The sequence below is a fragment of the Rhodoferax sp. SPJ21 genome (assembly GCF_058216335.1).
Genome location: NZ_JBYZMO010000001.1, coordinates 1475998 through 1533312, shown reverse-complemented (window position 1 = coordinate 1533312; position 57315 = coordinate 1475998). Strand labels below are relative to the sequence as shown.

Here is a 57315-nt window from a genome sequence, read left to right as displayed (position 1 = left end):
CCGATGCAAACCACAATCTGGGTGTATTGCTGGCCATACAGCTGCTGCGGCCGATGGAGGCCTTGCCGTATTTCGAGGCTGCGCTGAATGAGGACGCTACCAGCACGCAGTTCTGGTTCAGCTACATCGATGGCCTGATCCGCTGCGAATATTTCGACATGGTGCGCCAGGTTTTACCGCTGGCGCAGGCCCAGGGCTTATCGCGGGCGATGTTCAATGCGCTGTCCGAGCGCCTGCCCGTGCAGGCGGCCTACGAAGGCGAGACGCCGCATGTGTCGCGGGAGCCCACTCCGGCCGAACAAAAAGCCCTGGTGGTCTACTTCCAGCAAAAAAGCTATGTGCAGGGCGAGGCCTATGCCCGAGGGCTGGTGGAGCGCTGCCCCGAAAGCGGATTTGCCTGGAAAGCCCTGGGGGCCATGTTGCAGCCGCAAGGCAAGAAGGAAGAGGCCCTGGAGGTCAAGAAGCGCGCCGTGCAGCTGCTGCCAAACGATGCCGAGGGCCTTTGCAACCTGGGCCGCGCGCATTTCGAGCTGGGGCAGATTCCCGAGTCCATCGCCGTGTTTCGTGCCACCGTGGCAGTCAAACCCGATTACGCCGAGGCCTTTAACAACCTGGGCCTGGCCTTCAATGCGAACGGCCAGATCCACGAAGCGCACGCCTGTTTTGAGCGGGCTGTTGCCTTGCAACCGGACTTTGCCGAGGCCTATAACAACCTGAGCGGTATTTTCAATGCCCACGGACGGGTGGATGAAGCCATGGACGCCCTGCAGCATGCGCTGGCCTCCAAACCAGACCACCGCGTCGCGTTTGACAACCTGCTATTCGTCGCCAACTACCACCCGGACAAGACGGCGGAGGCCATCTATGAGATCTACGCGGACTTCGAGAGGCGCTTTGGAGCCCCGCACCGTGGCGAGTGGCAAGCCCACAACAACCCGCCGGCTGCCGGGCGGCGGCTAAAGGTTGGCTATGTCTCACCCGACTTCAAGAACCACGCCTGCACCTTCTTCATGGAGCCCTTGCTGGCGCACCACGACCCCAGCGTGGTGGATGTGTACGCCTACGCCGAACTCACCCAGGAAGACGGCTCCACCCAGCGTTACAAACGGTATGTCGAGCACTGGGTCCCCACGCGGGGGATGAGCGACGCGGCCTTGGCTGCGCGTATCCGTGCCGATGGCATTGACATACTGGTCGATCTGGCCGGCCACACCGCCGGCAACCGCCTGGGGGTATTTGCCCGCAAGCCGGCCCCGGTCTCCATGAGCTGGATGGGGTATGGCTACACCACCGGCCTGAAAGCCATCGACTACTACCTGACCGACGCCACCAGCGCGCCTGAGGGTTGCGAACACCTGTTTTCAGAAAAGCCCTGGCGCCTGCCCGGCAGCTATACCGCCTACCGCCCCGCCACTACCACCGGCGAGCCCAGCACCCTGCCGGCGCTGGCGCGCGGCTACATCACCCTGGGCACCCTGACCCGGGGAGTACGCATCAACCACCGCACCATCCGCGTCTGGTCGGCCATCTTGCAGCGCCTGCCCACGGCCCATATTGTCATCGACAGCAGCTCCTTCACAGACGCCAGCGTGCAGCAAGCTGCCGTGGAGAAATTTGTAGCGCATGGCATAGAGCCAGAGCGGCTGCACATCGGCTACCACAGCCCACCCTGGGACGTGCTGCGTGGCATCGACATCGGGCTCGACTGCTTCCCGCACAACTCGGGCACGACGCTGTTCGAAACTCTGTACATGGGCCTACCCTTCGTCACCCTGGCAGGCCGCCCTAGCGTGGGCCGCATCGGCAGCGCCATTCTGGAAGGCATAGGCCACCCGGAATGGATAGCCCGGACGGAAGACGAGTACGTGGACAAAGTGGTGGCGCTGGCGGCAGACCTGCCGGCACTGGCACACCAGCGGGCCACATTGCGCCAACAGATGCGAGATAGCCGGCTGATGGACGAAGTGGGCTTTGCACGCAATGTAGAGCAGGCCTATGCTCAAATGTTTGACCTTTGGGAGGCCGCACCCAAGGGCATTCACGCGCAAGTGCCCAAAGTTTTGGGCGATCTGCCCAGCATGGACGACATGAAGTTGTTGACCTCGTTCTTCGAGTCCCGCGACTTTGATGCTGGTATTCGTGCTGCACAGACCATGGTGAATGACTACCCTGGTCATGGCTTTGGCTGGAAGGCGCTGGGGGCATTGCTGCAAGTCGCAGGGCGCGCAGAGGAGGCCCTGGACGCCAAGCGGCAGGCGGCCAAGCTGCTGCCACAGGATGCCGAGGCCGCATGCAACCTGGGCCATTCGCTACAGGACTTAGAGCGCTACTCCGAGGCCGAGGTGGCGCTGAAGCGAGCGTTGCAGCTCAAGCCCGCGTATGCCGAAGCTTTCAACAATCTGGCGATAACGTACCAAAAAATGGGGCGACTGGACGACTCGGAAGTTAATTTCCGCGCGGCATTGGCGCTCACTCCTCAGTACAAGTCCATTTTTGGCAACCTCTTGTTCACCCTCAACTATCACGCGGACCACACAGCTGAGCGGGTATACGAGAGCTATCAGGACTATGAGCGCCGATTCGGTGCGTCGCAGCGTGCGGCTTGGTTGCCCCATACGAACGACCGTGCGCCAGGGCGCCGCTTGAAGGTGGGTTATGTGTCGCCCGACTTTCGCAACCATTCGTGCACGTTCTTCTTGGAGCCGCTACTTGCCCACCATGACAAGGATCGGGTTGAGGTCACGGCCTATGCCGACCTGGCGCGAGAGGACGAGGCCAGCCAACGCTACCAAACCTATGTGGACCACTGGGTGCTGACGCGCAATATGTCGGACGCGGCTTTGGCCGAGCGTATCCGCTCCGACGGCATCGACATCCTGGTGGACCTCGCTGGACATACGGTGGGTAATCGGCTGGGAGTATTTGCCTACAAACCAGCGCCCATTTCTCTTAGCTGGATGGGTTACGGCTACACCACGGGCCTACGTGCCATTGATTACTACCTGACTGACGCCACGAGCGTCCCGGTGGGAAGCGAGCACTTGTTTTCTGAAGAACCATGGCGCTTGCCGGGTTGTTATACGGCTTACCGCCCTGGCGCCAGCATGGGCGAGGTGAATGTCTTGCCGGCGCTCGAGCGTGGCTACGTCACCTTGGGGACGTTGACGCGCGGCGTGCGGGTGAACCACCGAACCATCCGCGTCTGGGCGCGCATTCTGCAGCGGTTGCCTGCAGCTCATATCGTCATAGATAGCCGTTCATTTGGCGACAGCGTGGTGCGCGAGGCTGCGGTGCAGAAATTCATTGCGCATGGTATTGAGCGTGAAAGGCTGCATATTGGCTATAACAGCCCACCCTGGGACGTGCTGCGTGGTATCGACATTGGGCTGGATTGTTTCCCGCACAACTCGGGCACGACCTTGTTTGAAACTCTGTACATGGGCCTGCCGTACGTGACCCTGGCCGACCGGCCCAGCGTAGGTCGCATCGGCAGTGCCATTCTGCAAGGTCTGGGTCGCCCGGAATGGATTGCCCAGACCGAAGATGCATATATTGAGAAAGTAGTGGCGCTTGCCGGCGATTTGCCGGCTTTGGCCCGGTTGCGCGCCACGCTGCGTGCAGAGATGCAATCTAGTCCATTGATGGATGAAGTCGGCTTCGCTCGCCAGGTCGAGCAAGCGTATGCGCAAATGTTTGCGCGCTGGACGGCCGATGTCGAACCGGGCACCTTGGAAGCGACGCCGCCTGTGGCGACCATGGAGGCTCTGGTGCAGAGCTTCAATGCGGGGCAATGGGCGCAAGGTGTACAGGCTGCCCAGGCTTTGGTGGTCAGGTATCCAAGGCACGGTTACAGCTGGAAGTTATTGGGTTCTTTGCTGCAAAAACAGGAGCGTTTGAAGGAGGCCTTGCAGGCTAAGCAGCGCGCCGTACAGCTGTTGCCAGATGATACGGAGGCCTTGTTCAACTTGGCGCGGGCCTACGAGCAACAAGGTTTGATGCAGCAGGCTGAACAGTACTACCGCCAAGTAATCGCGTTGCAGCCTGATGATGCCGAAGCCCTGCACAACTTGGGCAATGCCTTGTCCAGCCAAGGCCGTCGTGCCGAAGCCATTGCGTGCTATCGCGAGGCCTTGTGCGTGAAGCCTGACTTTGCACTTGCCCATACCGGGCTGGGTAATTTGCTGCAGGACGCGGGTAACTTTGTCGAGGCGGAGTCTGTATGGCGCAGCCTGCGACTCTTGACGCCGGACGATGTGCAGGTTTCGCTGCAGCTGAGCCGCACCTTGCAGCGCCAAGGCCGGCGAGCCGAGGCGGAGGCATGCATACGGGGGGCCGTCACGGTCAGCGAGGGCGACTACGAAAGTTATTTCCACCGAGGTAATTTCCTGGGTGAATTGGGCCTGCAAGCCCAGGCCGAGGCGGATTACCGCAGGGCTTTGGAGATTGAGCCCAGTGCGGTACCGGTCATGAGCAACTTGGGCGCCAGCTTGAAGGAGCAAGGGCGTTTGACCGAGTCAGAGCAATGCCTCGCCCGGGCGGTAGCGTTGGACCGCAGTTTTATGCCTGCGTGGTCGAACTATGCGGTTGCCCTTCTGATGCAGGGGCGGTTGGCGGAATCCATTACCAGCTTTTACCGTGCATTGGAGTTGTGCGACTACGCTGCGCCGGTGTACTCCAGCATGCTTTTTGCCCTGAATTACGACCCGGACAAGACAGCGGAGGCCATCTATGAGATCTACGCGGACTTCGAGAGGCGCTTTGGAGCCCCGCACCGTGGCGAGTGGCAAGCCCACAACAACCCGCCGGCTGCCGGGCGGCGGCTAAAGGTTGGCTATGTCTCACCCGACTTCAAGAACCACGCCTGCACCTTCTTCATGGAGCCCTTGCTGGCGCACCACGACCCCAGCGTGGTGGATGTGTACGCCTACGCCGAACTCACCCAGGAAGACGGCTCCACCCAGCGTTACAAACGGTATGTCGAGCACTGGGTCCCCACGCGGGGGATGAGCGACGCGGCCTTGGCTGCGCGTATCCGTGCCGATGGCATTGACATACTGGTCGATCTGGCCGGCCACACCGCCGGCAACCGCCTGGGGGTATTTGCCCGCAAGCCGGCCCCGGTCTCCATGAGCTGGATGGGGTATGGCTACACCACCGGCCTGAAAGCCATCGACTACTACCTGACCGACGCCACCAGCGCGCCTGAGGGTTGCGAACACCTGTTTTCAGAAAAGCCCTGGCGCCTGCCCGGCAGCTATACCGCCTACCGCCCCGCCACTACCACCGGCGAGCCCAGCACCCTGCCGGCGCTGGCGCGCGGCTACATCACCCTGGGCACCCTGACCCGGGGAGTACGCATCAACCACCGCACCATCCGCGTCTGGTCGGCCATCTTGCAGCGCCTGCCCACGGCCCATATTGTCATCGACAGCAGCTCCTTCACAGACGCCAGCGTGCAGCAAGCTGCCGTGGAGAAATTTGTAGCGCATGGCATAGAGCCAGAGCGGCTGCACATCGGCTACCACAGCCCACCCTGGGACGTGCTGCGTGGCATCGACATCGGGCTCGACTGCTTCCCGCACAACTCGGGCACGACGCTGTTCGAAACTCTGTACATGGGCCTACCCTTCGTCACCCTGGCAGGCCGCCCTAGCGTGGGCCGCATCGGCAGCGCCATTCTGGAAGGCATAGGCCACCCGGAATGGATAGCCCGGACGGAAGACGAGTACGTGGACAAAGTGGTGGCGCTGGCGGCGGACCTGCCGGCACTGGCACACCAGCGGGCCACATTGCGCCAACAGATGCGAGATAGCCGGCTGATGGACGAAGTGGGCTTTGCACGCAATGTAGAGCAGGCCTATGCTCAAATGTTCCAGCGCTGGGAGAGGAGAGACCTATGAAAGCAGTGATATTGGCCGGCGGCCTGGGTACCCGGATTTCCGAGGAAACCCATCTCCGCCCCAAGCCCATGATTGAAATCGGCGGCAAGCCCATCCTGTGGCACATCCTGAAGATGTACTCGGCCCATGGCGTGAACGACTTCGTGATCTGCTGCGGCTACAAGGGCTACATCATCAAGGAGTACTTCGCCAACTACTTTCTGCACATGTCCGACGTGACCTTTGACATGGCGCAGAACCGTATGGAAGTGCACCACAAACATGCCGAGCCCTGGAAGGTCACCCTGGTGGACACCGGCGACGACTCCATGACCGGCGGTCGCCTCAAGCGCGTGGCCGACTACGTGGAAAACGAGCCGGCCTTCTGCTTCACCTATGGCGACGGCGTGTCTGACGTGGACATCAGCGCCAGCATCGCCTTCCACCAGCAACACGGCAAGCTGGCCACAGTGACTGCCGTGCAGCCCCCGGGCCGCTATGGCGCGCTGCGCATGGAGGGCGACGTGGTGCAGGGCTTCACCGAAAAGCCGCGCGGCGATGGGGGGCTGATCAACGGCGGCTTCTTCGTGCTTTCGCCCCGGGTGCTGGACCGCATCGCCGGCGACAGCACCAGCTGGGAGGCCGAGCCGCTGGCCGGTCTGGCCCAGGAAGGCCAGCTACGTGCCTACGAGCACACAGGCTTTTGGCAGCCCATGGATACCCTGCGTGAAAAGAACCTGCTGGAAGAACTCTGGTCCTCCGGTAAAGCCCCCTGGAAGCGCTGGTAATGGCAGTCTGGCAAGACACCCCGGTATTCCTCACCGGCCACACCGGCTTCAAAGGCGGCTGGCTGGCCCTGGCCTTGCACGCCATGGGCGCCAAGGTCCACGGCTATGCGCTGGACCCGAACACCACGCCCAGCCTGTTCGAGGTGGCGCGGGTTGCGGATGCCCTGGCCAGCGACACCCGGGCCGACCTGGCCGACCGGACTGCGCTGCAGGCGGCCCTGGCCGCAGCCCAGCCCACGGTGGTGTTCCACCTGGCAGCCCAGCCTCTGGTGCGCGCCAGCTATGCCGACCCCTTGGGCACTTTTGCCACCAATGTGATGGGCACGGCGCATCTGCTGGAGGCTGTGCGCCAGGTACCCAGCGTGCGAGCGGTGGTGGTGGTGACCACCGACAAGGTCTACGACAACCGCGAATGGGTCTACCCCTACCGCGAGGCCGATGCGCTCGGCGGCCACGACCCCTACAGCGCCAGCAAGGGCGCGGCCGAGATCGTCGCCGCCAGCTACCGTGCCAGCTTTTTCCACGGCGCAGATGCGGCACAGATCGCCACCGCGCGCGCCGGCAATGTGATTGGCGGCGGCGACTGGGCGGCAGACCGTCTGGTGCCGGACTGCCTGCAGGCCTTTGCCGCCGGCCAGCCGGTACAGCTGCGCTACCCCGGCGCGGTACGCCCCTGGCAGCATGTGCTGGAGCCCTTGTCCGGCTATGTGCGCCTGGCCGAACACCTGTTGGCGCGTGCGCCGCAGGCCGCCAGTGCATGGAACTTCGGCCCCGACGCGCGCGGCGACGCCAGTGTGGGCCAACTGGCCCAGCGTCTGGCCAGCCTGTGGGGGCAGGGCGCCCGCGTGGACATGCCCAATGGCGAGGCCCACCCCCACGAGGCCGGCCTGCTGCGCCTGGACATCACCCGCGCCCGCGCCCAGCTGGACTGGCAGCCGCGCTGGAGCCTGGACCAGGCGCTGGCGCACACCGTGGCCTGGCACCGCGCCTGGCGTGCGGGTGAAGACATGGCCCAGCTCTGCCGCAGCCAGATGGAGGCCTATGGCCCGCTGTAACCCGGTTGCTCTTTTATTGATAGCTGCTTGCGCAGGTAATGCCTGCGCTACAGGCCTTTTTTATTTAAAGAAAGTGGCGCAATCATGAGCCGCTTTGAATTGCAAGCCACCCCGTTGTCCGGCCTGTGGGTGGTGCAGCGCCAGCGCCTGGGCGATGCCCGGGGTTTTCTGTCGCGCCTGTTCTGTGCCGACGAGCTTGCTGCCGCTGGCTGGGTCGGTGCCATTGCCCAAATCAACCACACCCAGACGGTCGAGCCCGCCACCGTGCGGGGCATGCACTTCCAGCACCCGCCGCATGCCGAGATGAAGCTGGTCAGCTGCATACGCGGCGCGGTGTGGGACGTGGCGGTGGACCTGCGGCCCGACTCGCCCACCTATCTACGCTGGCATGCAGAGACGCTGTCGGCCAGCAACCAGCGCGCGCTGTTGATACCGCCCGGCTTTGCCCACGGCTTCCAGGCGCTGGAGGCCGATGTGGAAATGCTGTACTGCCATTCCCAGGCCTACGCACCGCAGAGCGAGGCGGGCCTGCACCCGCAGGACCCGCGCCTGGCGATTGCCTGGCCGCTGCCGGTGCGAGGCCTGTCTGCCCGTGACACTAGCCATCCAACTCTGGCGGCGATGGGCGATGATTTTGAAGGAGTCCGTTTGTGAAATGCCGCCACTGTGGGGCCTTGCTGAGCCTGCCTTTTCTGGACCTGGGCAGCGCGCCGCCCAGCAACGCCTATCTGACCGCAAAGACGCTGAACGCGCCCGAGGTCTGGTACCCGCTGCGGGTGCTGGTCTGCCAGCACTGCTGGCTGGTGCAAACCGAGGACCACGCCGGGCGCGAAGCCTTGTTCACCGCCGACTACGCCTACTTCAGCAGCATCTCCAGCTCCTGGCTGGCCCATGCCCAGGCCTATGTGGCCGAGATGCAGCAGCGCTTCGCGCTCGGCGCGCAGAGCCGGGTGGTCGAGGTGGCCTGCAACGACGGTTATCTGCTGCAGTACGTGCAGGCCGCCGGCGTGCCCTGCTATGGCATCGAGCCCACGGCCAGTACGGCGGCGGCCGCCAAGGCCAAGGGGATTGCGGTGGTAGAGCGTTTCTTCGGCGTGGCGCTGGCGCAGGAGCTGGTGGCCCAGGGCCAGCAGGCCGACCTGACCGCCGCCAACAATGTGCTGGCCCATGTGCCTGACATCAACGACTTCGTGGCTGGCTTTGCCGCGCTGCTCAAGCCTCAGGGCGTGGCGACCTTCGAGTTTCCGCATGTGCAGCAGATGGTGCAGCAGTGCCAGTTCGACACCGCCTACCACGAGCACTATTCCTATTTGTCGCTCACCGCCGTGCAGCGCATCTTTGCCGCCAACGGCTTGCAGGTGTTCGACGTGCAAGAGCTGCCCACCCACGGCGGCAGCCTGCGTGTATTTGCCCAGCGCGCCGACACCGGCACCCAGCCCGTGGCGCCGGCCGTGCAGCAGGTGCTGCTGGGCGAAGAAGCAGCCGGCATGCGCACCCCTGATTTCTATAGCCAATTTGGCGCCCAGAGCAGGCGTATCGCGCGTGAGCTGCTCTCATTTTTAGTAAGCGCCGCACATGCGGGCACCAGCATCGCCGCCTATGGCGCTGCCGCCAAGGGCAACACCCTGCTGAACTTTGCCGGCGTGCGCCCGCACCTGCTGCCCTATGTGGTGGACCGGGCGCCGGCCAAGCAGGGCAAGTACATGCCGGGCAGCCGCATCCCCATCGTGGACGAAGCCTATCTGCGCGCCCAGCAGCCGCGCTATGTGCTCATCCTGCCGTGGAACCTGCAGGCCGAGGTGATGGAACAGCTGGCCTATATCCGCGACTGGGGTGGCCGCTTCGTCACCGCCGTGCCGGGGCTGGTCGTGTGGCCGTGAAGGTACTGCTCACCGGCGCCAGCGGCTACCTGGGCCGATACGTGCTGGCCCAGCTGCGCGCGCAAGGCTGCGATGTGGCCGTGCTGGGCCGCAGCCTGCCGCCGGGCTGTGAGGACGTGCCCCTGGTGCACTGCGATCTACTGGACGGCGCGAACCTGGCCGAAGCCGTGCAGACCGCCGGCGCCAGCCATTTGATGCACCTGGCCTGGACCACCGAATACGGCAAGTACTGGACATCCCCGCTCAACTTCCGCTGGGCCGAAGCCACGCTGCGCCTGCTGCAGGCTTTTTGCGATGCCGGCGGCCAGCATGTGGCGATCGCTGGCAGCTGCGCCGAATATGACTGGGCCGCAGGCTATCTGCGCGAAGACGTGTCGCCCTACGCCCCCGCCACCCTGTACGGCGTGGCCAAGGATGCCACCCGGCGCATGGCCGCCGCCCTGTGTGCGGCACGTGGTGTCAGCATGGCTTGGGGCCATATCTTTTTCCCGTTCGGGCCGGGCGAGGCGCCGCAGCGCATGCTGCCTTCGCTGGTGCGGGTGTTCCGTGGCGAAGCCGCGCCCTTCGGCGTCAATGTAGCGGCCTACCGGGGCATGCTGCCGGTGCCGGACGCCGCTGCTGCGCTGGCCACGCTGCTGCTGCAGGGCTGCAACGGTAACTTCAATATCTGTTCCGGCGAGCCCAGCCGTATTCGCGACGTGGTTGCGACCCTGGCCAGCCTGTGCGGCGCCGACCCAGCCCCCGTGCTGGCCCTGGCCACGGCCCGCCCCGGCGACCCGCCCATGCTGGTGGGCGACAGCACCCGCCTGCGCGCCACCGGCTGGCGACCTCAACTGACACTGAAGCAAGGCCTGGCCGCCATGGTGGCACCCACTTTTACGATGAACGGAACACGGATATGACCGCTAACCACCTGACTGGTATGTTTTGGGGGGCTACCAACCATGCTGAATTTTTGCTCGGTATCCAGCACAGCGTGAACCAGCTGGATGCCCAAGTGGGTATTTATGCCGGGGACCAGTTGTTCACCTTCAACCGCAACCTGAGCTTTCTGGAAGACGAGCCCTTCATGCGTGCCGTGGCGAAGAACGTGCAGGATGAGGTGGAGAGGGCTATTGTCTGGCGCACCTCCATCCTGCTGTGGGGCGTGCGCAACGGCCTGAAGCTGGAGGGCGACTTCGTCGAGGGTGGCTGTTACAAAGGTACCAGCGTGCGCGTGGTCTGCGACACGGTCGACTTCGCCCACTGCGACAAGCGTTACTACCTGTATGACCTGTTTGAACATGCCCCGGGTATGGCCCACCACGCCATGCCAGACCATGGCAACCAGCTGTACCAGGCGGTGGTAGACCGGTTTGCCGACATGCCCAACGTGGTGGTCACCCAGGGCGCGGTGCCCGCAGTGCTGCACCAGGTGGCGCCCGAGAAAATTGCCTTTATGCACCTGGACATGAACAACGCAGCGGCCGAGGTGGGCGCGCTGGAGGTCCTGTTTGACCGCATGGTGCCCGGTGCCCTGCTGGTGCTGGACGATTACGGCTGGGCCGTCTACCGCGACCAGAAGCTGGCCGAAGACGCCTGGCTGGCCCGGCGTGGCTACCAGGTGATGGAACTGCCCACCGGCCAGGGCCTGGTCATCAAACGCTAGATATTTACGACATTGGACAAGGAGCAACCCATGACCCCAGAACAACTATTCGCCGCCGAACGCCAGGAACGCCTGGCCGCCTACGCCCAGGACACGGCTTTCAAAGACCTGTCTCGCCAATGGCTGCAGGCCTCCATGGACAAGAAGTATGTGTACAACTTCGACTGGCTGGGCCGCCCCATCATCCAGTACCCGCAGGACATGGTGGGCATCCAGGAGCTGGTGTGGCAGGTACGCCCGGACCTGATTATTGAAACCGGCATCGCCCACGGCGGCTCGCTGGTGCTGAGCGCGTCTTTGCTGGCCATGCTGGACATGTGCGACGCCATCGAGAGCGGCAGCACCATCGACCCGCGCAAGTCTGCTCGCAAGGTGATTGGTATCGACATCGACATCCGCCCGCACAACCGCGCCGCCATCGAGGCCCACCCCATGGCCAGCCGTATCCAGATGGTGCAGGGCTCGTCCGTTGCGCCGGACGTGGTGGCCCAGGTGCATGCAGCCGCCCAGGGTTACAAGAAGGTGCTGGTGTTCCTGGACTCCATGCACACCCACGACCACGTGCTGGGCGAGCTGGACGCATACGCGCCCCTGGTCACGCCGGGCAGTTATTGCGTGGTGTTCGACACCTTTGTGGAAGACATGCCGCCCAATTTCTTCCTGAACCGCCCCTGGGACGTGGGCAACAACCCCAAGACTGCCAGCCGCCAGTGGTTGAAAAGCCACCCCGAATTCGCTGTGGATAGCGCGTCCGAGTCGCGGCTGATGGTGACCGTGGCCCCCGAAGGCTTTTTGAAACGCAGCCTGTAAATCAACATGGCGAAAAAACCACCGCCGTCGGATGACGAGAAGGCTATCCACCACCATTTGATAGAGGCAGAGTCCTGGGAGCTGATCAAGGACCCCACCCGAGCTGTTGTCGAGTACATGCACGTGCTGGCTATTGACCCCCAGCACGTGGATGCGTGGCTCCGCTTGGGCCATATTTTTGTGCTGGGGCTGGAGTGGCAAAAGGCGATCCAGGCCTTCGAAGCTGCACTGCAAATACAGCCAGGGCAGGTGACCGCCCAGAAGTTACTGGCCTTGTCTTACTTCAACCTGGGGCAGCGGGGGCGAGGCAGGGGCTTGATCGAAGATGCGGCCCGGCGCGCGCAAGATGCGTCGGTATGGGTGTTGCGTGCCTGGATTGTCAGCAGCATCGATAAAAGTCCTGCCAACACCTTGGCGGTGTACCAAGACTGGGGGCGCCGCTTCGCCGACCCCCTGACGCGCCAGGCCAAGCCCTTTTCGCCAAGGGACCTCAGTCCGCAGCGCAAGCTGAAGATTGGCTACGTTACGGCAGACTTCAAAGAGCATTCGATTGCGTTTTTCATGCAGCCGGTCTTGCAGCACCATGATGCCCAGCAGGTTGAGGTGCATGTGTATTCCAATGGCGATCCAGACTACCTGACAGCCACCATCCAGCAGTGGGTGCCACACTGGAACGACGTGCGATCGCTGTCTGATAGTGATCTGTGTCAGCGCATCCGTTCCGACCAGATCGACGTGTTGGTGGACTTGTCCGGTCATACCAGCGGCAACCGATTGATGGTGTTCGCCCAACGTGCAGCTCCGGTGCAAGTTACTTGGCTCGGTTATATGAACACCTTGGGCATGAAGGGAATGGACTACCGTTTGACCGATTGGGGGGCAGATCCTGCTGGCAACGAGGCGTTTTACACAGAAAAACTGTTTCGCTTGGAGTGCATGGCCAGTTACGTGCCACCCGCGTATGCGCCGCTGGCAGAGTCCATGCCGATGGTGCGCAATGGGTATCCCACGCTGATTTCGTTGAACAACTCGTTCAAAATTACCGATGCGATGCTGGGTGTGTGGGCGCGTATCTTGAATGCCCGTAGTGACGCGCATTTGATCATTATGGTCAAGGAGGTCACGCCCGAAGCTGCCCAGGACAACATGCAGCAGCGTGTGCATGACGCGGGTCTGCCCCTGGAGCGGGTATCGGTCATGCCGCAGATAGCTTTGTCCCGGTTCATGGAGTTGGCCTATGTGGCCGACCTAGCCTTGGACACCTCTCCTGTTTCTGGTGGGACCACCACCATGCATGCGCTGTGGATGGGCTTGCCCGTCGTGGCCCTGGACGCCGAGCGTGCCATTGACTCGTCCAGCGCCAGGACTTTGCTTGGACTGGGCCTGGCAGAGTGCGTGGCGGCAGATGAAGACGCCTACGTGCTTACCGTCCTGGATCTGCTGGAAAACCCCGAGCGCCTGGACCAGTTGCGTGCCCGTACCCGTCCAGCGCTCCAGTCCAGCGTGTTGATGGATTACCGGGCCCGTACCACGGAGCTGGAGGCCGCATACCGCTTCATGTGGATCAACTATCTGCTGAAAACCCCACAGTACTTGCACGTTGGCCATGATCTGGCCGCAGCCCTAGCCGACGCAGACCAGAAAGTTTTGACGCGCCATGCCTGACGAAACGATGGCGATTATTGACTCCACAGCCGCAGTGCAGAGTGCTTTGCTGGCGGGCGAGGCCTGCGAGGCGAAACAGGATTACCCGCGCGCCATCCTGTATTACATGGAGGCTCTGTCGGTCAACCCAAAGCATGTGGATGCCTGGTGCCGCCTGGGGCGTATCTTCATGTTGGGCCCTGATTGGACCCGTGCCATCGAAGCGTTGGAAACGGCCTTGCAGCTCAGCCCAGGTCTGCCGTATGCGCAGAAGTTTCTGGCCCTGTCCCATTTCAACCTGGGCCACCGCGAGCAGGCGTTGGCTTTGATAGAAGACGCGGCCCGCCGCAGCCACGAATCGAATATTTGGGTGTTGCGTGCATGGATACGCAGCAATATTGACAAAGACCCTGCCCGTACTCTGGCTGCCTTTCAGGATTGGGGGCGACGCTTCGCCGACCCGTTGACCCGCAAGGCCGTGCCGTTTCGCAAGCAGGATCGTCGCCCGGGTAAAAAGCTGCGCGTTGGGTATGTGACGGCCGATTTCCGGGTGCATTCCATCGCATTCTTCATGCAGCCGGTATTGCGCCACCACAATCCAGAGCAAGTGGATATTTATGTGTATTCGGGCGGTAAGTCTGACTACATCACCGAGGCTATGCGGAAAGACGTGCCGTATTGGTTCGACATGGCGGGCATGCCCGATGACGTGCTGTACCAGATGATCCGTTCGCACGAGATCGATGTGCTGGTGGACTTGTCTGGCCATACTGCAGAAAACCGTTTGTTGGTGTTTGCCCGCCGGGCCGCGCCGGTGCAAGTCACCTGGTTGGGCTACATGAACACCTTGGGCATGAAGGGCATGGACTACCGGTTGACCGATTGGAGTGCGGACCCTGCCGGCAGCGAGGCGTTCTATACCGAAAAGCTGTTTCGCCTGGAATGCATGGCCAGTTATGTGCCTCCTGAGTACGCGCCGCTGCGGGATCAATTGCCCATGGAGGCGAATGGTTACCCGACCTTGATTTCTTTGAATAACTCTTTCAAGATCACCGACGTCATGCTGCGGGTGTGGGCTCGTATATTGGTGCATCGAACCGATGCCCGGCTCATCATCATGGTGAAAGAGTCCACTCCCGAAGCAGCCCGGTCAGCCATGCAACAGCGTGTGGAGGACGCCGGCTTGCCCGTGGAGCGGGTGTCTGTAGTGCCTCAGTTGCCGTTGGCACAGTTCATGGAACTCGGGTTTATGGCCGACGTGGCCCTGGACACTTCGCCGGTTTCTGGCGGGACAACGACCTTGCACGCATTGTGGATGGGCTTGCCCGTGGCCGCCCTGGACGCTGAGCGGGCTATCGATTCCTCCAGCGCCCGGATTTTGGCTGGCGTTGGTCTGGGTGAGTTGGTGGCTACAGGAGGCGAGGATGCGTATGTACAGCTCGTTGTAGAGTTGCTGCAAAACCCTCAGCGCCTAGCGCACTACCGTGCGACCAACCGTGCGGTCTTACAGGCCAGTGTGCTGATGGACTATGCCGCGCGCACGGCCGAGGTGGAGGCCGCTTTCCGTTTGATGTGGCTGAACTACTTGGACAAGGCTCCGCGCTACTTGGACGTCGCCTGCGATGTGGCACAGGCTGTACACGCCGCAGAGGGTTTTCAGGCGGGTAAGTAGGGGGTTATTTCGGCCGTTTCAGCCGTTCTCAGCGTGTAGACTGGGCACATGCATTTAGATACCCCTGTTCCTCTGTTGGTGCCGGATTTGCCTAGCCCGCAAGAGCTGATGCCGTATCTGGAGCGCATGCATGCGTCCAAGGTTTATTCAAATTTCGGCCCTCTGGTGCGAGAGTTGGAGCAGCAGTTGGTTCAGCGCTTCCAGGTGGGCAACCCTCAGGCGACAGCTGTAACAGTCAGCAGTGCCACATTGGGGTTGGAGTTGGCCTTGGTTGCCTTGGCATTGCCACCGGGCGCAAGGGTGCTTGTGCCCGCATTGACGTTTGTGGCAACAGCCACAGCCGTGGCCCGTGCGGGTTACGTGCCTGTGCTCGGCGATATTGACCCCGAAAGCTGGCTGCTCACCCCCCGTATTGCCATGCAAATGCGCCAGCACCTTGCTTTTGATGCCGTGATTCCTGTGGCTACATTTGGTGCGCCACACGATATGCAAGGCTGGGAAGAGTTTGAGCGATCTACGGGCTTGCCCGTGATCGTGGATGCGGCCAGTGCGTTTGGCAGCCAGTGGCTGCAGGGCTGCAATGGCACCTTGGTTTTTAGCTTGCATGCTACGAAGTCCTTGCCGGCCGGAGAGGGTGGAATCGTGGTCTCCACCCGTGAGGGCTTAGTGGACAAGGTTCGGCAAATGTCTAACTTTGGAATCAATTTAAAGCCTGGCGCGAGGGTGCCCACAGGAGTTTTGGCCAGCTTGGGTACCAACGCAAAAATGAGCGAGTACCACGCGGCAGTGGGTCTTGCATCCCTGGCCCGGTGGGATGCTTGCGCTCGGCGCCGGCGCGAGTTGTACCGTTGCTTGCGTACCGCGCTTGATGATGCCACCGACGGTGCTCTGCGTTGGCAGGCAACCCCCTCGGACGGCATTGCTGCGCCGGTACTGATGTGTACCCGTATGCCCCATGCTGCTGATCGGCAGCGCCTGGAGCGCCTATGCCAGAAATTGAAGATCATGACGCGACGCTGGTACCAGCCTTTGCTCGGTGAGATCCGTGGTACGGCTGCGCGCTGGGAGTCCGCTCCCACACCACACGCCAATGGGATTGCCCGTGATTTGATCGGGTTGCCTTTTTTTCTGTCTATGTCGCCGTTGCAGCAGGATGCTGTGCGCTCGGCTGTGGTCTCCGCTTTGTCCCCCGAGAGGGTGAAGTCTGTAGTTTGATTTTTGATTTTTAAGGGATTGATTGCTTATGAGCACCGTGAATGCATTCGTGGAGAAATTTCTGGAAGCCGTCGATTTTCAAGACGCAGTGGCTGTGACTGGTGATACCCCGTTGGCCAGCTTGCCCGAATGGGATTCTTTGGCTGCCTTGGGGGTGATCGTGATGTGCGATATGGAGTACGGCAAGACCATCACTGGCGGTGACTTGAAAACTTGCGTGACGGTGGCTGACATCTACGCACTGCTGGGCTGAAGAAGATGGGCACGTCCACTCTGCACCATGTCCGCTACGCCGGAATGGCTTCGTGCGTGCCCCGCACGGTGCTGTCCAACGTGCAAGACTGCCCGCCCGCCATGCTCTCCGACCGCGAACGACTGGTGCGCAACATCGGCATCCACCAGCGGCGCATGTGCTTTGAATGGCAGTGCTTTTCGGACCTGGCGTTTGAGGCTGCCAACGTCTTGCTGGCCGATTTGGGCTGGGTGCGTGAAGATGTCGATGCGGTTATTGTGGTCACCCAGTCGCCCGACTACCTGATTCCGGCCACCGCCATCATCTTGCAAGACCGGCTGCGCCTGCCCAAGAGCAGCATTGCTTTCGATGTGAACCTGGGCTGCTCGGGCTACACCTACGGGCTGCAGATTCTGGGCAGCCTGATTGCCTCGGGAGCGGTGAAAAAAGGCCTGCTGATGGTGGGCGACAAGTCGGCCACCGTGGTGGACCCGCTGTTTTCCGACGCGGGTACCGTCACCGCGCTGGAATATGTGCAAGATGCTCCGCCCATGTACTTCGACATGAACAGCGACGGCAGCGGCTACAAGGCCATCATGCTGCCCGTGGGCGGCCACCGCGAGCCTTACGGCGTGGAGCACACCACGCCCAAGCGCGATGAGTTCGGTGTGCTGCGCTGGCTGGACGATCTGGTGCTGGACGGCCCGGCCGTGCTGAGCTTCTCTACCCAGCAAATTCCCCCGGCGGTGCGCAAGCTGATGGAGTTCAGCCAGATGGCCGATACCGAGATCGACTACTTTCTGTTCCACCAAGCTAACAAGCTCATCAACGAAACCATCCGAAAAAAGCTGGGTTTGCCTGTCGACAAAGTGCCGTCTACCTTGGCCGAGTTTGGCAACACCAGCGGCGCCTCGATTCCCGTCACCATGACCTCCCGACTGCGCGAGGCCTTGCTGGGCGGACGCAAACGGCTGCTGATGTCCGGCTTTGGCATCGGCCTGTCCTGGGGCTCCTGCATTGTGGATATAGAAGGGGCCAAGTTCCCGGAGATGGTGGAGCTGTGAGTTCGGCTTTCAGTCTGCAGGGCAAGACGGTGCTGGTCACCGGGGCCTCGTCTGGCATTGGCCGAGCCACGGCGGTGCTGTGCGCAGGCATGGGGGCGGCCGTGTTGCTGACCGGGCGCGACCCTGCTCGCCTGCAAGCCACGCTGGACAGCCTGCCCGGCGCAGGCCATGGGCTTCACCTGGCCGACCTGACCGATGAAGCCGCCCGCAATGCCCTAGTTGACAACTTGCCGGTGCTTGATGGTTGTGTTTTTTGCGCGGGGGCCGTCGAATTGGTCCCAGCCAGGATGGTGTCCGAAAAGCACCTGAATGACATGATGCAAATCAACTTTACGGTGCCGGTCCTGCTGACCCAGCGTTTGCTAGCGAGCAAACACATTCGTGATGGTGCTTCGCTGGTGTACGTTACGGCGGTGGCTGAGCGCATCGCCCCTGTGGCCACTAGCATGTACTCTGCTGCCAAAGCCGCGTTGACCGCCTATGTGCGCACCTTGGCGCTGGAGCATGCCAAGCGGCGTATCCGCGCCAACTGTGTATCGCCTGGGTACGTGGCCACCCCCATGCTGACCACGCTTGCCAGTAATGCCGACATGCAAGACAAATTGAACCTGACCCCTCTGGGCACGATCGAGCCTAGCGATGTGGCTAACGGCATTGGCTATCTGTTAGCCCCGGCCAGCCGCTGGGTGACCCGCAGTTCGCTGCTAATTGATGGCGGCCTGTCGCTTCCCATGCGCTGAAGCTGATGCACACGATTTCCCTCCCCCCCAACCCTTTTCGGCTGGATGGCAAGAAGGTCATGGTGACTGGTGCCTCCAGCGGCATAGGGCAGGCGATTGCCGTGCACTGTGCCCAGGCCGGTGCCCAATTGGTTTTGAACGGCCGCGATACCGCCCGCCTGGAGGCGGTACATGCATCCTTGGAGGGCTCTGGCCACCGCTGTCTGACCGCCGACCTGACCGATGCCGCCCAACTGCATGCCCTGGTGGATGCCGCAGGTGCGGTGGATAGCGTGGTGCACAGCGCGGGTGTCGACGGTGTGGCTCCTATGCGCATGCTCAACGCAAAAATGCTGGACCGGGTGATGCAGACCAATTACTACGCGCCCATGCTGCTCACACAACGCCAGTTGGCCCGACAGTTGATTCGCCCAGGTGGCTCGGTGCTACTGCTGGCGTCCATCGCAGCTTTGACCGGCAAGGTCGGTGTCGGCCCTTACTCGGGTTCCAAAAGTGCCTTGATCGGCAGCATGCGTTGCCTCGCGCTGGAGGTGGCCAAGCGCGGTATCCGTGTCAATGCACTCTGCCCTGGGCTGGTGGAAACACCTCTGCTGAACATGCACCGCGACCTTCTGGAAAACGCCGACAAAGCCTACCCCTTGGGGCTGGGCCAGCCTGAAGATATTGCCCATGCTGCTATCTACTTCCTCAGCGATGCCAGCCGTAAAGTCACTGGCACGACGTTCAGCCTGGATGGCGGTATTCCTTTTACCTGAACCGTATGCAAGACATTCTGGTGGTTAACGCGGGTGGCTTTGGTCGCAACATGGCGGCGGTGGCTCGGGCTGAACACAGGCATGGTGTGGAATGGACTGTGCGTGGCTTTCTGGACAACCGTAGCCATCTGGCGGTGCCCCCCGACTTGCCCATTCTGGGTGATCCATTCACCTACGTGTGCCAGCCGGAGCAACTGTTTGTGTGCGCACTGGGCGATCCGCAGACGCGCCGCCATTTTGCTGCCCCGCTGCTAGACCAGGGGGCGGAGTTCATGTGCCTGATTCCCTCCATCCACCGCTCCGAACGCGTGCAAATAGGTCGGGGTTGCTTGTTTGAGCACAACGTCTCTCTGGGGCCGGACGTCGTGCTGGGCGACTTTGTCATCATGCTGTCCACCTGCATCATCGGCTATGACGTACGGATTGGTGCCTATAGCACGGTGGGCAGTTTTGTATTCATGGGTGGCGGCGTGCAGATCGGCGAAAACGTGGTTGTGCATCCACACGCCACCATCTTGCCGGGTGTCAAAGTGGGCGATGGCGCAGTGATTGGCGCGGGCAGCGTAGTTGTGGGGAACGTGCCTGCTGGTACTACGGTTTTTGGCAATCCGGCTAAGCGTTTTGAATTTAAGTAATGCAATCCCAACTCACGCCTGCGCATTATCTGGATGACAGCATTTTTGCGCTCGAGCAAGAGCGCATATTTCGAAAGCTGTGGATTTTTGTTGGGCTGCAAGGACTGCTCAGTGAGCCGGATGCGTACCTGACCCGCACGATCGGAGGCATACCGCTGGTGGTGCAAAACTGTGCGGGTGTACTCAAAGCTTTTGTCAACCAATGTGCGCACCGCCAGATGCCTCTCATGTTTGAGGCCTATGGCCAGGGACGGCTGGCCTGCAAATACCATGGTTGGGTGTATGACGCGGAGGGGGCGGTGAAGACCATTCCCCATGCCGATAGCCTCTACCAATACCCAGACGCTGTACGCGCAGGTTTATGCTTGAAGCAGTTTGCGGTGCAGACGGTTGGGCAATTGGTGTTTGTGAATCTGGACGATACGCCTTTGCCCATTACCGATCAGTTCAGTCCATCCTTGCTGGCGCAACTGGAGGGCATTTCAGTCCACTTTTCGCCCCAGGTGATCCATGCGACCATGCCGGTCCGCTACAACTGGAAGCTGAATTTTGAAAACGTGCTCGACTCCAACCACGTGGCCTATGTGCACCCCAGCACTTTTCGCCCGCTGTTAGACAAGCGCCCGCCGTTGGTATCTGCGCCAGCGCCGGATGCCTCCGCGCTGGCGGAGACCCGCTTGGTGGACTTGAGTTTTTCTTCGCATATGCCCATGGCGATCGCGCCCATGCCTTGGCATGCCTTGGTGGATCGTTATGTGGACACCGCACCAGCCGATAGTTATTACAACTTCTTCCTCTATCCAAACGTCAACTTCATTTCGGTGGGCGGCTTGGTATTTTTGGTTCAGCAATTTAACCCCCTGGCGCCCGACTGCACTGAAGTTGCGTTCCATTTGATGACGGCACAAGAGCAGCAGCGAATTCCCGCGTTGCCCGCAATTTTGTGGGGACACCTCAAGGGAGAGACTCGGGTATTTGAAGAGGACCGCGCATTGCTAGAGGAGCTGCAATCTCACATGCATGCGGGTGGTGCCCGGGCTGAGCATGGTGCGTACGAAGCGCTTCTACAGCGGGTTGCAGCTGTGTATTTGCGGTTGATGGGAGATGCGGCATGAGCGAGGTTCAGCTTCCGTTGTACCTGCTGGGCTGTGGTTCTGCGTTCGAGGCGATCCAGGGCGCGTGGGGTGAGATTGCGCCTGGGCGTGATTTTCACTGCTTAGCCCTGACCAACACCGACGAGATTGCCCAAGATGCGGTCGGCATGTTGCGTGGTGTTGACCCAGCCCTGGTGCGGGTTTTTGTAGCCGTAGACCAGAACGCCCTGAACTTTGCTCGTTTAGACCTTTACCGCCAAGTTCGCCTCCTTGGTTTCAGGGGGGACTCACTGGTGCACCCCCGTGCGGCTCTTGCGCCAGGTGTCAAACTGGGGGAGAACTGTTGGATAGCCGCTGCGGCAGTGCTGTCTGGCGGCGTACGCTTGGGCAACAATAGTTTTGTGGGGGCTGCGGCACGCTTGGATGCCAACGTACACATCGCTGCCCATGCGTGGATTGGGGCAGGGGCATCTGTCGGGTTGGGTGCCAGTGTGGGAAGCCACACTGTGTTGGGAGCCGATGTGCACGTGGCTGCAAATGTCCGCATTGGTAGATATTGCGTAGTGGATGTGCCCGGCGCTTATCGCAGCGCGTGTGCGGACGGTACTTTTGTAGATGCTTTATTTCCTTTGCCCGTGCGCATGTACGGGAGCCCCAGCAAGCTATTGGCCAAAGATGCAGGGGCCGCCCCATGAAGTCACGCATGTCTGCTGAGGCCTACCAGTCCGAAGCGTGGTTCCTGCACGAGCGCGAACTGTTGTTTAAGCCGCTGTGGCAGTTTGTGGGGCTGAGGTCGATGCTTGCCCAGCACAATGCTTACATCACCCGTACCGTGTGGGGCGTATCCGTGGTTGTACAGAACTTTCAGGGGGAGCTGCGGGCCTTTGAAAACCTGTGTCTGCACCGCCAAAACCCATTGCAAATTGCGCCGCAAGGTGTGCGCCCCTTGGTCTGCAGTTACCACGGCTGGGGGTATGGGGTGGATGGGGGCGTGTCCAATATTCCTTTCGAGGCTGAGGTCTACCGCTACCCTGCAGAAGAGCGCCAGTGTTTGAGGCTACGGCGGTTTGCGCTGGAGGAGGTGGGCGGGCTGGTGTTCATTAACCTGTCCGACGCTCCGTTGCCCCTGACCGATCAGTTCAGCCCGGATCTGCTGGACTCATTGCGCGGGGTTTCGCTGGCGTTTGATGGCGAGGTGTTGCAAGCTACGTTCCAGACCAAGATGAACTGGAAGCTCGTATACGAAAACCTGCGTGACAGCCACCACCCGCGCTACGTACATGCCCAGTCTTTGTACCAAAAAGTGAAGTTTCCGGTGGTGCTGGACGAGCAAGGTGTTGCCGCGTCGCAGCGCTTGCGCCAACAGGGCGTGCAAAGCCGTGAAGAGGCCTTGTCGCTGTTGCGTAGCTTTAGCAATGGCGGGCCGGATGCGCCGATGGAAGAATTGGTGCCTTACCCCTGGCATGACAAGGTAGAGCGCTATGGAGACAAGGACTGGTATTACAACTGGCTGGTATTTCCCAATTTGCATATCGCCTCTGGCTCGGGTGGCTACTCCTTCATCATTGAGCACCATGTGCCAGTATCTGCTGGTCGCACGGATGTGGTGGTGCATTACGTGACAGCTAAGAAGAAGTCCAAGTATGCGGTGTCTGCGGCGGTGTTGTTGGCCCATCTGCAGGGGGCTGAAACCGTGCTGCGCGAAGATTTTGAGGTCATGGAGCGTATCCAGGCCGGACTGCATGCGCAGGCCCCTACCGCCGTACTGGGGGATTTTGAGTCGGCCAACCAAACCATTGAGCATTGGTATCTGGACCTGATGGGAGCGCGCTTTGCCTTGTAAATATGTGGTGGGTGCAGGCCCTGAGTTGGACTGGGCCATGGCCGCATGGGCGGAGGTGGAGCCGACGGTTGCGCTGCGTAGGATCACCTTACATCAAGATGCATCCTATGCGTTTGACATGTCCGTGCTGGATGAAATGTCGGTAGAGGACGCTACTGCCTTCGTTGCCCTGGGTTCTCAATTTTTGAACTTTCGGCGTTTTGAGCTCATGGGCTTGGTCAAGTCCATGGGTTTCAAGATGCCTGCCTTGGTATGTCCGGGTGCCGTGGTTGCGGCCAGTGCCCGAATTGGTGAAAACAGTTTCATCGGGCCAGGCGCGCTGGTTGGTGTGGACGCCGATGTCGGCTTTAACTGTGTAGTGGGGGCCGGCACGAACATCGGTGCCAGTACAAAACTAGGTAACTCTGCGTGGCTTGCTTCTGGCGTAGTGGTGGGTACTGCTTGTCGTATTGGTGCGCATGCCACTTTGGGCATGGGGGTGTTGGTACGGGATGGCGTGCAAATTGGCAAGCATTGTGTGCTGGACAAGCCTGGGACGGTTGTTACGGATCTAGTGGCCAAAACTTTCCACTTGGCATCGTTTGTCGATCCTGTGGTGGTTTTTGGGGTGTGAAGTAGTCTTATGGAAATGGAATGGCCCAATGACAGATAGAAGCGAGAGCCTTAAAAAATCACTGATAGAAATGGCCGCCCGAGGCGTAGATCCGGTGGATCACTTCAAAGTGGTGATGGCACAGCGGCCTATTTTTGTGTTGCAGCCTTTGTCTGTGATTGGGCGTATGCGCTGTAAGTATTTGCTGACATTGATGTCCGGCGTTGTGGCGTTGGTGGACGATGGCCTGACTCTGCCGGAGATGTTCGGTGTGCCGTGCTGGACGACTGCCCGGTTTATGGAGAAAGCCCGCCAATACCCCGGTGCCCTGGCGATCGATTTTTCAGACGACCCTTGGGGGCGGGCATTGACTGCCGCGCGTTGTCAACAGGCTGGTGTGGCGCTATTGGATTGCATCCCCGTGCTGGCTGTACATGGCCTTTTTTCTGTGTACGAAACGGTCAATGTCTACCGTAGCAAAACGTTGGAGCGGCTGGATGACTTTGTGCGGCTGGCAGACCGGTTGGACGACGAACTCAGTCGCGAAACGCTATACGCCAATCTTTTGTTTCGCTTGAGCTATGACCGCAACTGGCTGCTACCCATTGGCACTGATGCTTCGGAAGAGTATTTTTCGATGGCCGGACGGCCATCCACCTTCACGCTGGGTACGCGGGAGTATTTTTGCGACTGCGGCGCTTTTGAAGGCCCGGTAATCCGCAAATTTTTGGCTGCTACGCAGTGGCAGTACGGCAGCATCACGGCGTTCGAACCCGATCGGGTCAATTTCGCTGTCTTATCCAAGCTCTCAGAGTTGCCTGTGCACGACTTTCGGCCGCTCAAAAAAGCGGTGTCAAGTCGCCGCCAAACGCTTTATTTTGATGAAACTGGCAGCATGTCCAGCCACATTGTGGACAAGGGGACCGTTACCGTGAAGACCGTTCGTCTTGATGATGAGCTGGAGCGAATGAGCTTTTTGAAGATGGACGTGGAAGGCTTTGAGACCAAAACCCTCCATGGGGCTGCGGGGCTGCTTGCCAAAGATAGGCCCCGGATTGCTGCCTGCGTGTACCACTATGCGCAAGACTTGCTCGATGTGGTGTCAGCGGTGGACGAGCACGCAGGCGACTACCACTTTCGCTTGCGCCAACACAACGTGGGCTATTACTACGATCTGGTGTTGTATGCGTCGCCGGTGCAAGGCGTTGAGCCTGAAGCGCGAAATGCATGACCGGTACCCTGCACAGGAATCACTTTAAATTTGGAGGTAACTATGGCCGATATTCGAGGTGGACTTGATCGGGTACTTCTCAAGTACCCTGGCTTGGATATTTCCAAGTTGCGCTTAATTGGCTGGGGAGCTGGTCAAGCCTTTACCGATTACTACCCACACACCGGCTTGCCGCTGCAATACACCGTATGTCCACGGCACGAGAACCACGGTCGCGTTATCCATGGGGTAGAGGTTAGGGCGCCGGAAGCACTCTTACAGGAGTCGTATGAAGATACTTTGGTGGTGGTTTTTTCTACATATGCACCAGAGGCAATGAATTCGATACGAGAAAAGTGGGGCAATTACCGGACAGTGCGGGCGATAGCCTTTGGGGATGATTCTGGGCAAATTGCAGAGTTTCAGGCATTCCAAACAGTCTTGCAAGCCGGGTTGAGCTTTAAAAAGTCCCAAGTCCCCGATCCAGCAGATTTGGGTGTGTTTATGCAGGGGCCGCTCACATCATTCACACCGCTGGTGCTGGCGTTTAATCGACTCCGATATCCAGCCGCGCACATGGTCTTGGTTACCTGGACGACGGAAGATCCGCTTCATGTTGAGGCTTGTCGACCTTGGGTAGATCGGCTTGAGCAGATATCGCCCCCTCCACCCAATGGTTACGACACGCGCAACTACATAACGCGCTCATGCAAGGTTGCCAGCCGTTTGATGCAAGAAGCGGGTGTACGTTATGTTGTCCGTTCCCGAACCGATGCAGTTCTGACTGGGTCTATTTATCGCACGCTAGAACGTCTCTACGGCGATGGGAGAAGAAACAAGGGAAAGATAGGGGTATTCCTTCAGGCGTCATGGGCCTACATTCCTTTCCATTTTTCCGACAAGCTAATGATTTGCAGGACGGAAGATATGGTGCAGCTCTGGTCCTTGCCAGAGGATGAGCGTGGTGCGGAGAGTTTTCCCAGGTCATTGACGGACCCAGATTTTCTAAGAATTAATTTTCTGGATTTTCGGCACTACTCATGGGAGGCGCGGTTGTGGAGCACATATGCCCGGAAAATTGGGTATGCCGCTGAATCACTAGAGGATGCATATCGGTTCGCTCGGGAGCAGTTAATTGAGATTGACTCCGACATGCATATGTTCTCAATTAAGCACATTCCTTTGTTCAACCTCAAGCTACGCTCTATGCTGGAGCCCTCGCAGGAATGGTGGCAAGAGGTGCATAGTGATTTTGACGGTGCGCTGGGACATTTGCGCACAATCTCTGCATCTGGAATGACAATGGCCGATTTTCTTGCTAAACGGGTTGGCTAAAGCTGGATCTGTCCTTGTAGACCGCCATGAAATTCATCCCTAACGATCCGCGTATATGGCCGCGCCTTTGACCGTGTTGGGTGGCGGAATCGCTGGGCTTGCTGCCAGTGCGGCCGCGAGGGAGTGCGGGTCTAGCGCGATCGTCTATGAGGCTGCGCCACGCGCGGGCGGTTTGCTGGATGCGATTGAGGTGAACGGCTATCGGTTTGATAAAGCGGTTCATCTTTCATTTGCGGATCAAGCAGAAGTGCGTAAGGTTTTCGATGCTACGCCCTACTTGACGCACTACCCCATACCTCGGTGTGTGGAACATCCTTATTGGCTTAAATACCCGGTGCAGAACAATCTGTACGCATTGCCTATCGAGGAACGTATAAGCTTGCTTGAAGGGTTTATCGAGCGCCCAGATAGCGAAATCTATAGCTATAAGGACTGGCTGGTACGCCAATTTGGCAAGCCGTTTTCTGCCCGCTTTTCTGAACGTTATACCAATAAGTATTGGACAGTTTCAGCAGAGGAGTTAGGGGTTGACTGGATTGGCCCCCGTATCCATCGACCTGATCTGAAGGAGGTGCTGCGTGGCGCGATGACGGATAGTACGGAGAACGTCTACTACGCGCCTGTTATGCGATATCCAGAAAGAGGTGGATATCGGGCTTTCATTGACCCCCTTATTGCTGCTGCTGACATTCGATTGAGTCACCTTGTAAATAAGATAGATGCGTGCGCTAAACGTTTGTATTTCGCGAATGGTGTTGCAGCGGAATATGAGCAGCTCGTTTCGACCTTGCCTTTGCCTGCGTTGGTGGAGCTCATAGAAGATGTACCGCCAGATATTCTTCAGGCCGCCCGTACCCTGGTTGCCACCACTGTTGATCTCATCTCGATTGGCATACGGAAGCCAAATGTCTTCTCGGATTTATGGTTTTATATTTACGATGAAGATGTGCTGGCTGCCAGAGCAAACTGTCCGGGCGCACAGTCCGCAGATAATTGCCCGCAGGGGGCTTCCTCTATTCAGTTCGAGATATATGGGTCTGCGCGCCGTCCACTTGGACTCGACGTTGCGGCAATGAAAGAAAATTGCAAGTACGCCTTGCATAAGTGGGGTTTCATAAACCTGGAAGACATAGAGGTTGTTCACCACCATCACATTAGCTATGGCAACGTGATTTTTGAACAAGGCATGGAACTGCAGCGCGGCAAAATCCGCCAATGGTTGGCAGGTATCGGAATTGAGGTTGCTGGCCGTTTTGGTGAATGGGATTATCTTTGGAGTCACCAGGCATTCATGAGCGGGGCCAACGCGGCTAGACGCGCTCTCAATGAACGTCTTTGACGCGGCCCCAAATTACCTTGCGCACTACCGCTGTGGCGCTTCCCATACTGTGGGGTCGATCACCGGTACGCAGCGCATGATTTCACCCGGGCGATAGGGCAATGCTCCAGGCCGAAGTTGACTTCGAGCATTCCAGGTTGCCCACCATGTCGTAGCAAATTGCAGTATTGATATCGGTTGCCCGGAGCCTAAATTGCGCACCCACGGAATTCCTGCAACTACATCTTGACGTTCAATAGCGGCGTGGAAAGCTTGGACCACTCTTTCGACTGGTATGTAGTCTCGAATTTGTTCCCCGGGCGTAATTGAAAAGTCCTCGTTCCTAAGGGCCGCATGGCGCAGAGATGGCCAGAAATTTTCCGAGTACTGCCCATCTCCAAAGGCTGAAAAGATGCGCAGATAGCACAACTCCATCTTGTTTTCGGTAGCGAATGCGCTTGCACATGCGAACCCAGCAGCCTTTGATGCGGCATAGCCATATGTCGGCAGCAGCGGCGCATCGTGTGGGATAAAGTCAAAAAAATCAGCTGAACGGCCATACTCCGTTGAGCTTCCCGCCAAGACACCGCGCCGCACACCGGCTTGCTTTGCCGTTGTCATCAGCTGTAGCAGCACAGTCACGTTCCAATAAAAGAGTTTGGTCCATTCAGCTTGCTGGGGTGGCACGCCCGGTGATGCGAGATGCACCAGGACATCCACGCCAGCCAGATCTGTGGGGTCCAGGTTGTCCATCGCCTTGCAGATCCACGTGAGCCGTGGATGGCTAAAGGCGAGCAAACTGTGCTGACGGCAGAGTGCGGTTACCCGGTGTTCCGTATTCGTTAGCGCTGCGAGTAAGTGCCGACCTATAAAACCGGTTCCACCCGTTAGGAAAATGTGCATGCGTGGGTTGCTGGCGGCTGTAAGTTAAAAACCGGTTGCTAAAAATTTACGCCGAAGTAGGCTTCGATCTTGTCTGCTACAAAATCCAGCATGGTGCTTGTCAACGCGGGTTGTACTCCTACCCAGAATGTGTTGTTCATGACTTTGTCTGTGCGTTCCAGGCTGCCGCTGATGCGGTAACGCGTGCCTTGCATTGATGGTTGGCGTGTGAGGTTGCCTGCGAACAGTAGCCTCGTGCCAATTTGGCTTTGGTCTAGGTACTTTAGTAAGTCGACGCGGCGGCTGTCGGCATTTTCGCGTAGGGTTAATGGAAACCCGAACCAGGACGGCTGCGACTTCGCGGTGGGTTGCGGCAAGATGAGAAACTGCTCGCAGCTTTGCAGTCGCGCATACAAATGGTCGAAATTGTTCTGGCGCGCTGTAATAAATCCGGGCAATCGGTCCATTTGCGCGAGGGCACAGGCCGCCTGCATATCAGTGATTTTGAGGTTGTAGCCGATATGCGAATAGGTGTACTTGTGGTCGTAGCCGGGAGGTAGATCACCCAGTTGCCAGCCATACCGCTGACCGCATGTGTTGTCCGTGCCTGGTGCGCAATAACAGTCTCGACCCCAGTCGCGCAAGGAGGTGACAATTCTGCAAAGCTCGTCGTTATTGGTGAATACTGCGCCCCCTTCGCCCATGGTTATGTGGTGCGCTGGGTAAAAGCTGAGGGTGCCGATATCCCCAAATGTGCCCACGATGTGTCCGTCGTACGTGGCTCCTAGCGCGTCGCAGCAATCTTCTACCAGCCAGAGTCCGTATTTCTTGCACAACGCTTGTACGGCATCCAGGTTGTAGGGGTTGCCCAGCGTGTGGGCCAGCATGATGGCTTTGGTCCGTGGCGAAATGGCAGCTTCGATCAACGATGCGTCTATGTTGTATGTGCCTAGCTCTACATCCACAAATACAGGTACGGCACCGTTTTGGAGTATGGGGTTGACCGTTGTCGGAAAGCCTGCTGCCACCGCAATGACCTCATCGCCTGGCTGAATGGCACGATCGCCCAGGACTGGTGATGTCAGCGCGGTGAAAGCTAGAAGGTTTGCGGATGATCCGCTGTTGGTGGTCATAGCATGCCGGACGCCGAGAAAGTCTCTCAAGCGTTTTTCGAAAGCATCGTTAAAGCGGCCAGTAGTAAGCCAGCCGTCTAGAGACGCTGCGACCATATTCTGCAACTCAGCTTCGCCAATCACCTTCCCAGAGGGGGGGATGGCAGTGGCTCCCGGCAAAAAGGGTTTAGGTCGGTATGCGTGGGTAGCGAATTCGCTGACAAGAGTGGCGATCTGTTCGCGAAGCTGATTCAGTTTATCCATCTGTAAGTATTAAAACTAGGCAAAGAATCGCTCTGCGGTCAAGTGATATTCGGCTTGCTGGTTTGACCGACCCAGAAAGGCGGTGGTTAGCGAAGTGCAGCTCAGACTTATTTTCGACAAATTGAGTCGTCTCTTTAGGCGCAAGCATCGTTCTTGATGGTATTTGAAATCAAGATTGGTTGCGAGCGAAGTAGACGAGATTGATTCGCTTGGATTGTGGCAGCATCTTGGAGTGCCTTTTGTGCGGTCAATATATGGCTCAGATGACTTGAGTGGGGGCATGCCCTTGTTTGGTCTGAGCCATCGGGTGTCGTCGAGTATGCCCTGCGCTCCCTAGTCAAAACCTTTTTTGCTATTAATTAGATAGCTGGAGGTGCTTTCATTAATTGCGGTAGATGCACTTTTTTAAATTGAAAAGGCCCCGAAGGGCCTTCTTAATTACGCGCCGATTGGCTTATTGCTGCAGCAGTGTCAACACGCCCTGGGGCAGCTTGTTGGCCTGGGCCACCATGGCGGTACCGGCTTGTTGCAGGATCTGGGTGCGCGAGAGGTTGGCGGTTTCTTGCGCAAAGTCGGCATCTACGATGCGGCCCTTGGCTGCGGCCAGGTTTTCCACCTGGATGCTGATGTTACTTACCGCACTTTCAAAACGACTCTGCAAGGCGCCCAAGTTGGCGCGTGCCGAGTTGACTTGGTTGATGGCGCTGTCGATCTTCTTGATAGCCACCCAGGCGTCGCGCTGGGTGGTGATACTCAGTGTGTCAATGCCCATGGCATCGGTCGATGTGCTGGTGGCACTCACCTTCGAGCCCATGCTGGTGGCCGCCTCGCCAGTGGTCGACAGCGAGAACCCCGACAAGGTGATGGTGGAGGGGTCGCCATTGCTGTCCAGCTTCGAGGACATCAGGTCTATGCGGTAGGTTTGGTCCGGGTTTTGCGATAGGTAGGCTGTCACCCCAGTATCGGCTGCCTTCCTGTTGATTGCCTCGACCACTTGGCCCATACGCTCCGAGCCTGAACTTGCAACCGGTATCGAACCTAGGTCCACGGAAGTGGAGGCACCAGCGACCGATATGGTCAGGGTGTTAGACGGAATCGAGGTCAGTGTGCTTACAGAACTGGCGTTTACCGCGCTGGCCGACTGGTCGTAGGCATAGGCGATGTGGGACAGGCCTGTAGCAGTGGAGTTGGTCAATGCGCCCAGCGAGGCGACGTCGCCGGAGTTGGCGCCGACTTGGAATACGGCTCCGGCGAACGATCCATCAAGAATTTTGGTGCCGTTGAATGTCGTTTGCTTGGCGATCCGATCTACTTCGTCCGTCAGCTGGGAGACTTCAGCTTGCAGTGCCTTACGATCGTCGGCGCTGTTGGTGGCGTTACCGGCCTGCACGGCTAGTTCCCGCATACGTTGCAGCATGTCGCCGACCTTGCCTAACGCGCCTTCAGCCGTTTGTGCCAGCGAGATGCCGTCATTGGCGTTGCGCGAGCCGACGGAGAGGCCGCGGATCTGGGTAGCCATGCGCTCGGAGATCGCCAGGCCAGCGGCGTCGTCCTTGGCGCTATTCACGCGCAAACCTGAAGACAGGCGCTGCATCGAGGTGGCCAGCCCCATGGCATTATTTGCCAGGTTTCGCTGGGCATTGAGCGAATTGATGTTCGTGTTGATCGTTGCAGCCATTGCGAAGCTCCTTGAGAGATGAAAGTTGGCCAAAGCCGGTTCGGATCAGCTCAGCTGGCCAACGACCATGAGCGGTAACTCAATTGTGTTTATTCGAGTCCGTGACAGTCCTTGGATAAGCGGCACAAATCACCGGCTATTTACATGCCTAGCCCTAAAGTTTTGCTGAGGACACCCGAAAACATACTCAACGGGCCTTTTCAATGGTTCGTCATTGAACTCAACCTTTCAGGAGCTTTGAAATGTCCACAACTATCAATACGAACATCAATTCGCTGAACGCTCAGCGTAATCTGATGTCGTCCGCCGGCTCGTTGGCCACGTCTATGCAGCGCCTGTCTTCAGGTTTGCGCGTGAATAGCGCCAAGGACGATGCTGCTGGCCTGGCTATTGCCGAGCGCTTCAACAGTCAGATCAAGGGTCTGACGGTAGGTTCGCGTAACGCCAATGACGGCATCTCGCTGGCGCAAACGGCTGAAGGCGCGTTGGGCAAGGTCGGCGACATGCTGCAACGTATGCGGGAACTGGCTGTGCAGGCTAGTAATGCCACCAACAGCAAGGATGACCGCAAGGCGTTGCAGGCCGAAGTTTCTCAGCTCACCGATGAAGTTGACCGGATCGCCAAGCAAACTACCTTCAACGGCAAGAAGTTGCTAGACGGATCGTTCGCAGGTGCGGCCTTCCAAGTGGGCGCCAATGCTGGTGACACGATTACAGTGGGTAAGCTAACCAACTCTGCTGCTACCGGGTTGTCACAAGTTGCGTATGGTTTCGATGCCACTGCCAGCGCAGTGGATGCTAGTTCCGTGAGCACCTTGACGTCGATCAACAGCGGAACTTTGAGTATTTCGACGGTCGGGGGCACATCCGTGGATCTGGGGGTGGTTGCTGCTGCCAGCTCTGGTGCAGAGCGTATGGGTCAGGTGGTGGAGGCGATTAACCGTAAAACGGCCGATACCGGTGTGACGGCGTTCCTGTCGCAAAACGACACGGGGACTTACCGTATCGACTTGCTGTCGTCCAAGTTGGCCACGGACGGCACTGCGGTGTCCGCGACATTGACGGGCTTCAGCACGGCGACCACGGGGGTTGCGGCTGGTGCGATGCAAAGCCAATTGAACGCGACAAGCACTACGACCGATGCGCTGGGTATTGACACCCTTACGATTGACACGCAGCGTAACGCCTGGGTGGCCATCAAGAAGCTGGACTCGGCGATCAACCAGGTCAATAGCGCACGAGCTCAGTTGGGCGCTTTGCAAAGCCGGTTCGACAGTGCTACCGGCAACATCGCGATCAACGTGGAAAACCTTTCCGCTTCTCGCGGCCGTATTGTGGACGCTGACTTCGCCCAAGAAACCGCTAACTTGTCGCGCACGCAGATTCTGCAGCAGGCCGGTACCGCGATGGTGGCGCAGGCTAACAAGCTGCCGCAAAGTGTGTTGTCCTTGCTGCAATAAGGCTGACAGCACCGTAAATAGGTGCTAAAACGAAAAGGCGGATAAAGGCACCCCCTTTATCCGCCGTTTTGCGTTCCGAAATGCAGGTACAAATATGCCTGTTCGTTTCGTTGTAGCAAGCATCCGTCCTGGAGGTCATCATGGGCATTACATCAACCGGCGTTGGAAGTGGTTTGGACGTCGAGTCCATCATCACCAAACTGGTAGCGTTGGAAAAGCAGCCCCTGACGACGTTGCAGGCCAAGGCGGCGGTCATTCAGACGCAGATTTCCGACTATTCCCAGGTTAAGTCGCTGGTGTCCACCTTGTCGGATGCGGCCTCCAAGATCACGCTAGACAGCGGCTGGAGCAGTGTCAAAGTCAGCTCGTCCAATAGCTCGGTGACTGCGTCAGTCACGGGCTATGCGAGTGCGACCAGCTTCAGTGTGGGTGTGTCCCAGTTGGCGAAGGCCCAGTCTGTAGCTTCGACTGCCGTGACGGCCGGCGCTGCATTTGGCACGGCTGGGACGCTGACTTTGCAGACGGGAACCTGGCAGGCTGATAATTCTTTTGTGGCCGGTACTGCCTCCAGCGTATCGGTTGCTGTCACTGCAACTGACACCATGGCTCAGATTGCAACCAAGATCAACGATTCCGGGGCCGGCTTGATTGCCACCGTCTTGACGGACGCCACGGGTGATCGTTTGATGTTGCGCTCTGCTACCACGGGAGCAGCTGCCGGTTTTCGCGTGCAGGTAGCCGATAGTGACGGCACGAATACGGATAGCGCAGGTTTGTCCAAGCTGGGCTTTGATTTGGCGGCGACCACAGCGTACGGGATGGCTGCCAATACGTACCAGGCGGCCCAGAATGCCAAGGCAACTATCAACGGCATTTCGGTGAGCTCGGCTACGAACGCCTTCTCAGGTGTGATTGCTGGCATGACGATTAATGCATCTGCCGTTACTACATCTGATGCGGAAGTATCCAGCACCATTGATAAGACTGCACTGACAACCAATATCCAGGCGTTTGTGGATGCCTACAACGCGGTCAACAAGTACCTTGCGGATGCGACTGCGTATGACGACACGACCAAGAAGTCTGGAGATTTGCAAGGTGACTCCACGGCAATAGGCTTGCGCAACTCATTGCGTTCCGCCATGGCGAGCGGTACGGGAACGAGTACTACCAATGGCTCTGGCACGTATTCGCGTTTGTCGGAAATTGGTATTTCGCTAGGTCGAGATGGCAACTTTACGGTGGATGCCACCAAACTGGGGACGGCTTTGAATACGCCGGATAACGTCAAAGCTTTATTTGCCCAGAAGAATACAAACGTGTCTACCAACGGTATTGCCCGCAAGGTCAAGACCTTTGCCGATGGCTTGCTGGCTTTTGACGGGGGGCTGAATAACAAATCTGATGCCTTGGCTGCGGCAGTTAAGCGCAATTCCACGGACCAAGACACGGTTACGGCGCGCGCTGCCTCGGTAGAAAAGCGCTTGCGTCAGACTTATACCGCTTTGGATACCAAGATGGCGGGCTTGACTGCCTTGAATTCGTACATCACGCAGCAGGTCACTATTTGGAACGGCAGCAGCAAGTAAGCGTGGCGCTATTGATTGAATCGGTGGGTACTTTTTTTAACAATTTGACTTGAGTTTTTTCGTGCTGTGTCGATAACTAATACAACAAGCCCAATGGACGCTACCACCATGTTTACTCCAGTCAGTGCACGCGCAGCTTCTGCATACAAACGAGTTGGTGCACAAACCAGCATCGAAGGCGCAAGCCCCCATCAAGTGATTTGCTTGCTGTTTGAAGCCTTGCTGCGCTCCCTGCAAAGCGCACGCGGTGCCTTGGCGCGCGGAGATATTGAAACCAAAGGCGAGGCGATCGGCAAAGCTGTTCGCATCCTGGAGGAGGGGCTGAAGTCCGGCCTGGATATGGACGCAGGAGGTGAACTGGCCGTGAACTTGAATGGTGTATACAACTACAGTATTTTGCGACTGACGACTGCCAACCTCAAGAACGATGCCTCCTTGATTGAGGAGGTAACCCAATTGATCGTGCCGGTGTTTGATGCCTGGAAAAGCATCAATGTGCCTTCGGTTGGTAACGCTTGAATTTAGACCTATTGCTGGATTTACACCATGTCGCAACTCTTGATTGACTATTACAAAGCCATCGAAGACAGCAGCCACAAGATGCTGCAGGCTGCCCAAGTTGAAGATTGGGATGAGGTAGTGCGTTATGAGGGTGCGTGCGCGGTGCTGATCGAGCAGCTGCGCCACCAGTCTTATGCCGAACAGCTAACGCCTGAAGACAAAACAGAAAAGGCTCGCATCATGCAGCGGATCTTGCGCAATGACGCCGAGATACGTTACCTGACAGAGCCTTGGATTCAACAGTTTGAGCATCTGCTGGAGCGCCGGCCCCAGGTGGTTCACTGAAGAGTGGAGGGGCACGGCGCCTGGCGCGTCCGTGAGCCCCGGTTATGCAGGTGTCAGACCTGCATATTCATGATGTCGCTATACGCCTGCACCATGCGGTTGCGTACATGTAGAGTCGCCTGAAAGCCAATTTGCGCTTTCTGGATCGCGACCATGGTTTCTTCCAGGCTCACATTGGGGTTCTCCATTTGAACCTCTTGCTGTAGCTGGGTAGCCGTATTTTGCGCATTGCTCACATCTTTCAACGCGCCTTTGAGGGCGGTTGAAAAGCCGGCGCTTTCCACGCCACCCGCAGCTGTGGGGTTGGGGCGGAGGGTTGATCCTGCACGGGGGATCGGGGTGCTCGAAATGGGTGACAAGCGGAGATCCATAGCGATTTCTCCAGGGTAATGGTCCTATGCAGCGATCGTAGCCAGGCGAGCGCGATAGCATTGGGTGAAATGGTGGCCAAAACAGGGGCTTATCACGCTGCTGTTTTGGGGGCTTGGCAGAATAATCACCCCAGTTCGTGGAGCAAGCTCGCGCCATACCGACCCGGAAAGCATGATGTCTGCAGTCGCCGAAATTCCCGTTAGCTCTTCGCCATTTGCTGAAAGACTGGCCAAGCTAGACCGCACCCAGCGTTTGCGCTTGGGGGCAGGGTTGGTGCTGCTGGTCTTGGTGGTCCTTGCCGGTATTCTTATGAGTGGGCGGCAAGAGTATCGCGTGCTGTATACAAATCTGGCGGACAAGGATGGCGGTGCCATCGTGGCTCAACTGAGCCAGATGAACGTACCGTACAAGTACACGGAGGGCGGCGGTGCCATCCTGGTGCCTGCGGACCGAGTGCACGACACTCGTTTGCGCCTGGCTTCCTTGGGTTTGCCTAAATCCTCGGTCTCAGGTTTTGAGATCATGGAAGCGAATCGCTTCGGCATGACCCAGTTTCAAGAGCGGCTGGCCTTTCAGCGTGGCTTGGAGGGCGAGTTGACGCGCTCTATCCAGGCCTTGTCGTCCGTGTCCAGTGCCCGGGTGCATCTGGCGCTGCCTAACCAGAACGGCTTTTTCAGAGAGCAGCAGAAGCCATCCGCTTCCATTTTGGTAAGCCTGAACCCAGGCCAGACCCTGGATCGCGCTCAGTTGGCGGGCATCGTGCACCTGGTTGCTTCCAGTGTGCCCGAGATGCAGCCCAGTGCAGTCAGTGTGCTGGATGACACCGGCAAGCTGTTATCGCAGTCACCTGACGGCGCGGCTGGCGCGGATGCGGAGCAGTTGCAATATGTGCAAAGAATTGAGCAGCAGTACAGCCGTCGCATTCTGGATATGCTTGAGCCGATTGTGGGTCGGCAAAATGTCAAAGCCCAGGTGACTGCCGAGGTGGACTTTTCACAAGTTGAATCCACTGCGGAAATGCACAAGCCCAATCTTTCACCTGACACCAGCGCGGTGCGCAGCCAGCAAGTGGTTGAGTCCGGGGCTGGCGCGGGTTCTGGCAATCCGGCAACGGGCATTCCTGGTGCGACGACCAACCAGCCCCCTGCATCCTCTGCGGCTCCGATCAATGGCGCGTCTTCGCCTCTGACGGTGGCTGGTGCTGGCGCTGCGGGGGCGAATGCAACTCCAGCCAAGCGTGAGTCGGTCACCAATTACGAGGTTGACAAGACGGTACGCGTGGTGCGCGGTGGCTCTGGTTCTATCAAGCGTTTGAGTGCCGCTGTGGTGGTGAACCACATGGCGTCAGAGGATGACAAAGGCAAGCCGACCTCCAAGGCATTGAGCGATCAGCAGATTGAACAGATGACCGCTTTGGTGCGTGAGTCGATTGGCTTCAACAAGGACCGTGGCGACTCCGTGAATCTTATGAATGCGCCGTTCATGGTTGAAGGTGCAGTGGTGGATGACACGCCTCTCTGGAAGCAGCCGCAGGCACTGGAAGTAGCGCGCAGCCTGGCTTGGCCAATTGGGACCGTGATTTTGGCGGCGCTGGTGTTGTTTGGCTTGGTCCGCCCTGGGATGAAAACCATGATGGCGCCCAAGGTAGAGCCTTTGGCGGTGGGCGCTGTGGGGCCGGATGGTTTGCCTGTACTGGCTGGTCCTGGCGGACAGTTGGATGCGATGGTGGCGGAAGATCCTCAGCGCCCCATGTTGATGGGACCCGGCGGCGTGCCCATGCTTGGGCCGACGGACCACCAAGTGCGGCTGGAAGACGCGCGGCAGTTGGCTAGAACGAACTCCACTGCGGTTGCAAATATTGTCCGTGGGTGGATTAATGGGGAATCCAACACTTGAGCGCTATTTACTGAAGGACCACCATGGATGAACAAGGTCTCACCGACGCCGCCATTTTCCTGATGTCCTTGGGTGAAGAGGAGGCGGCCGAGGTTTTTAAACATTTCTCCCCCAAGGAAGTACAAAAGCTGGGGGAAACCATTGCCAAATCCAAAGCGGTCACGCGCGACAAGGTAGATGAGGTGCTGTTGCGCTTCACCAATGCGGCGGCGGCCCAAAGCTTGTTGGTTACCGATACTGGAGACTACGTCAAGGCCGTGCTGCGGCGGGCCTTGGGGGATGACAAGGCTTCCTTGCTGATTGATCGTATCTTGCTGGGTGGCGACGTATCGGGCATCGAAAGTCTGAAATGGATGGATCCGTTGTCAGTGGCGGAGCTTTTGCGCAATGAGCATCCCCAAATTGTGGCAGCCATTTTGGTTCATCTGGACTATGAGCAGTCGGCGGCCATTTTGAAGCAACTGACCGAACGGCAGCGTAATGAGGTGCTGCTCCGGGTGGCAACGCTGGAGGGGATCCAGCCTACGGCGCTGAAAGATCTGAACGAAGTGTTGTTCAAGGTGCTTGCGGGCGGCGACAAAATTCGGAAAACATCCCTCGGCGGTGTCAAAACGGCGGCGGAAATCATCAACTTGCTGGGTGCCAATATCGAAGGTACGGTCATTGAGTCGATCAAGGGCTTTGACTCTGATCTGGCGCAGAAGATTGTGGACAAGATGTTTGTCTTCGACGATGTCATCAAGCTGGACAACAAGTCCATCCAGTTAGTGCTGAAGGAAGTTGCATCCGAGACTTTGATCGTGGCATTGAAGGGTGCATCTCCCGAGCTGAAGGAAAAGATACTGGCCAATATGTCGAGCCGCGCGGCAGAAACCATGCGCGAGGATCTCGAGTCGCGTGGCCCCATGAGGTTGTCCGAGGTCGAGGCCCAGCAAAAGGACGTGCTCAAAATTGTGCGCCGTCTGGTGGACGAGGGTCAGGTTGTAATCGGATCGGGCGGCGATGACAGCTTTGTCTAAAAGCCGCACCCATTCGCGCTTTATTCCCAGTGAGGAAATCGGCGCCGTCGCGGAATGGCAATTTGGTTCAGTAGGCGATCCTGTGCTGGTGATCGAGCAGTTGCCAGAGCCCGTGTTGGCGGAGCCGGAAGAGCCAGAGCAGGTGCGCCTTGACCGCGCCTGGGCCGAAGGTCACGACGCTGGATTAGCGCAAGGCCATGCGGAGGCTACCCTCGAAGGTAACCAAAGACTGGATGATTTTGTCCAGAGCCAAGGTGTGGAGACTGCAGAGAAGCTGGCGGAGTTGTTCTCTGCCATGCAGGAGCGGCTCGAACAAGCAGAGCAAGATATTGCCCGCCAGGTTTTGGATCTCGCTTGTAGCTTGGCGCGGCAGGTGGTGCGTCGAGAGCTGAGCCTGGATCCTGTTGCATTGATTCCTGTGGTGCGTGAAGCTTTAGATATGCTGGTCATGGACGGTAAGAAGGCGGTGGTCAAGCTCAATCCCCAGGACTGGGCGGTGCTGGAGGCCCCTTTGAAAGAAGCCTTACCCTTGCCTGCAGTTACCTGGCTGACCGACCCCTCTGTAAGGCGCGGCGGGTGTCTGATTGAGTCTGGTGGGATGGTGATTGACGGCACTTTGTCTAAACGCTGGGAGAGGGCCGTAGCCCAATTGGGTTTGGCGTCTGCTTGGGTGGAGCCGGACGATGGCGCGTGAAGATGCGGTCGCCTGGAGTCGTTTCATGGATGATGCATTGCAGCGTGTCCAAGTCGGTACTGTGCTGGAGGCTCGGGGCACACTGACTCGATTGGCAGGCTTGGTGCTCGAGGCTGTAGGTATTCGCGTTCCGGTGGGCTCGCAGTGCAATGTCGTGATGGATGGCGTGGCCCCGGTGTTGGTAGAGGTGGTGGGGTTTTCCAATGATCGGGCCTATTTGATGCCTGCGGGAGATGTTCACGGTTTGTGCAGTGGTGCTAGCGTGGTGCCAGCTCCGCCTTATGTTTCCATTCCACGCTTAGGCGACACGCCGCGGGACGTGGTTGCCGCCGCTGCTGGTGTGCTGCGCTTGCCGCTGGGTGATGGCTTATTGGGGCGTGTAGTCGATGCGCAGGGTGTGCCGTTGGATCACGGCGGGCCTATTCTGGATGTTGTAGCGGAACCCTTAGACCGCCAGCCCATCAATGCTATGGACCGAGATCCTGTGCGGGAGCCACTGGACACGGGTGTGCGCGCCATCAATGGCATGCTGACAGTGGGGCGTGGTCAGCGTATCGGCTTGTTTGCCGGCTCGGGTGTGGGCAAAAGCGTTTTGCTGGGCATGATGGCGCGCTACACCAAGGCGGACGTGATTGTGGTGGGGCTGATTGGCGAGCGGGGCCGTGAAGTCAAGGAGTTCGTCGAGGACATTCTGGGTGCTGAAGGTCGAGCGCGCTCCGTGGTTGTCGCGGCACCTGCAGATGCACCTCCTTTGCTGCGCTTGCAAGGGGCTGCTTATGCGACGGCAGTGGCGGAGCATTTTCGGGACCAAGGACAGCATGTTTTGCTGCTGATGGATTCGTTGACCCGGTTCGCGATGGCCCAGCGGGAGATTGCCCTGGCGATCGGTGAGCCGCCGGCGACCAAGGGTTACCCGCCTTCTTGTTTTGCGAAATTGCCGCAGCTGGTCGAACGCAGCGGGAATGGGCTCAATGGCGTGGGGTCGATCACCGCGTTCTACACCGTATTGTCGGAAGGTGATGACCAGCAGGATCCGATTGCCGATGCTGCCCGCGCTATTTTGGACGGCCATATCGTGCTGTCACGATCCTTGGCCGAGGCGGGACACTTCCCTGCGATTGACATCGAGCAGTCTGCATCTCGTGTCATGCACAACGTGGTGACACCTGAGCATTTTGAGTTGGCAAGGCGTTTTCGTGTCATTAATTCGCGGTATCAGAAGGGGCGAGATCTTCTGCAAATTGGTGCCTATGCCATGGGTTCGGATCCTGGTTTGGACGAGGCTATCCGTTTGAACGAGGGTATGACGGAGTTCTTGCAGCAAGGTATGTATGCCTCCAGTACGCTGGAGCAAAGCGTGCAGGGTATGGATCGCGCCATTGCGCGCCAGGCGGCCGCTCGATGACGTTGCTAAAGACCTTGGCCGTGGCGGTGAATGTTGCCAGCACTAAGCGAGATGCTGCAAGTCAGGCGGTTGGGCATGCGCAGCAACGCTATATTGCGGCCCGCGATCAGTTGCATCAACTGGAAACCTACGCCAAGGAGACGGAAGACCGCTGGATGACGCAAGCGCAGACTTGTGCTGTACCTGAGTTGATGCGTCACCACTACCAGTTCATGGAGCGGCTGGAACAAGCCATGCAAATGCAGCGAGGCATGCTGGCCGAGGAGGCTCGGCGCGTTGATGTCGTAAAAAAGCAGTTGGCTGAAGCTGAAATACGTTTGGCGACGCTGAAGCAGATATGTCTTAAAAAGCAGCAAGAGGTGGATCGTGCGCAGAGCCGTCGTGAGCAAAAGCAAACCGATGAGTTTGCTGCGCAGCGCTTTGGAAAATCGGTAGATCAACAGTTTGGCGAGGTAACTTTATGAGCATTGAAAGCGTTTCAGCAATTCCGGTGCCCAGGGTTGCCGAGGCTGTGCCCGGCGCAGCAAAATCCACCGCGCCGGAGAAGGAGCCCAAAGGGTTCTCTGACGTCATGAATGGCCTGGATGCTGGCGAAGATGATGCACCTTCGGATCAGGCGTCACAGACCGAGGGCGCAAAAGACGCGGACTCGGTCGGTGATAAAAAGGCAGCCAAAAAGCTGCCTAGCAAAAAAATCATGGCCGACGGTGCTGCGCCTGACGCGGCCATGGTGATTGCCAGCTTCATCCAGCCAACAGTGCCGCCTACCAACGCTGCCCCCGTCGATGCTGCCGTAACGCAGGATGGCATGGCTGCAGAGTCGCTCGCCTTGGTCGCGAATGCTGGGGGGGGGGCTGCGACCGCTGCGGCAGATGTGCGTTCGCAGGCTTTGGCTGTGGATGCGCGGGCCAATTCTGTCGGTTTGGCCAACTATGCGTCGGTATTCGAGCAGATCCAGAGTCGCATGGCGAAGAGGGATTCATCGTCCGTCGAATTGGCGCAGTCTGCCCAGCCGGGCGCTGAGGTTGGTTTAAAAGGGGGGGCAAAACCCACGCTGGGTACTGCGGCTGCGGATGCCCGGTCAGATCGTTTGAGTAGTCTGGGGAGCGGTGCTTTCGTGTTGCCTGTTGCTGAGCCTTCTGCAATGCAGGCCGTTACGGACGCCACTGAGGCGCTGAAGCTTGCCTCGGTGGATACGAAGATCGGTGAAGCGGGCAAGTCCTCAGAGGGGATGCATGCCCCGCAGCATTTCACCCCAACCGTTCAGTTTGAGAGCACATCCAAATCTGTGGATCTATCTCAGGCGAGTCCGGAGAGGGCCGTTGCGGACCAGGTCAGCTATTGGATTTCACAAGGGGTGCAGAATGCGGAGCTGACGTTCAATGGGATGGACTCTCAACCTGTGGAGGTCCATATTTCTTTGTCTGGCAACGAGGCCCACGTTGCTTTCCGTTCGGACCAAGCTGAAACCCGTGATTTTTTAACTGGTGCATCCGGGCATCTGAAGGACCTGTTGCAAAGCGAGGGTATGGTGCTTTCGGGAATGTCGGTCGGCTCATCCGGCGCAGAAAACTCAGGTGCCCGCGAGCGTAGAGCGCCGTCAGAAACTGCACAACGCAATACGCGACAGGCGCGTGAAGAGGTTGTGGTCAGACCTGTTGCCCTACCCAGGGCCTCGGGGCGCGCTGTCGATCTTTTTGTCTAGCGCAGGCCTATGGGCCGGTAGCGATACGATTGCAGCTGTTTTTCGGCGCTTATCTGGCTATCGCATATTTTGTGTGGCTCAATAATGGGCCCATACGATTGAATTGATGTTGAGGATCAATCGATGTTGATCCTATCTGGAAGGAATTATTGTGTCTGCACCTGCTGCCGCTGATGCAACTGCGCCCAAGCCCAAGGGTAAAAAAATGATCGTCATCATTGTGGCGGTTGTGTTGATCTTGGTCTTGGCGGGTGGCGGTTGGTTTTTCTTTTTACGCCATTCTGCGACTGCAGAAGATGGTGAGGAAGCTGCGCCTGCGGCGCACGCCGAGGCCAAGCATGGGGCGCCACCCGTATTTCTGCCCATGGACAATATGGTTGTGAATTTGGCTGATCCTGGCGGTGAGAAGTTTGCCCAGATCGGTGTCACGATCGGAGTGGATGATCAGCATGTGTCGGATGCTGTGAAAGCTTATTTGCCAAGCATACGCAGTGCAATTTTGTTACTTATTTCGCAGCGAACATCGGACGAGCTGTTGAGTAAAGAAGGCAAAGAGAAGCTGGCGCGAGACATATTGCGCGAGGTTTCTACTCCACTTGGTTATGAGGTTGAAGACGTAGATGCTGAAGAGGCCGCGGCTGATGCCCCAAAGAAGAAGACCTCCAAAAAGAAGCGCGCCGCACCGGCCAATCCCATACAGAGTATTCTTTTTTCGAGTTTTATCATCCAATGATGGCTGACCACGGAGTCACTTCATGAGTGAATCATTCTTATCGCAAGAAGAGGTTGATGCCCTGCTGGAAGGGGTGACCGGCGAAAGTCAAAAAGCGGCTGAAGAGGTTTTCGAGACTGGGGAGATTCGCAACTACGATATCTCCAGCCAGGAGCGAATTGTCCGTGGTCGGATGCCCACCATGGAAGTGGTCAATGAGCGCTTCGCTCGAAACTTTCGCATTGGTTTGTTCAACTTCATCCGCAGGAGCCCCGAGGTGTCCGTTGGTACCGTGTCGGTTCGGCGTTATAGCGCTTTTCTGCGTGAGTTGGCGGTGCCAACCAATTTCAATATCATGGCCATTCGCCCGTTGCGCGGCAGTGGCCTGATTGTGTGCGAGCCGTCTTTGGTCTTTGGTGTCATCGACACCTTGTATGGTGGCGTCGGTAAATTCCAGACCCGCATCGAGGGGCGTGAATTTTCCATGACTGAACAGCGTGTGATCAACCGCTTGGTTGATGTGATCTGCGCCGAGTACAAGAAAGCCTGGCACGGCATATATCCGCTGGAACTTGACTATCAGCGCTCGGAGATGCAGCCTCAGTTTGCCAATATTGCGACACCTAGTGAAATTGTGGTTTCCACGGTGTTCCAGCTGGAAATTGGAGACATCGCCGGCGCTATTCATATTTGCATGCCGTATTCCACACTGGAGCCGATACGCGATGTGTTGTATTCGTCTACCCAGGGTGACTCCGTCGAGGTGGACCGTCGCTGGATAACCTTGCTGAGCCGGGAGATTCAGGCCGCCGAAGTGACTCTGGTGGCCGAGCTGGCTCAGGCGGAGGCAACTGTGGAGCAACTGCTGAGTATGAAGCCGGGAGACTTCATCGAGCTGGAGCGAGAGCCGCGGATTCGGGCCTCCATTGGCGGCGTACCTATATTTGAGTGCCAGTATGGAACGCACAATTCAAAGTACGCGATCCGTATTGAAGAGTGCTTACGCGGTAACGAAAGCAATGTCCCGGGAGAATTAAATGGCAACGGATGAAAAACCAGAAGACGACGATCCGATGGCCGCTTGGGCGGAAGCTCTGGAAGAGCAAAAAGTCTCGGATACGAAGGTAGAGGGCGATGACCAAGGTGGTCCTTTATTTGGCGGAGGCGCCGCAGTAGGCAAGGATGGCACCTCCCAAGACATTAATATGGTCTTGGATATTCCTGTGACCTTGTCGGTGGAGTTGGGGCGCACCAAGGTTCCTATCAAATATATTTTGCAGCTGGCCCAGGGGTCTGTGGTTGAGCTGGATGCGCTTGCGGGGGAACCCATGGATGTTTTGATCAACGGCTATTTGATTGCGCAAGGCGAGGTTGTGGTGGTCAACGATAAGTTCGGCATCCGTTTGACGGATGTGGTCACGCCTTCCGAGCGGTTGAAGCGTTTGAGCAAGGGGTAATCCATATGATGGGTCAGACCCTGCTCGTAGTTGTGCTGTTTGTCGCCTTGTTATCAATGGTACCGTTGGCGATCAAATGGATGCAGCGGCGTGTGGGCGGAGGTTTACCCGTCAATGTGAGTGGTTCCCGCTTGGTGTCTGTTGTAGCTGTTGGCCCGCAGCAAAAGGTGGTTACTGTTGAAGTTGGCCCTGACAATGCGCGGACTTGGCTGGTTCTGGGGGTTACGACCCAAAATATTACCTGTCTGCACAGCGCGCCTCTCGTGGCGTCACAGCCAAGCTATGCGGCTGTGGCGTCTTCATTGCATGACCAGGGCGTGGGCGGTGTTTAAGGTGCGCTTGTTTCGATTGTGGTTGTTCTGCGCTTGCTTTTTTGGCGTCGGCCTGCTGCCGGGGCAGGCATTTGCGCAGGCGGGGACCTTGCCGTTATTGATTGGTGCGCCGGGGCAGGGTGTAAGTTACTCCGTGCCGATACAGACATTGCTGTTCTTTACTGCGCTGTCTTTTTTGCCCGCCATTTTGCTCATGATGACCGGCTTCACGCGTATTGTTATCGTGTTGTCATTGTTGCGACAGGCCTTGGGTACGCAGTCCACTCCCCCTAATCAGATTGTGGTGGGCTTGTCTTTGTTTTTGACATTCTTCGTTATGGGGCCGACATTTGACCGCGTCTACCAAGATGCGTACCTGCCATACACAACCAATGCACTCACGTTTGAGCAAGCCCTAGACAAGGGCGAGGCGCCTGTACGTCAGTTCATGTTGAAGCAAACACGACAGTCAGATTTCGCTTTGTTCGCCAAGCTCGCCCGTCTCGCACCAAGCGTCACCTCTGAAACTGCACCACTACGTGTTTTGGTGCCCGCATTTGTTACCAGCGAGCTGAAGTCCGCATTTCAGATCGGTTTCATGATTTTCATACCGTTCCTGGTGATTGATATTGTTGTGGCCAGTGTATTAATGTCATTGGGGATGATGATGCTTTCCCCTGTATTGGTGGCATTGCCCTTCAAGTTGATGCTGTTTGTGCTGGCCGATGGGTGGAACTTGTTGATTGGCTCTTTGGCGGCCAGTTTTGTGCAGTAACCTAAGGTCTCTATGAACTCTCAAATGGTGCTGACCATGGGGCAAGAAGCCTTGTGGCTGCTATTGTTGGTGTCGTCACCGGTTCTGGCTGTGGTTCTGGTCGTCGGCTTGGTGGTCAGCATCTTTCAGGCGATTACGCAGATTCACGAGGCAACCTTGTCGTTTGTCCCTAAGCTGATTGCTGCGATGTTGACCTTTGCCATTGCTGGGCCATGGATGTTGACGACCTTGGTGGATTACATCCGCAGGACAATTGAGTCCATTCCGACGCTGGTTTTGTAAGCTGGGGTTGTTCCGGTGATCACGTTTACTGAAGCGCAGCTTGCGGCTTGGCTGTCGCCCATCGTATGGCCCTTCCTGCGAGTTCTGGCTCTGTTCAGTGTCGCGCCGGTTTTCTCAATTCGTTCCATTCCCCAGCGGGTAAAAATCGGCTTGGCATTTTTTGTGGCCTTCGCCGCGCAAGCCGGGTTGGCAGGCCAACCGTTGGTGAGCTTGAATAGTCCACAGGCCTTGGGTGCCGTGGTGCAGCAGGTTGGCGTGGGTTTGTCGATTGGTTTTGCGGTGCGGTTGGTGTTTACTTCGGTGGAGCTGGCCGGGGAGTTGGTAGGCTTGCAAATGGGTTTGAATTTCGCTTCATTTTTTGATCCTTCCAGCAATGCCCAGGTCAGCGCTGTGTCCCGTTTCATGGGGCACATGTCGACTTTGTTGTTTGTGGTTATGAATGGGCACTTGATCGTCTTGATGGCGGTGATCAAGAGCTTTGAGCGCTTCCCGGTGGATGGCAATTTTTTTGACACCCTGCAGCACATTAAGCTGTACGCGCTGGGATCCGGCTTGTTTTCGAGTGCCCTGTGGATTGCTCTACCCATGATAGGTATGCTGCTGTTTGTCAACTTGGCCATGGGAGTCATTTCCCGTGTCGCGCCGCAGATGAACATCTATTCCATAGGTTTCCCAGTCACGTTGACTATGGGGCTGGTGGGCGTCACTATTACTTTGCCCATGTTGGACCAACCTGTTATGGCGTTGATGGAAAAGGCCATCGACTTGTTCACCGCCAAATGACAGTCAGTTGGGGGCACTACTAAACTAGATTGTTGCGAATTGCGTAAACAGTGAGCTCTGCGTTGTTTGCCAGCTTTAGTTTTTCCAGGACGCGGGTTCGATACACACTGACAGTTTTGGGGCTCAGTAGCAATTCTTCGGCAATATCTGATAACCGTTTGCCTGAGGCAATTTTCACCAATGTCTGCATCTCCCGTTCGGAGAGGGCGGCATGTGGCAGCTCCAGCAGGGGTTTGGACAGGCTGTCAATTAGCATCTGGGAAACCTCGGGAGTTACATATTTGCGACCCATCATGATGGTTCGAACTGCCAGCACTAGCTCTTCCGGGTCTCCCGCCTTGTTTAAGTAGCCTTGCGCACCGGCGCGCAGGCAGCGTAAGGCGTACTGGTCTTCGGGGAACATGGAAACAACCAGTACCTTTATGGGTGAATCGGTTTCGCGCAGGCTGGCCAGCACCTCCATGCCGCCGCGTCCGGGCATATTCAAATCGAGTACAAGCACATCACATGCCGTGGTGCGCAGTAGTTCACGTACCTCGGCGTAGCTCGCCGCCTCTCCCGTGACCTGGATATCGACAGATTCGGACAGCATATCTCGTATGCCGCGTCGGACCATAGCGTGGTCGTCGCATAGAACTACATGGATCATGGGGGCTTCCCTACTCGCATTTCTGTCGTATCTTGAGGTAGGGGAACTGACAAAATAATCGACGTACCAACTCCTCCGCGGTTGCTGATGTCCAGCCATCCTCCCACGGTTTTGGCTCTTTCATGCAGTCCCCGGAGGCCAAATGCTTTGGGCTTTTCCAGGAAGGATTTGTTGAGGCCTTTGCCATTGTCTGCCACCTCCAGTGTCAATACGCCCTCTTCGTCAGTCAGCTCTATGCTGACTGCGCTGCATTCTGCATGCTTGGAGATATTGGTAAGAGCTTCCTGCGCTGTGCGGTAGGCTACAAGTTGTATGTCTTTGTTGACATGCATCTTGTCGCTGGTCGCATGTATTGAAGTCGCAATGCCTGTCCGTTTCTGGAAGCTGTGAGCAAGCCACTGGACTGCGGCTACCAATCCCTGGTCGAGAATGGGCGGGCGCAGATTCATCATGATGCGTTGGCTGGCACCCAAAGCGTGCTGCAACATTTCTAGTGCTGAGCCAATATGTCCTCGGGATGGGGCGTCTTTGTGGTGTCGAGCCAGCCAAGCCAAGTCCATTTTTACTGCGGCTAAAGCTCCGCCAATATCATCATGTACTTCACGCGCAATAGCTGCGCGCTCTTGCTCGATGGACGATTGCAGGTGCTCGGCGAGCTCGCCCAGTCTGCGTTCTGATGCGGCCAATTCCAAGTCTGCATGCTCCTTGGCTATATGCGTTTCGCGTACCTCAATGGCGCGGGCCATGACGTGGGCCAGCTTGTTGATGTCGTCCTTTAAAAGGTAGTCACTAAATCCTAGTCGTATGGCATCTACTGCGGCCGCCTCACCGATTGCTCCAGACAGCAGGATGAAGGGCGGTGGCCTGTGTCGCTGCCGAAGCTGGTTCCAGGCGTCTATGGCGGTAAATCCTGGCAATTTGTAATCCGCCAAAATGACGTCAAACGTTGACGTTTGCGTTAACCTATCAAAGGCTGCAAGTGTTTCTACACGGGTGACCTCACATGCTAGGCCTTGTCTGCGCAACGCCATGACAACCAGTTCATGGTCGACTGAGGAGTCTTCCAGGTGGAGGACCTGGATTGGACAGGCGTTGGATATGTTTTGCATGCCGTACTTTTACTGATAGTGATGCGAAAAATACGCGGTAGTAATCACTCTAGATGGGCCATTCCGATTGATTTTTCTGATTTTTCGGTAACAGGATGTGAAATAGAATTACTATCCGTCTACAACGAGGCAATTTGTCCAAGGGCTTTCCTGCAGCGACGGAGAATACATGCAAACAGAGCCTTCCATATCTTCAGGACCTGTAGTTAAGCTGCCGGTAATACTGGTTGCCGAGCTGCAGGATTCTTTGATGGTGGTTATGCACGACCTTAGCCGGCTGGAAGGTTTGCTGAGCCACACGATGGATAACCTGATGACTCGCTTCAACAGCGTGAATCTTGGCTTGCAGTCTGTACCTTTGCCAGACACCCCTGAGGTTGAGGATGTCCGGAGCAATCTTCGTGCAGCAGTAACTGAACTGCAGTTTCAGGACATGGCCTCGCAATTGATTGTGCACACTACTCTGATGCTGCAAGGCTGTGCCTTCCGTTTGGCATCGGAAACAATGGGGCAAGAAGAAGGGGAGGAGGCTGCGCCGTTTGAGTCGTTGTCTCCGGATCGCCCTAATCCGGTAACTCAAAGCGAGATGGACGCGGGCTCTGTTGAACTTTTTTGAGCCGTCCAAACCCTGTACCTAACATCCACGAGCACTCTCTTCTTTAGCTGGAGTTTTTCATGTATTCGATTCTTGCCGTTGACGACTCACCCTCAATGCGAAAGATGGTGTCATTTACTTTGACCGGGGCTGGCTACCAAGTCATTGAGGCTGTCGATGGGCAAGATGCTTTCGAAAAAGCCCAGTCTCACACCATTGATTTGGTGCTTGCCGACCAAAACATGCCGAGGCTTGACGGAATAGGCCTTACCCGGCTACTGCGTGAGCACCCGAAGTTCAAAACCATCCCCATTCTGATTTTGACTACGGAGTCGAGTGATCAAATGAAGCAGGCTGGTCGCAGCGCTGGTGCTACTGGGTGGCTTGTTAAGCCTTTTGACCCCACACGACTGATCGAAGTAATTCAAAAAGTTATTCGCTGACCAACGGTGGTTTGGTAAGGCAACACAGGAGTTTGTATGGCTGAGATGCACCAAGAGAGTTCGGGCGCTGATTTTGATCTGACGCAGTTCTATCAAATTTTCTTTGAAGAAGCTGGCGAAAATTTGGATCAAATGGAGCAGATGCTGCTGGATCTGGACCTGGCTAATACGGATGATGAAGAGCTTAATGGGATTTTTCGTTGCGCCCACTCCATCAAGGGCGGTGCAGCCACATTTGGATTTTCGGATGTAGCCGAGCTAACCCATCAAATGGAGTCTCTGCTCGACCGCTTGCGGCGCCATGAGTTGAAGTTGATTCCCCCCATGATCGATGCTTTGCTGGAGTCCGCAGATGCATCGCGCAGTTTGTTGGCGCGGCACCAGGCGGGCGGCGAGGGGACTGCCGTGTCTACGTCTGCTTTGGTGAAGCGAATTAGCATATTGGCCGCCGGTGAAGTTCCGCCTCCTGCAGTGGCCGCACCAGCGCCAGCGGTGCCGGCTGTGACGGTCGCCCCGATCGCCAGCAATAAACCCGGAGGAACCCGCTCCTTGGAAATTCGCATTGGCCCGCTGGAGCGCCCAGAGCAAGCGGATCCAATACATGAGTTGTTCAGAGATATTCCAGGCTTGGGTTCCGTGACCAGTTTGCCGAGCGACCAGCCTGACACCCGTGTTTTTGCGGTTGAAACTACGTCCACAGATGCAGATCTACTCGATTTGTTCGTGTTTCATGTTGCCAAAGAAAAAGTCCTGATCCGTGATCGGGCTGAAGCAGCAAGTGCTGTTGTGGCTGAAGCCGCTCCTTCGGTTGCGGAGGCTGCCGGTGCCGCAGTGTCGCCAGCCAGCGAGGAAGAGTACGGTTTTTTTGTGGGGGCGCCCGGTCACCCGGAGGAGCGTGCGGTAGTCGTTTCTGTAGATGGACCCAAGGCTGGCAAAGCTGAGCCTAAAGCGGCCGCCCAGACGCCTCTTGAGGCCACCACTATCCGCGTAGATATTAAAAAGGTTGATCAATTGATCAACCTGGTGGGTGAGTTGGTTATCACTCAAGCCATGCTGGCCCAAAACAGCCAAGGTTTGGACCCCGCCATGCACCAGCAACTGTTTGCGGGTCTTGCGGATCTGGACCGCAATACCCGGGACTTGCAGGAGTCAGTGATGTCTATCCGCATGATTCCGATGTCGATAGTTTTCAGTCGCTTCCCTCGAATGCTGCGTGATTTAGCGAACCGCTTGGGCAAGAAGGTGGATTTTGTGACCCAGGGTGAAGCTACAGAGTTGGACAAAGGCTTGGTAGAAAAGATTACCGATCCGTTGACGCATTTGGTACGCAATAGCTGCGACCATGGGATTGAAATGCCGGAAGATCGCCTTGCGGCAGGCAAATCTGAAAATGGCACCATCACGCTGTCTGCTGCACACCAGGGCGGTTCTATCGTGATTGAAGTCCGAGACGATGGCCGCGGCATGTCGCGCGAGAAAATCTTACGCAAAGCCCGGGAGCGCGGGCTTGATGTCAGTGACGGTATGTCTGATTCAGAAGTGTGGCAGCTGATTTTTGCCCCAGGTTTTTCTACTGCCGATGTCGTGACAGATGTGTCCGGGCGTGGCGTCGGCATGGACGTCGTCAAGCGCAATATTGCCTCGCTCAACGGAACGGTTGATATTGATTCCAGCGAAGGTTTTGGCATGAAGGTGTCTGTACGCCTTCCGTTGACGCTGGCCATCATGGATGGTATGTCGGTCAGCGTGGGGGATGAGGTCTACATACTACCCTTGTCGTCTGTGGTGGAGTCTTTCCAGGTCAATGATGAGTCTGTTAGTACGGTTGCACAGGGTTCGCAGCTGGTGAAGGTTCGCGAGGAATACATGCCCGTGATCGCCCTGGAAAAGATTTTCCAAGTGCCTATCCTTGACGCAGACAAGGCCAACAACATCATGGTGGTTGTGGAGTCAGAAGGTAGCCGTGTGGCCCTGCTGGTGAACGAGTTGCTGGGGCAGCACCAGGTTGTGGTGAAGAACCTTGAGTCCAACTATCGCAAAGTCTCTAATGTGTCTGGCGCCACCATCATGGGCGACGGTAAAGTGGCATTGATTCTGGATATTGGTGCGTTGGTGCGCCGCTCGCGCCATTGATGCTGTAGCGTCAGCGCAAACTGTTAGACCTTGAAGGAGAGAGATATGGGTGCAATGGAACGAGCAGATGATTTGACTACTGCTGCACGGGAGTATTTGACTTTTAGGTTGAGCCAGGAGGAGTACGGCATCGACATTCTCAAGGTGCAGGAAATTCGTGGATACGAGCCCCCTACGCGTATCGCCAATGCTCCAACCTTCATCAAGGGGGTGGTTAATTTGCGTGGCACGATCGTGCCTATCGTGGACATGCGGCTCAAGTTCAACTGCTCAGAGGCCGAGTACAACAGCTTTACTGTCGTCATCATTTTGAATCTGCGTAGCCGCATCGTGGGCATTGTCGTGGATTCGGTAAGTGACGTGCTCGAGCTTGCCGCTGACAGCATCAAGGCTGCGCCAGATATCGAAAGCATCATTGACAACGGCTGCATACTGGGATTGGGCTCGGTAAATGAGCGGATGCTGATTTTGTTGGATATTGAGCGGCTAATGTCGGGCGCCGATATGGCTTTGTCTGCCGACTGAACCGTGCTTCTCCATGCTTCAGAGCTATTCACCTGCTGCAGCCAATAACGGTCCTGTTGCCGAGGGCCGGGAGTTCATTTGGACGGACGCTGATTTCGAGCGCGTCCAGTCGCTGATATACAAGCATGCGGGTATCAAATTGCACGATGGCAAGCATGCCATGGTGTACAGCCGCTTGTCGCGCAGGTTGCGTGAAACGGGGCACGCTAGTTTCCATGAATACTTGGGGTGGCTTGAGCGCTCCGATGGCCCAGAGTGGCAAGAGTTTGTGAATGCCCTCACCACTAATCTGACCGCTTTTTTTCGCGAGCAGCACCATTTTGAAATGCTTGCTGCTTTGCTGAAGTCTCGGCCCGCAGCTACCCCTTGGAACGTTTGGTGCAGCGCATCCTCTACGGGTGAAGAGCCGTACTCGATCGTCATGACAGCGATGGAGTCCTTGGGGGCTGGTGCTGCATTCAAGTTGGCGGCCAGTGACATTGATTCCAAGGTGTTGGCGTCGGCTGCGCAAGGCATTTACCGCTTGGACAATCTCAAGGGGTTGGACCAGGCTCGGATGCAAAAATTCTTGTTGCGGGGCAAGGGCGAAAACGCTGGTTTGGTGCGTATCAAGCCCGAACTGCGTCGCATGATTGATTTTCTGAGTATCAATTTAATTCGTAACGACTGGCCGTTCCGGGATCCATTTGACGTTGTCTTCTGTCGCAATGTCATGATTTATTTCGATGCCGCAACCCAGCGTGCTGTGCTAGAGCGCATTCATCGCGTCATGAAGCCCGGTGGTATGTTGTTTGTGGGTCATGCGGAAAATTTCAGTGAATCTCGGGACCTGTTCATATTGCGTGGGAAGACGTGCTATGAACGCTGCTGAATGTTTTTTTGCTGTGGTGGTTCGTGGCTTGGTATGCAGGCGATAGGCTCTATTGCGTTGGATGATTGACGACTATGGATATTCCTAGAACTGCGGGCCCTACTCTCGCCCAGCGCATGGCGGCGGGTGAGTTTCCCATTGGACCAGATGCTGATCGTCGTCGTGCTGCGCGGGTGGGGGCATTGCCCGGCGGCAGGCCGTTGGGCGAACGTGACTGCACGCTTGAGCAGTTGAAGAGCCGTCCTCGTAAGCCGGGCGAAGCTTCTTTTTTCTACGCAGATCACCATTTCCAGTTCAACGCGGTCAAGGTACTTCCTGGTGAGTACTTTGTGTCAGATGAGAGCCTAGTCATCATGACGGTGCTGGGGTCTTGTATTGCAGCATGTTTGTGGGACAGCCGGGCTCAGGTAGGTGGGATGAACCATTTCATGTTGCCTGATGGCGATGATGGCTCGGGTGCGGGACGCTATGGTTCCTACGCCATGGAGCTGCTTATCAATGAGATGCTCAAGAGCGGTGCTCGTCGGGAAACCATGCAGGCCAAGATTTTTGGTGGCGGCCAGGTGATGTCCAATTTCACCACCATGAATGTGGGTGAGCGCAATACGCAGTTTGTAATTGACTACTTGCAGACGGAGCGTATTCCGTTGCTGTCGCAAGATGTGTTGGATATTTATCCGCGTAAAGTATGCTTTTTCCCCGTGACGGGTAAGGCTATGGTGAAGCGTCTGGCCCATGCACATCCAGACCAGGCGGTGACGGAGCGGCGTGGTAATGTGGCTACGGTGGTGAAGTCCACTTCGGGTGGATCGGTCGATTTGTTTTAGTCAGGTGGGGTGATGAAGAAGATCCGTGTGTTGGTAGTGGACGATTCGGCTTTGGTGCGTAGTTTGTTGACAGAAATCATCAACCGCCAAGCTGATATGGAGTGCGTAGGTGCGGCTAACGACCCTTTGATTGCGCGTGAAATGATCCGCAGCCTGGATCCCGATGTGATTACCTTGGACGTGGAAATGCCGCGCATGGACGGTATCGATTTCTTGGGCCGTCTGATGCGCCTGCGCCCCATGCCCGTGGTGATGATTTCGACAATGACCGCCCAGGGGGCTGAAGTTACCATGCGCGCCCTAGAGTTGGGGGCTGTGGACTTTGTTGCCAAACCGCGTATCGGTTTGGCTAATGGATTGAAGGATCTGGCTGCAGAAATCGTGGACAAGGTGCGTGTCGCATCGGTGGCCCAGTTCCGCCGCCCCCCGGCGCTAGCACTGGGTGAGCAAATTGGCGCGGCACCCACGCCAGTAGCGCGCCCTTCCAATACTTTGATCGGGCGATTGTCTACAGAGAAAATGATCTGTATCGGGGCTTCCACCGGTGGCACCGAGGCGATCAAGGAAATTTTGGTGCGCATGCCGGCAGATGCGCCAGCTATTGTGATTACCCAGCATATGCCGCCTGGTTTCACGACCAGCTTTGCGGCTCGTTTAAACAGCTTGTGCCAGATCACGGTCAAAGAAGCGGCGCAGGGCGAACGCATACTGCCCGGCCATGCCTACATTGCGCCGGGCGGAAAGCAATTCCGGGTGGGGCGCAGCGGGGCTAACTATGTGGCCGTGGTGGAGGATGGCGAGCCCGTCAACCGACACCGTCCATCGGTGGAGGTCTTGTTTCTTTCGTGCGCCGAGATGGTCGGCCGGAATGCTTACGGCATCATGCTCACGGGCATGGGCAACGATGGCGCGCGCGCCATGCGTGAAATGCACGACAAAGGTAGCTACAACTACGTGCAAGACGAGGCCAGCTGCGTGGTGTTTGGCATGCCGCGCGAGGCCATTGCCCATGGCGCCGCGGATGAAGTTTTGCCGTTAGACAAAATTGCGCCTGCTTTGCTGACCAAGCTTGGGGCTGGTGGCGACCGTCTGCATAACCGCATTTAACGGTAGTAAACGCAGCGCCAGATGGCTGAAGAAATCTGCCTCTGGCGCAGGAATTAGCTGCGCATGCAGCTATCACTACTGTAGCAATCAGCTGCTGAGCATCTCCCAGCGTTCTAGTGCAGCTAGTAGTAATTCATCGATCTCTGCATTGCGTTGAGCCAAGGCGGCAGCCTTGGTGGCGTCTGTGGAGTAGATGCTGCCGTCGGCCAACTCCGCGTTGATGGTGGCCTGCTCCTGTTCTAACTGGCTAATCTGTGCGGGCAAGCCATCCAGTTCACGTTGTTCCTTGAAACTGAGCTTGCGGGCTTTGCCGGCCGTTGACGTCATAGTTGTCGATTTTTGCTCTGCATTTGATAGCGGAAGCTGTTGATTTGGTGAGCGCTGTGGCGTATTTTTTCTATTGGTTTCCGCAATCATTTTGGCGCGCTTGCTCTGGATCAACCAGTCTTGCACGCTGCCTTCGTATTCACGCCAGAAGCCAGGACGCTCTTCTGGCTCATGTGCAATGATGCTGGTGACCACGTTGTCCAGGAATGCCCGGTCATGGCTGACCAGGAAAACCGTGCCGTCGTAGTTTTGCAGCAGGTCTTCCAGCAGTTCCAGGGTGTCGATGTCCAGGTCGTTGGTCGGTTCGTCCAGCACCAACACGTTGGCGGGGCGGGCGAACAAACGGGCCAGTAGCAAACGGTTGCGTTCGCCCCCAGACAGAGAGCGGACTGGCGAATTGGCGCGCGCCGCCGAGAACAGGAAGTCACTCAGATAGCTTTTCACGTGTTTGCGCTGGTTGCCGATCTCGATCCATTCGCTGCCTGGACTGATGAAGTCCTCCAGTGTGGCGTCCAGATCCAGTGCGTTGCGCATCTGGTCGAAGTATGCGACCTGTAAATTGGCCCCTTGGCGGACCTTGCCGCTGTCGGGTTGGATTTCGCCCAAAATGAGCTTGAGCAAAGTGCTTTTGCCGGCGCCGTTGGCTCCGAGCAGGCCGACCTTGTCGCCTCGCAAAATGACGTCGCTGAAGCCCTTGACGATGACCTTGTCGCCGAAGGATTTGCTGACATCGGTTAGCTCCGCCACGATCTTGCCACTGGACTGGCCAGACGCCACATCCAGATTCACGCTTCCTTGTGCGTCTCGGCGTGCGACGCGGCTGCTGCGCAGCGCTTCCAAGCGGCTGATGCGGCTTTGGCTGCGGGTGCGACGCGCTTCCACGCCCTTGCGTATCCAGATTTCCTCTTGTGCCAGTAGCTTGTCGGCCTTGGCGCTGATAACGGCCTCCTGTGCCAGCTGCTCCTCCTTCTGCAGCACATACTGTTCGAAGTTGCCAGGGTAGGAGCCAAGCTTGCCACGGTCAAGTTCCACAATGCGGGTCGCAACGCGGTTCAGGAAGCTGCGGTCATGGGTGATTGTGATCAGGCTTCCTTTGAAGTCGATCAGCAGGTCCTCTAGCCACTCGATAGAGTCCAGATCCAGGTGGTTGGTTGGCTCGTCAAGTAGCAGCACGTCGGGCTTGGCTACCAATGCTTGCGCCAATGCCACGCGCTTCTTGGTGCCGCCAGACAGAGTTCCGACGATGGCCTCGGGGTCTAGATGTAGGCGGTGCAGAGTTTCCTCTACGCGCTGCTCCCAATTCCACGCATCGAAGGCTTCAATTTGAGATTGCAATGCGTCTAGGTCTACCCCGTCGGCGCCGGAAAGATACAAATCCCGGGCTTCAATGACGGCGGCAAGGCCTACGCTGGCGGCTTTGAAGATGGTGACATCCGGGTCTAGTGCAGGTTCCTGGGCCACGTAGGCTATGCGTAAGCCTTGCTGCACGTGCATGGCTCCGTCGTCAGGCTTTTCCAGCCCTCCCAGGATCTTGAGCATGGATGACTTGCCAGCCCCGTTGCGGCCAATGAGGCCTACACGCTCCGTAGTTTCAAGTGAAAAAGCGGCTTTGTCGAGCAATGCGACGTGACCAAAAGCCAGTTGGGCGTCGAGTAGGGTAATGAGTGCCATGTTGTGGCGATTATCCTGCCTTGAAGTGTGTCCTTGTGCGTGCATGCGTAGGTAGCTGTCCCATCCATCGGGGGGGCAACTCAACATGGGCGGGCGCGGGTGCTAGGCCTTTGGCCGCGTCCTAGATACATTTGGCGACGCGGGTACCTTTTCGTAAGCAAGTAAGTAAATGTGCAGAAGGCGTAGCTCTCGCTAAAATCCGGTATATACTTTAAGGCTGCGCTGATGAATACTACCGAGTAGGTGGTACTCTGCGGCAGGGAAGAAAAAAGAAATTTAATCTTCAGCTTTAAAAAGCATGCTAGAATACAAGGCTTCGCTGATCACAGCGAGTCAAGCAAAGCGAAGTAAAAGGCGCTGAGCTGATCCTTAAAAATATACAGCCGATAAGCGTGGGCGTTTGAATG

Annotated in this window: 54 protein-coding genes (1 of these 54 only partly in view); 47 read left to right on the top strand and 7 right to left on the bottom strand. The window is 57.5% G+C overall.

All coding sequences use genetic code 11. The features are described 5' to 3' along the window. From AC4BBN_RS07005 to AC4BBN_RS06895, 23 genes are all read left to right on the top strand, one after another. On the top strand, nt 1–5900 hold the 3' portion of the coding sequence (locus AC4BBN_RS07005) for a tetratricopeptide repeat protein (protein ID WP_490591220.1). It extends 157 nt beyond the left edge of the window; the window shows 5900 of its 6057 coding nt (coding positions 158–6057); its start codon lies beyond the left edge, outside the window; it ends in the stop codon at nt 5898–5900. Continuing rightward, nucleotides 5897–6667, top strand: coding sequence for a glucose-1-phosphate cytidylyltransferase (gene rfbF / locus AC4BBN_RS07000; RefSeq protein ID WP_490591219.1), 771 nt, complete (start codon nt 5897–5899; stop codon nt 6665–6667). The genes AC4BBN_RS07005 and rfbF overlap by 4 nt, the downstream gene beginning before the upstream one ends. Continuing rightward, entirely contained in the window at nt 6667–7722 is a 1056-nt protein-coding gene (rfbG, locus tag AC4BBN_RS06995; RefSeq protein WP_490591218.1) for a CDP-glucose 4,6-dehydratase, read from the top strand. The genes rfbF and rfbG overlap by 1 nt, the downstream gene beginning before the upstream one ends. Nucleotides 7723–7806: 84 nt before the next feature. Continuing rightward, nucleotides 7807–8376 carry a dTDP-4-dehydrorhamnose 3,5-epimerase family protein gene (locus AC4BBN_RS06990; RefSeq protein ID WP_490591217.1) on the top strand — a complete coding sequence of 190 codons (570 nt, stop codon included), beginning with the start codon at nt 7807–7809 and terminating at the stop codon, nt 8374–8376. After that, the gene (locus AC4BBN_RS06985; RefSeq protein ID WP_490591216.1) at nt 8373–9602 is read left to right on the top strand and encodes a methyltransferase domain-containing protein; all 1230 of its coding nucleotides are present in this window, start codon (nt 8373–8375) and stop codon (nt 9600–9602) included. The genes AC4BBN_RS06990 and AC4BBN_RS06985 overlap by 4 nt, the downstream gene beginning before the upstream one ends. Further along, nucleotides 9599–10504 (top strand): NAD-dependent epimerase/dehydratase family protein, encoded by a 906-nt coding sequence (locus AC4BBN_RS06980; RefSeq protein ID WP_490591215.1) that lies wholly within the window; start codon nt 9599–9601, stop codon nt 10502–10504. The genes AC4BBN_RS06985 and AC4BBN_RS06980 overlap by 4 nt, the downstream gene beginning before the upstream one ends. Beyond that, nucleotides 10501–11250 (top strand): class I SAM-dependent methyltransferase, encoded by a 750-nt coding sequence (locus AC4BBN_RS06975; protein WP_490591214.1) that lies wholly within the window; start codon nt 10501–10503, stop codon nt 11248–11250. The genes AC4BBN_RS06980 and AC4BBN_RS06975 overlap by 4 nt, the downstream gene beginning before the upstream one ends. A 30-nt stretch (nt 11251–11280) precedes the next feature. Continuing rightward, entirely contained in the window at nt 11281–12060 is a 780-nt protein-coding gene (locus AC4BBN_RS06970; RefSeq protein WP_490591213.1) for a cephalosporin hydroxylase family protein, read from the top strand. A 6-nt stretch (nt 12061–12066) separates the two neighbouring features. Beyond that, nucleotides 12067–13725, top strand: coding sequence for an O-linked N-acetylglucosamine transferase, SPINDLY family protein (locus AC4BBN_RS06965; RefSeq protein WP_490591212.1), 1659 nt, complete (start codon nt 12067–12069; stop codon nt 13723–13725). Then, nucleotides 13718–15376, top strand: a complete 1659-nt coding sequence (locus AC4BBN_RS06960; protein WP_490591211.1) for an O-linked N-acetylglucosamine transferase, SPINDLY family protein — start codon at nt 13718–13720, stop codon at nt 15374–15376. Before AC4BBN_RS06965 ends, AC4BBN_RS06960 begins: the two co-directional genes overlap by 8 nt. Nucleotides 15377–15454: 78 nt before the next feature. Continuing rightward, the gene (locus tag AC4BBN_RS06955; protein WP_490591210.1) at nt 15455–16591 is read left to right on the top strand and encodes a DegT/DnrJ/EryC1/StrS family aminotransferase; all 1137 of its coding nucleotides are present in this window, start codon (nt 15455–15457) and stop codon (nt 16589–16591) included. A gap of 28 nt (nt 16592–16619) precedes the next feature. Beyond that, a complete protein-coding gene (locus tag AC4BBN_RS06950) occupies nt 16620–16844 on the top strand; it encodes an acyl carrier protein (protein WP_490591209.1) in 225 nt (74 codons plus the stop codon). A 5-nt stretch (nt 16845–16849) separates the two neighbouring features. Then, complete coding sequence (locus AC4BBN_RS06945) at nt 16850–17887, top strand: ketoacyl-ACP synthase III (RefSeq protein ID WP_490591208.1); 1038 nt, start codon at nt 16850–16852, stop codon at nt 17885–17887. Continuing rightward, nucleotides 17884–18627 carry an SDR family NAD(P)-dependent oxidoreductase gene (locus tag AC4BBN_RS06940; RefSeq protein WP_490591207.1) on the top strand — a complete coding sequence of 248 codons (744 nt, stop codon included), beginning with the start codon at nt 17884–17886 and terminating at the stop codon, nt 18625–18627. The genes AC4BBN_RS06945 and AC4BBN_RS06940 overlap by 4 nt, the downstream gene beginning before the upstream one ends. A gap of 5 nt (nt 18628–18632) precedes the next feature. Beyond that, nucleotides 18633–19382, top strand: coding sequence for an SDR family NAD(P)-dependent oxidoreductase (locus AC4BBN_RS06935; RefSeq protein ID WP_490591206.1), 750 nt, complete (start codon nt 18633–18635; stop codon nt 19380–19382). Nucleotides 19383–19387: 5 nt separating this feature from the next. Further along, nucleotides 19388–20017 (top strand): NeuD/PglB/VioB family sugar acetyltransferase, encoded by a 630-nt coding sequence (locus AC4BBN_RS06930; protein WP_490591205.1) that lies wholly within the window; start codon nt 19388–19390, stop codon nt 20015–20017. Further along, the gene (locus tag AC4BBN_RS06925; RefSeq protein ID WP_490591204.1) at nt 20017–21132 is read left to right on the top strand and encodes an aromatic ring-hydroxylating oxygenase subunit alpha; all 1116 of its coding nucleotides are present in this window, start codon (nt 20017–20019) and stop codon (nt 21130–21132) included. Before AC4BBN_RS06930 ends, AC4BBN_RS06925 begins: the two co-directional genes overlap by 1 nt. Beyond that, nucleotides 21129–21806, top strand: coding sequence for an LbetaH domain-containing protein (locus AC4BBN_RS06920; RefSeq protein ID WP_490591203.1), 678 nt, complete (start codon nt 21129–21131; stop codon nt 21804–21806). Before AC4BBN_RS06925 ends, AC4BBN_RS06920 begins: the two co-directional genes overlap by 4 nt. Further along, entirely contained in the window at nt 21803–22954 is a 1152-nt protein-coding gene (locus AC4BBN_RS06915) for an aromatic ring-hydroxylating oxygenase subunit alpha (RefSeq protein WP_490591202.1), read from the top strand. The genes AC4BBN_RS06920 and AC4BBN_RS06915 overlap by 4 nt, the downstream gene beginning before the upstream one ends. 37 nt (nt 22955–22991) lie before the next feature. Continuing rightward, the gene (locus tag AC4BBN_RS06910) at nt 22992–23567 is read left to right on the top strand and encodes a DapH/DapD/GlmU-related protein (protein WP_490591201.1); all 576 of its coding nucleotides are present in this window, start codon (nt 22992–22994) and stop codon (nt 23565–23567) included. Between the two features lie 28 nt (nt 23568–23595). Further along, on the top strand, nt 23596–24777 hold the full coding sequence (locus tag AC4BBN_RS06905; RefSeq protein WP_490591200.1) for an FkbM family methyltransferase: 1182 nt from the start codon (nt 23596–23598) through the stop codon (nt 24775–24777). A 42-nt stretch (nt 24778–24819) separates the two neighbouring features. Then, on the top strand, nt 24820–26091 hold the full coding sequence (locus AC4BBN_RS06900) for a hypothetical protein (RefSeq protein WP_490591199.1): 1272 nt from the start codon (nt 24820–24822) through the stop codon (nt 26089–26091). A 55-nt stretch (nt 26092–26146) separates the two neighbouring features. Beyond that, complete coding sequence (locus tag AC4BBN_RS06895) at nt 26147–27430, top strand: protoporphyrinogen/coproporphyrinogen oxidase (protein ID WP_490591198.1); 1284 nt, start codon at nt 26147–26149, stop codon at nt 27428–27430. 24 nt (nt 27431–27454) lie between these two features. On the opposite strand, the gene AC4BBN_RS06890 is transcribed toward AC4BBN_RS06895, so the two are convergent. The 3 genes from AC4BBN_RS06890 to AC4BBN_RS06880 all read right to left on the bottom strand — a co-directional run bounded on the left by AC4BBN_RS06890 (nt 27455) and on the right by AC4BBN_RS06880 (nt 31345). Beyond that, complete coding sequence (locus AC4BBN_RS06890; RefSeq protein ID WP_490591197.1) at nt 27455–28312, bottom strand: NAD-dependent epimerase/dehydratase family protein; 858 nt, start codon at nt 28310–28312, stop codon at nt 27455–27457. Between the two features lie 38 nt (nt 28313–28350). Continuing rightward, nucleotides 28351–29667 (bottom strand): lipopolysaccharide biosynthesis protein RfbH, encoded by a 1317-nt coding sequence (gene rfbH / locus AC4BBN_RS06885; RefSeq protein ID WP_490591196.1) that lies wholly within the window; start codon nt 29665–29667, stop codon nt 28351–28353. Nucleotides 29668–30121: 454 nt separating this feature from the next. Beyond that, nucleotides 30122–31345 carry a flagellin N-terminal helical domain-containing protein gene (locus tag AC4BBN_RS06880; protein ID WP_490591195.1) on the bottom strand — a complete coding sequence of 408 codons (1224 nt, stop codon included), beginning with the start codon at nt 31343–31345 and terminating at the stop codon, nt 30122–30124. 242 nt (nt 31346–31587) lie between these two features. On the opposite strand from AC4BBN_RS06880, the gene AC4BBN_RS06875 reads away from it, so the two are divergent. The 4 genes from AC4BBN_RS06875 to AC4BBN_RS06860 all read left to right on the top strand — a co-directional run bounded on the left by AC4BBN_RS06875 (nt 31588) and on the right by AC4BBN_RS06860 (nt 35240). Then, entirely contained in the window at nt 31588–32805 is a 1218-nt protein-coding gene (locus tag AC4BBN_RS06875; RefSeq protein ID WP_490591194.1) for a flagellin, read from the top strand. Nucleotides 32806–32945: 140 nt separating this feature from the next. Then, nucleotides 32946–34394 carry a flagellar filament capping protein FliD gene (gene fliD / locus AC4BBN_RS06870; protein ID WP_490591193.1) on the top strand — a complete coding sequence of 483 codons (1449 nt, stop codon included), beginning with the start codon at nt 32946–32948 and terminating at the stop codon, nt 34392–34394. Between the two features lie 108 nt (nt 34395–34502). Next, a complete protein-coding gene (gene fliS, locus AC4BBN_RS06865; RefSeq protein ID WP_490591404.1) occupies nt 34503–34913 on the top strand; it encodes a flagellar export chaperone FliS in 411 nt (136 codons plus the stop codon). 27 nt (nt 34914–34940) lie between these two features. Next, entirely contained in the window at nt 34941–35240 is a 300-nt protein-coding gene (locus AC4BBN_RS06860) for a flagellar protein FliT (RefSeq protein ID WP_490591192.1), read from the top strand. A gap of 53 nt (nt 35241–35293) precedes the next feature. Here the strand turns inward: AC4BBN_RS06860 and fliE are convergent, their stop codons facing one another. Beyond that, nucleotides 35294–35611 (bottom strand): flagellar hook-basal body complex protein FliE, encoded by a 318-nt coding sequence (gene fliE, locus AC4BBN_RS06855; RefSeq protein ID WP_490591191.1) that lies wholly within the window; start codon nt 35609–35611, stop codon nt 35294–35296. A gap of 175 nt (nt 35612–35786) precedes the next feature. On the opposite strand from fliE, the gene fliF reads away from it, so the two are divergent. The 13 genes from fliF (at nt 35787) to fliR (ending at nt 46651) form a co-directional block, all read left to right on the top strand. After that, entirely contained in the window at nt 35787–37508 is a 1722-nt protein-coding gene (gene fliF / locus AC4BBN_RS06850; RefSeq protein WP_490591403.1) for a flagellar basal-body MS-ring/collar protein FliF, read from the top strand. A gap of 23 nt (nt 37509–37531) precedes the next feature. Then, on the top strand, nt 37532–38527 hold the full coding sequence (gene fliG / locus AC4BBN_RS06845; RefSeq protein ID WP_490591190.1) for a flagellar motor switch protein FliG: 996 nt from the start codon (nt 37532–37534) through the stop codon (nt 38525–38527). Further along, a complete protein-coding gene (locus AC4BBN_RS06840) occupies nt 38511–39221 on the top strand; it encodes a FliH/SctL family protein (RefSeq protein WP_490591189.1) in 711 nt (236 codons plus the stop codon). The genes fliG and AC4BBN_RS06840 overlap by 17 nt, the downstream gene beginning before the upstream one ends. 25 nt (nt 39222–39246) lie before the next feature. Beyond that, nucleotides 39247–40626: a flagellar protein export ATPase FliI gene (fliI, locus tag AC4BBN_RS06835; RefSeq protein WP_490591188.1), complete on the top strand. Its 1380-nt coding sequence runs from the start codon at nt 39247–39249 to the stop codon at nt 40624–40626. Beyond that, nucleotides 40623–41090, top strand: a complete 468-nt coding sequence (fliJ, locus tag AC4BBN_RS06830) for a flagellar export protein FliJ (RefSeq protein ID WP_490591187.1) — start codon at nt 40623–40625, stop codon at nt 41088–41090. Before fliI ends, fliJ begins: the two co-directional genes overlap by 4 nt. After that, on the top strand, nt 41087–42331 hold the full coding sequence (locus tag AC4BBN_RS06825) for a flagellar hook-length control protein FliK (RefSeq protein WP_490591186.1): 1245 nt from the start codon (nt 41087–41089) through the stop codon (nt 42329–42331). Before fliJ ends, AC4BBN_RS06825 begins: the two co-directional genes overlap by 4 nt. A gap of 151 nt (nt 42332–42482) precedes the next feature. Then, nucleotides 42483–43064 carry a flagellar basal body-associated FliL family protein gene (locus AC4BBN_RS06820; RefSeq protein ID WP_490591185.1) on the top strand — a complete coding sequence of 194 codons (582 nt, stop codon included), beginning with the start codon at nt 42483–42485 and terminating at the stop codon, nt 43062–43064. A gap of 22 nt (nt 43065–43086) precedes the next feature. Next, nucleotides 43087–44094 carry a flagellar motor switch protein FliM gene (gene fliM, locus AC4BBN_RS06815; RefSeq protein ID WP_490591184.1) on the top strand — a complete coding sequence of 336 codons (1008 nt, stop codon included), beginning with the start codon at nt 43087–43089 and terminating at the stop codon, nt 44092–44094. Next, nucleotides 44081–44500, top strand: coding sequence for a flagellar motor switch protein FliN (gene fliN, locus AC4BBN_RS06810; RefSeq protein ID WP_490591183.1), 420 nt, complete (start codon nt 44081–44083; stop codon nt 44498–44500). Before fliM ends, fliN begins: the two co-directional genes overlap by 14 nt. Nucleotides 44501–44505: 5 nt before the next feature. Further along, nucleotides 44506–44832, top strand: coding sequence for a flagellar biosynthetic protein FliO (locus tag AC4BBN_RS06805; protein ID WP_490591182.1), 327 nt, complete (start codon nt 44506–44508; stop codon nt 44830–44832). Continuing rightward, entirely contained in the window at nt 44783–45586 is an 804-nt protein-coding gene (fliP, locus tag AC4BBN_RS06800) for a flagellar type III secretion system pore protein FliP (protein ID WP_490591181.1), read from the top strand. The genes AC4BBN_RS06805 and fliP overlap by 50 nt, the downstream gene beginning before the upstream one ends. A gap of 12 nt (nt 45587–45598) precedes the next feature. Beyond that, nucleotides 45599–45868, top strand: coding sequence for a flagellar biosynthesis protein FliQ (fliQ, locus tag AC4BBN_RS06795; RefSeq protein WP_490591180.1), 270 nt, complete (start codon nt 45599–45601; stop codon nt 45866–45868). Nucleotides 45869–45883: 15 nt separating this feature from the next. Then, entirely contained in the window at nt 45884–46651 is a 768-nt protein-coding gene (gene fliR, locus AC4BBN_RS06790) for a flagellar biosynthetic protein FliR (protein ID WP_490591179.1), read from the top strand. 19 nt (nt 46652–46670) lie between these two features. On the opposite strand, the gene AC4BBN_RS06785 is transcribed toward fliR, so the two are convergent. Further along, nucleotides 46671–47300, bottom strand: a complete 630-nt coding sequence (locus AC4BBN_RS06785; protein ID WP_490591178.1) for a response regulator — start codon at nt 47298–47300, stop codon at nt 46671–46673. Then, nucleotides 47297–48409 carry a sensor histidine kinase gene (locus tag AC4BBN_RS06780; protein WP_490591177.1) on the bottom strand — a complete coding sequence of 371 codons (1113 nt, stop codon included), beginning with the start codon at nt 48407–48409 and terminating at the stop codon, nt 47297–47299. Before AC4BBN_RS06780 ends, AC4BBN_RS06785 begins: the two co-directional genes overlap by 4 nt. A gap of 169 nt (nt 48410–48578) precedes the next feature. Between AC4BBN_RS06780 and AC4BBN_RS06775 the strand changes: the two genes are divergently transcribed. From AC4BBN_RS06775 to AC4BBN_RS06745, 7 genes are all read left to right on the top strand, one after another. Continuing rightward, on the top strand, nt 48579–49025 hold the full coding sequence (locus AC4BBN_RS06775; protein ID WP_490591176.1) for a hypothetical protein: 447 nt from the start codon (nt 48579–48581) through the stop codon (nt 49023–49025). 59 nt (nt 49026–49084) lie between these two features. Continuing rightward, complete coding sequence (locus AC4BBN_RS06770) at nt 49085–49447, top strand: response regulator (protein WP_490591175.1); 363 nt, start codon at nt 49085–49087, stop codon at nt 49445–49447. Nucleotides 49448–49483: 36 nt separating this feature from the next. Continuing rightward, nucleotides 49484–51580 (top strand): chemotaxis protein CheW, encoded by a 2097-nt coding sequence (locus AC4BBN_RS06765; RefSeq protein WP_490591174.1) that lies wholly within the window; start codon nt 49484–49486, stop codon nt 51578–51580. Between the two features lie 45 nt (nt 51581–51625). Next, on the top strand, nt 51626–52105 hold the full coding sequence (locus tag AC4BBN_RS06760) for a chemotaxis protein CheW (RefSeq protein WP_490591173.1): 480 nt from the start codon (nt 51626–51628) through the stop codon (nt 52103–52105). 13 nt (nt 52106–52118) lie between these two features. Continuing rightward, complete coding sequence (locus AC4BBN_RS06755) at nt 52119–52976, top strand: CheR family methyltransferase (protein WP_490591172.1); 858 nt, start codon at nt 52119–52121, stop codon at nt 52974–52976. Between the two features lie 116 nt (nt 52977–53092). After that, a complete protein-coding gene (cheD, locus tag AC4BBN_RS06750) occupies nt 53093–53803 on the top strand; it encodes a chemoreceptor glutamine deamidase CheD (RefSeq protein ID WP_490591402.1) in 711 nt (236 codons plus the stop codon). 9 nt (nt 53804–53812) lie between these two features. Further along, on the top strand, nt 53813–54910 hold the full coding sequence (locus tag AC4BBN_RS06745; RefSeq protein WP_490591171.1) for a protein-glutamate methylesterase/protein-glutamine glutaminase: 1098 nt from the start codon (nt 53813–53815) through the stop codon (nt 54908–54910). A gap of 87 nt (nt 54911–54997) precedes the next feature. On the opposite strand, the gene AC4BBN_RS06740 is transcribed toward AC4BBN_RS06745, so the two are convergent. Beyond that, on the bottom strand, nt 54998–56908 hold the full coding sequence (locus tag AC4BBN_RS06740) for an ATP-binding cassette domain-containing protein (protein ID WP_490591170.1): 1911 nt from the start codon (nt 56906–56908) through the stop codon (nt 54998–55000). Between the last annotated feature and the right edge of the window lie 407 nt (nt 56909–57315).

Bases quoted from the DNA above. Each gene is read 5' to 3' on its own strand.
- rfbF (WP_490591219.1), top strand. From the start codon at position 5,897: ATGAAAGCAGTGATATTGGCCGGCGGCCTGGGTACCCGGATTTCCGAG.
- rfbG (WP_490591218.1), top strand. From the start codon at position 6,667: ATGGCAGTCTGGCAAGACACCCCGGTATTCCTCACCGGCCACACCGGC.
- AC4BBN_RS06990 (WP_490591217.1), top strand. From the start codon at position 7,807: ATGAGCCGCTTTGAATTGCAAGCCACCCCGTTGTCCGGCCTGTGGGTG.
- AC4BBN_RS06975 (WP_490591214.1), top strand. From the start codon at position 10,501: ATGACCGCTAACCACCTGACTGGTATGTTTTGGGGGGCTACCAACCAT.
- AC4BBN_RS06970 (WP_490591213.1), top strand. From the start codon at position 11,281: ATGACCCCAGAACAACTATTCGCCGCCGAACGCCAGGAACGCCTGGCC.
- AC4BBN_RS06965 (WP_490591212.1), top strand. From the start codon at position 12,067: ATGGCGAAAAAACCACCGCCGTCGGATGACGAGAAGGCTATCCACCAC.
- AC4BBN_RS06960 (WP_490591211.1), top strand. From the start codon at position 13,718: ATGCCTGACGAAACGATGGCGATTATTGACTCCACAGCCGCAGTGCAG.
- AC4BBN_RS06950 (WP_490591209.1), top strand. From the start codon at position 16,620: ATGAGCACCGTGAATGCATTCGTGGAGAAATTTCTGGAAGCCGTCGAT.
- AC4BBN_RS06945 (WP_490591208.1), top strand. From the start codon at position 16,850: ATGGGCACGTCCACTCTGCACCATGTCCGCTACGCCGGAATGGCTTCG.
- AC4BBN_RS06935 (WP_490591206.1), top strand. From the start codon at position 18,633: ATGCACACGATTTCCCTCCCCCCCAACCCTTTTCGGCTGGATGGCAAG.
- AC4BBN_RS06930 (WP_490591205.1), top strand. From the start codon at position 19,388: ATGCAAGACATTCTGGTGGTTAACGCGGGTGGCTTTGGTCGCAACATG.
- AC4BBN_RS06925 (WP_490591204.1), top strand. From the start codon at position 20,017: ATGCAATCCCAACTCACGCCTGCGCATTATCTGGATGACAGCATTTTT.
- AC4BBN_RS06920 (WP_490591203.1), top strand. From the start codon at position 21,129: ATGAGCGAGGTTCAGCTTCCGTTGTACCTGCTGGGCTGTGGTTCTGCG.
- AC4BBN_RS06915 (WP_490591202.1), top strand. From the start codon at position 21,803: ATGAAGTCACGCATGTCTGCTGAGGCCTACCAGTCCGAAGCGTGGTTC.
- AC4BBN_RS06910 (WP_490591201.1), top strand. From the start codon at position 22,992: ATGGCCGCATGGGCGGAGGTGGAGCCGACGGTTGCGCTGCGTAGGATC.
- AC4BBN_RS06905 (WP_490591200.1), top strand. From the start codon at position 23,596: ATGACAGATAGAAGCGAGAGCCTTAAAAAATCACTGATAGAAATGGCC.
- AC4BBN_RS06900 (WP_490591199.1), top strand. From the start codon at position 24,820: ATGGCCGATATTCGAGGTGGACTTGATCGGGTACTTCTCAAGTACCCT.
- AC4BBN_RS06895 (WP_490591198.1), top strand. From the start codon at position 26,147: ATGGCCGCGCCTTTGACCGTGTTGGGTGGCGGAATCGCTGGGCTTGCT.
- AC4BBN_RS06890 (WP_490591197.1), bottom strand. From the start codon at position 28,312: ATGCACATTTTCCTAACGGGTGGAACCGGTTTTATAGGTCGGCACTTA.
- rfbH (WP_490591196.1), bottom strand. From the start codon at position 29,667: ATGGATAAACTGAATCAGCTTCGCGAACAGATCGCCACTCTTGTCAGC.
- AC4BBN_RS06880 (WP_490591195.1), bottom strand. From the start codon at position 31,345: ATGGCTGCAACGATCAACACGAACATCAATTCGCTCAATGCCCAGCGA.
- AC4BBN_RS06875 (WP_490591194.1), top strand. From the start codon at position 31,588: ATGTCCACAACTATCAATACGAACATCAATTCGCTGAACGCTCAGCGT.
- fliD (WP_490591193.1), top strand. From the start codon at position 32,946: ATGGGCATTACATCAACCGGCGTTGGAAGTGGTTTGGACGTCGAGTCC.
- fliS (WP_490591404.1), top strand. From the start codon at position 34,503: ATGTTTACTCCAGTCAGTGCACGCGCAGCTTCTGCATACAAACGAGTT.
- AC4BBN_RS06860 (WP_490591192.1), top strand. From the start codon at position 34,941: ATGTCGCAACTCTTGATTGACTATTACAAAGCCATCGAAGACAGCAGC.
- fliE (WP_490591191.1), bottom strand. From the start codon at position 35,611: ATGGATCTCCGCTTGTCACCCATTTCGAGCACCCCGATCCCCCGTGCA.
- fliF (WP_490591403.1), top strand. From the start codon at position 35,787: ATGTCTGCAGTCGCCGAAATTCCCGTTAGCTCTTCGCCATTTGCTGAA.
- fliG (WP_490591190.1), top strand. From the start codon at position 37,532: ATGGATGAACAAGGTCTCACCGACGCCGCCATTTTCCTGATGTCCTTG.
- AC4BBN_RS06840 (WP_490591189.1), top strand. From the start codon at position 38,511: ATGACAGCTTTGTCTAAAAGCCGCACCCATTCGCGCTTTATTCCCAGT.
- fliI (WP_490591188.1), top strand. From the start codon at position 39,247: ATGGATGATGCATTGCAGCGTGTCCAAGTCGGTACTGTGCTGGAGGCT.
- fliJ (WP_490591187.1), top strand. From the start codon at position 40,623: ATGACGTTGCTAAAGACCTTGGCCGTGGCGGTGAATGTTGCCAGCACT.
- AC4BBN_RS06825 (WP_490591186.1), top strand. From the start codon at position 41,087: ATGAGCATTGAAAGCGTTTCAGCAATTCCGGTGCCCAGGGTTGCCGAG.
- fliM (WP_490591184.1), top strand. From the start codon at position 43,087: ATGAGTGAATCATTCTTATCGCAAGAAGAGGTTGATGCCCTGCTGGAA.
- fliN (WP_490591183.1), top strand. From the start codon at position 44,081: ATGGCAACGGATGAAAAACCAGAAGACGACGATCCGATGGCCGCTTGG.
- AC4BBN_RS06805 (WP_490591182.1), top strand. From the start codon at position 44,506: ATGATGGGTCAGACCCTGCTCGTAGTTGTGCTGTTTGTCGCCTTGTTA.
- fliP (WP_490591181.1), top strand. From the start codon at position 44,783: ATGCGGCTGTGGCGTCTTCATTGCATGACCAGGGCGTGGGCGGTGTTT.
- fliQ (WP_490591180.1), top strand. From the start codon at position 45,599: ATGAACTCTCAAATGGTGCTGACCATGGGGCAAGAAGCCTTGTGGCTG.
- AC4BBN_RS06785 (WP_490591178.1), bottom strand. From the start codon at position 47,300: ATGATCCATGTAGTTCTATGCGACGACCACGCTATGGTCCGACGCGGC.
- AC4BBN_RS06780 (WP_490591177.1), bottom strand. From the start codon at position 48,409: ATGCAAAACATATCCAACGCCTGTCCAATCCAGGTCCTCCACCTGGAA.
- AC4BBN_RS06775 (WP_490591176.1), top strand. From the start codon at position 48,579: ATGCAAACAGAGCCTTCCATATCTTCAGGACCTGTAGTTAAGCTGCCG.
- AC4BBN_RS06770 (WP_490591175.1), top strand. From the start codon at position 49,085: ATGTATTCGATTCTTGCCGTTGACGACTCACCCTCAATGCGAAAGATG.
- AC4BBN_RS06765 (WP_490591174.1), top strand. From the start codon at position 49,484: ATGGCTGAGATGCACCAAGAGAGTTCGGGCGCTGATTTTGATCTGACG.
- AC4BBN_RS06760 (WP_490591173.1), top strand. From the start codon at position 51,626: ATGGGTGCAATGGAACGAGCAGATGATTTGACTACTGCTGCACGGGAG.
- AC4BBN_RS06755 (WP_490591172.1), top strand. From the start codon at position 52,119: ATGCTTCAGAGCTATTCACCTGCTGCAGCCAATAACGGTCCTGTTGCC.
- cheD (WP_490591402.1), top strand. From the start codon at position 53,093: ATGGCGGCGGGTGAGTTTCCCATTGGACCAGATGCTGATCGTCGTCGT.
- AC4BBN_RS06740 (WP_490591170.1), bottom strand. From the start codon at position 56,908: ATGGCACTCATTACCCTACTCGACGCCCAACTGGCTTTTGGTCACGTC.